General features: G+C 37.9%; 46 protein-coding genes (1 of these 46 cut by a window edge). 41 read left to right on the forward strand and 5 right to left on the reverse strand.

Annotated elements, in window-relative coordinates:
• From LMB57_RS04090 to trxA, 20 genes are all read left to right on the forward strand, one after another.
• Positions 1–83, forward strand: partial view of a helix-turn-helix domain-containing protein gene (locus tag LMB57_RS04090; protein WP_229271282.1) — the 3' end only. Its footprint begins 955 nt before the window's first position; only the last 83 of its 1,038 coding nucleotides appear in the window; its start codon lies off the left edge, out of view; the stop codon is at positions 81–83.
• Between the two features lie 26 nt (positions 84–109).
• The gene (pgsA, locus tag LMB57_RS04095; RefSeq protein WP_229271283.1) at positions 110–697 is read left to right on the forward strand and encodes a CDP-diacylglycerol--glycerol-3-phosphate 3-phosphatidyltransferase; all 588 of its coding nucleotides are present in this window, start codon (positions 110–112) and stop codon (positions 695–697) included.
• Positions 698–820: 123 nt separating this feature from the next.
• A complete protein-coding gene (locus LMB57_RS04100; protein WP_229271284.1) occupies positions 821–2,068 on the forward strand; it encodes a competence/damage-inducible protein A in 1,248 nt (415 codons plus the stop codon).
• A gap of 89 nt (positions 2,069–2,157) precedes the next feature.
• Positions 2,158–3,246, forward strand: a complete 1,089-nt coding sequence (recA, locus tag LMB57_RS04105) for a recombinase RecA (protein WP_229271285.1) — start codon at positions 2,158–2,160, stop codon at positions 3,244–3,246.
• 235 nt (positions 3,247–3,481) lie between these two features.
• Positions 3,482–5,023: a ribonuclease Y gene (gene rny / locus LMB57_RS04110; protein WP_229271327.1), complete on the forward strand. Its 1,542-nt coding sequence runs from the start codon at positions 3,482–3,484 to the stop codon at positions 5,021–5,023.
• 161 nt (positions 5,024–5,184) lie between these two features.
• A complete protein-coding gene (gene mutS, locus LMB57_RS04115; protein ID WP_229271286.1) occupies positions 5,185–7,830 on the forward strand; it encodes a DNA mismatch repair protein MutS in 2,646 nt (881 codons plus the stop codon).
• A gap of 11 nt (positions 7,831–7,841) precedes the next feature.
• Positions 7,842–9,848: a DNA mismatch repair endonuclease MutL gene (gene mutL / locus LMB57_RS04120; RefSeq protein ID WP_229271287.1), complete on the forward strand. Its 2,007-nt coding sequence runs from the start codon at positions 7,842–7,844 to the stop codon at positions 9,846–9,848.
• 12 nt (positions 9,849–9,860) lie between these two features.
• A complete protein-coding gene (ruvA, locus tag LMB57_RS04125; RefSeq protein WP_229271289.1) occupies positions 9,861–10,460 on the forward strand; it encodes a Holliday junction branch migration protein RuvA in 600 nt (199 codons plus the stop codon).
• 14 nt (positions 10,461–10,474) lie between these two features.
• Positions 10,475–11,491, forward strand: a complete 1,017-nt coding sequence (ruvB, locus tag LMB57_RS04130) for a Holliday junction branch migration DNA helicase RuvB (RefSeq protein ID WP_229271291.1) — start codon at positions 10,475–10,477, stop codon at positions 11,489–11,491.
• 12 nt (positions 11,492–11,503) lie between these two features.
• A complete protein-coding gene (locus tag LMB57_RS04135) occupies positions 11,504–12,592 on the forward strand; it encodes a tRNA-ribosyltransferase family protein (RefSeq protein ID WP_229271292.1) in 1,089 nt (362 codons plus the stop codon).
• A 71-nt stretch (positions 12,593–12,663) separates the two neighbouring features.
• On the forward strand, positions 12,664–13,128 hold the full coding sequence (gene yajC, locus LMB57_RS04140) for a preprotein translocase subunit YajC (protein ID WP_229271293.1): 465 nt from the start codon (positions 12,664–12,666) through the stop codon (positions 13,126–13,128).
• Positions 13,129–13,255: 127 nt separating this feature from the next.
• Positions 13,256–14,215 carry a DHH family phosphoesterase gene (locus LMB57_RS04145; protein ID WP_229271294.1) on the forward strand — a complete coding sequence of 320 codons (960 nt, stop codon included), beginning with the start codon at positions 13,256–13,258 and terminating at the stop codon, positions 14,213–14,215.
• A 13-nt stretch (positions 14,216–14,228) separates the two neighbouring features.
• Complete coding sequence (locus tag LMB57_RS04150; protein ID WP_229271295.1) at positions 14,229–15,602, forward strand: DEAD/DEAH box helicase; 1,374 nt, start codon at positions 14,229–14,231, stop codon at positions 15,600–15,602.
• A 258-nt stretch (positions 15,603–15,860) separates the two neighbouring features.
• Complete coding sequence (gene alaS, locus LMB57_RS04155) at positions 15,861–18,515, forward strand: alanine--tRNA ligase (protein WP_229271296.1); 2,655 nt, start codon at positions 15,861–15,863, stop codon at positions 18,513–18,515.
• 420 nt (positions 18,516–18,935) lie between these two features.
• Positions 18,936–19,202, forward strand: a complete 267-nt coding sequence (locus tag LMB57_RS04160) for an IreB family regulatory phosphoprotein (protein WP_229271297.1) — start codon at positions 18,936–18,938, stop codon at positions 19,200–19,202.
• The gene (gene ruvX / locus LMB57_RS04165) at positions 19,199–19,642 is read left to right on the forward strand and encodes a Holliday junction resolvase RuvX (RefSeq protein WP_229271298.1); all 444 of its coding nucleotides are present in this window, start codon (positions 19,199–19,201) and stop codon (positions 19,640–19,642) included. Before LMB57_RS04160 ends, ruvX begins: the two co-directional genes overlap by 4 nt.
• A 9-nt stretch (positions 19,643–19,651) precedes the next feature.
• The gene (locus tag LMB57_RS04170) at positions 19,652–19,948 is read left to right on the forward strand and encodes a DUF1292 domain-containing protein (RefSeq protein ID WP_229271299.1); all 297 of its coding nucleotides are present in this window, start codon (positions 19,652–19,654) and stop codon (positions 19,946–19,948) included.
• A gap of 98 nt (positions 19,949–20,046) precedes the next feature.
• On the forward strand, positions 20,047–20,583 hold the full coding sequence (locus tag LMB57_RS04175) for a CvpA family protein (RefSeq protein WP_229271300.1): 537 nt from the start codon (positions 20,047–20,049) through the stop codon (positions 20,581–20,583).
• Position 20,584: 1 nt separating this feature from the next.
• Entirely contained in the window at positions 20,585–22,960 is a 2,376-nt protein-coding gene (locus LMB57_RS04180; RefSeq protein WP_229271301.1) for an endonuclease MutS2, read from the forward strand.
• 90 nt (positions 22,961–23,050) lie between these two features.
• Positions 23,051–23,365 (forward strand): thioredoxin, encoded by a 315-nt coding sequence (gene trxA / locus LMB57_RS04185; RefSeq protein ID WP_019252905.1) that lies wholly within the window; start codon positions 23,051–23,053, stop codon positions 23,363–23,365.
• Between the two features lie 54 nt (positions 23,366–23,419).
• On the opposite strand, the gene LMB57_RS04190 is transcribed toward trxA, so the two are convergent.
• Entirely contained in the window at positions 23,420–23,974 is a 555-nt protein-coding gene (locus tag LMB57_RS04190) for a YslB family protein (protein WP_229271302.1), read from the reverse strand.
• Positions 23,975–24,128: 154 nt separating this feature from the next.
• Between LMB57_RS04190 and murI the strand changes: the two genes are divergently transcribed.
• The 4 genes from murI to cbpB are packed head-to-tail and all read left to right on the forward strand — an operon-like array spanning position 24,129 to position 26,510.
• Positions 24,129–24,932, forward strand: coding sequence for a glutamate racemase (murI, locus tag LMB57_RS04195; protein WP_229271303.1), 804 nt, complete (start codon positions 24,129–24,131; stop codon positions 24,930–24,932).
• A gap of 1 nt (position 24,933) precedes the next feature.
• Positions 24,934–25,521, forward strand: coding sequence for an XTP/dITP diphosphatase (locus tag LMB57_RS04200; RefSeq protein ID WP_229271304.1), 588 nt, complete (start codon positions 24,934–24,936; stop codon positions 25,519–25,521).
• 5 nt (positions 25,522–25,526) lie between these two features.
• Positions 25,527–26,051: a metallophosphoesterase family protein gene (locus tag LMB57_RS04205; RefSeq protein ID WP_229271305.1), complete on the forward strand. Its 525-nt coding sequence runs from the start codon at positions 25,527–25,529 to the stop codon at positions 26,049–26,051.
• A gap of 15 nt (positions 26,052–26,066) precedes the next feature.
• The gene (gene cbpB / locus LMB57_RS04210; RefSeq protein WP_229271306.1) at positions 26,067–26,510 is read left to right on the forward strand and encodes a cyclic-di-AMP-binding protein CbpB; all 444 of its coding nucleotides are present in this window, start codon (positions 26,067–26,069) and stop codon (positions 26,508–26,510) included.
• A 109-nt stretch (positions 26,511–26,619) separates the two neighbouring features.
• Here cbpB and LMB57_RS04215 read toward each other — a convergent pair whose 3' ends face one another.
• Both LMB57_RS04215 and LMB57_RS04220 read right to left on the reverse strand, forming a co-directional pair.
• On the reverse strand, positions 26,620–27,456 hold the full coding sequence (locus LMB57_RS04215; protein WP_229271307.1) for an HAD-IIB family hydrolase: 837 nt from the start codon (positions 27,454–27,456) through the stop codon (positions 26,620–26,622).
• On the reverse strand, positions 27,446–28,321 hold the full coding sequence (locus LMB57_RS04220) for a mechanosensitive ion channel family protein (protein ID WP_229271308.1): 876 nt from the start codon (positions 28,319–28,321) through the stop codon (positions 27,446–27,448). Before LMB57_RS04220 ends, LMB57_RS04215 begins: the two co-directional genes overlap by 11 nt.
• A 142-nt stretch (positions 28,322–28,463) precedes the next feature.
• On the opposite strand from LMB57_RS04220, the gene LMB57_RS04225 reads away from it, so the two are divergent.
• Positions 28,464–28,904 (forward strand): DUF948 domain-containing protein, encoded by a 441-nt coding sequence (locus LMB57_RS04225; RefSeq protein ID WP_229271309.1) that lies wholly within the window; start codon positions 28,464–28,466, stop codon positions 28,902–28,904.
• Positions 28,897–29,355 (forward strand): hypothetical protein, encoded by a 459-nt coding sequence (locus LMB57_RS04230; RefSeq protein WP_229271310.1) that lies wholly within the window; start codon positions 28,897–28,899, stop codon positions 29,353–29,355. The genes LMB57_RS04225 and LMB57_RS04230 overlap by 8 nt, the downstream gene beginning before the upstream one ends.
• A 40-nt stretch (positions 29,356–29,395) precedes the next feature.
• Here LMB57_RS04230 and LMB57_RS04235 read toward each other — a convergent pair whose 3' ends face one another.
• Entirely contained in the window at positions 29,396–30,496 is a 1,101-nt protein-coding gene (locus tag LMB57_RS04235) for a M24 family metallopeptidase (protein WP_229271311.1), read from the reverse strand.
• Between the two features lie 161 nt (positions 30,497–30,657).
• Between LMB57_RS04235 and ccpA the strand changes: the two genes are divergently transcribed.
• From ccpA to LMB57_RS04310, 15 genes are all read left to right on the forward strand, one after another.
• A complete protein-coding gene (gene ccpA / locus LMB57_RS04240; RefSeq protein WP_229271312.1) occupies positions 30,658–31,668 on the forward strand; it encodes a catabolite control protein A in 1,011 nt (336 codons plus the stop codon).
• Between the two features lie 13 nt (positions 31,669–31,681).
• Complete coding sequence (locus tag LMB57_RS04245) at positions 31,682–32,527, forward strand: hypothetical protein (RefSeq protein ID WP_229271313.1); 846 nt, start codon at positions 31,682–31,684, stop codon at positions 32,525–32,527.
• Positions 32,528–32,601: 74 nt separating this feature from the next.
• On the forward strand, positions 32,602–33,348 hold the full coding sequence (locus LMB57_RS04250; protein ID WP_003671894.1) for a YebC/PmpR family DNA-binding transcriptional regulator: 747 nt from the start codon (positions 32,602–32,604) through the stop codon (positions 33,346–33,348).
• 119 nt (positions 33,349–33,467) lie between these two features.
• Entirely contained in the window at positions 33,468–34,445 is a 978-nt protein-coding gene (comGA, locus tag LMB57_RS04255) for a competence type IV pilus ATPase ComGA (protein ID WP_229271314.1), read from the forward strand.
• Complete coding sequence (locus tag LMB57_RS04260; RefSeq protein WP_229275826.1) at positions 34,363–35,433, forward strand: type II secretion system F family protein; 1,071 nt, start codon at positions 34,363–34,365, stop codon at positions 35,431–35,433. The genes comGA and LMB57_RS04260 overlap by 83 nt, the downstream gene beginning before the upstream one ends.
• Entirely contained in the window at positions 35,433–35,744 is a 312-nt protein-coding gene (gene comGC, locus LMB57_RS04265) for a competence type IV pilus major pilin ComGC (RefSeq protein WP_229271316.1), read from the forward strand. The genes LMB57_RS04260 and comGC overlap by 1 nt, the downstream gene beginning before the upstream one ends.
• A complete protein-coding gene (locus LMB57_RS04270; protein WP_229271317.1) occupies positions 35,741–36,175 on the forward strand; it encodes a hypothetical protein in 435 nt (144 codons plus the stop codon). The genes comGC and LMB57_RS04270 overlap by 4 nt, the downstream gene beginning before the upstream one ends.
• Positions 36,162–36,452, forward strand: a complete 291-nt coding sequence (locus LMB57_RS04275; RefSeq protein WP_229271318.1) for a hypothetical protein — start codon at positions 36,162–36,164, stop codon at positions 36,450–36,452. Before LMB57_RS04270 ends, LMB57_RS04275 begins: the two co-directional genes overlap by 14 nt.
• Before the next feature lie 107 nt (positions 36,453–36,559).
• On the forward strand, positions 36,560–36,880 hold the full coding sequence (locus tag LMB57_RS04280) for a ComGF family competence protein (RefSeq protein WP_229271319.1): 321 nt from the start codon (positions 36,560–36,562) through the stop codon (positions 36,878–36,880).
• A gap of 237 nt (positions 36,881–37,117) precedes the next feature.
• Entirely contained in the window at positions 37,118–38,128 is a 1,011-nt protein-coding gene (locus tag LMB57_RS04285) for a class I SAM-dependent methyltransferase (RefSeq protein WP_324255226.1), read from the forward strand.
• Positions 38,129–38,141: 13 nt separating this feature from the next.
• Positions 38,142–39,338 carry an acetate/propionate family kinase gene (locus LMB57_RS04290; protein WP_229271320.1) on the forward strand — a complete coding sequence of 399 codons (1,197 nt, stop codon included), beginning with the start codon at positions 38,142–38,144 and terminating at the stop codon, positions 39,336–39,338.
• Between the two features lie 114 nt (positions 39,339–39,452).
• Positions 39,453–40,061, forward strand: a complete 609-nt coding sequence (locus LMB57_RS04295) for a metallophosphoesterase family protein (RefSeq protein ID WP_229271321.1) — start codon at positions 39,453–39,455, stop codon at positions 40,059–40,061.
• 26 nt (positions 40,062–40,087) lie between these two features.
• Complete coding sequence (locus tag LMB57_RS04300) at positions 40,088–40,624, forward strand: YutD family protein (protein WP_229271322.1); 537 nt, start codon at positions 40,088–40,090, stop codon at positions 40,622–40,624.
• An 8-nt stretch (positions 40,625–40,632) separates the two neighbouring features.
• Positions 40,633–41,403: a TIGR01457 family HAD-type hydrolase gene (locus LMB57_RS04305; RefSeq protein WP_229271323.1), complete on the forward strand. Its 771-nt coding sequence runs from the start codon at positions 40,633–40,635 to the stop codon at positions 41,401–41,403.
• A complete protein-coding gene (locus LMB57_RS04310) occupies positions 41,387–42,040 on the forward strand; it encodes a TIGR01906 family membrane protein (RefSeq protein ID WP_229271324.1) in 654 nt (217 codons plus the stop codon). The genes LMB57_RS04305 and LMB57_RS04310 overlap by 17 nt, the downstream gene beginning before the upstream one ends.
• Here LMB57_RS04310 and LMB57_RS04315 read toward each other — a convergent pair.
• Positions 42,008–42,655 carry a VTT domain-containing protein gene (locus tag LMB57_RS04315; RefSeq protein ID WP_229271325.1) on the reverse strand — a complete coding sequence of 216 codons (648 nt, stop codon included), beginning with the start codon at positions 42,653–42,655 and terminating at the stop codon, positions 42,008–42,010. The genes LMB57_RS04310 and LMB57_RS04315 overlap by 33 nt on opposite strands.
• Positions 42,656–43,257 lie beyond the last annotated feature (602 nt).

Here is a 43,257-nt window from a genome sequence, read left to right on the forward strand (position 1 = left end):
ATGCTACTCAACCGTCTGCTGCTAATAATAACAGTCGTCCTCAGGCAAATGCTAGTCAGCCAAGTAATCAACCAACTCGTTAATTAAGAGGACTAAAGGAGTTAGAACATTGAATTTACCAAATAAACTAACTGTTATACGTTTAATTATTATTCCCTTTTTCTTATTATTAATGGTTCTGCCATTACAAAGCTGGGGAGCTGTAAGTTTTTGGGGAGCAACTATCCCGATGGCTCAGCTTATTGCTGCTATTTTATTTATTGCCGCAACAATTACTGATAATCTTGATGGACAAATTGCGCGGCGACAGCATCTAGTAACTAATTTTGGGAAGTTTACTGATCCGCTTGCTGATAAGTTGCTTGTCATGACTGCATTTATCGTTTTAACTGGAAATGGTGTTGTTCCATCATGGGTAACTTCAATCATTATTTGGCGAGAATTATCTGTTACGGGCTTACGCTTATTGTTAGTAGAACAAGATGGGGTAGTATTAGCCGCTAAAATGCCGGGGAAGATTAAGACAACTACGCAGTTTATTGCAATTATCTTCTTACTCTTAAATAATGTTATTTTTGCTATTTGGAATATTCCGTTTGGCCAAATTATGTTATATATTTGCTTGTTCTTTACTATTTATTCTGGAGTGGATTACTTCATTCAAGGACGCGACGTCTTTTCGGATGGATTTAAATAGGATATGAGGGTGAGAAAAAACAAAAGTTTTTTTTCACCCTCACATTTTTTATATTCATAGTTTTAAGATTTTAGTGAAAATGACTATACTTTACGTATATATATTAATAGGGGATGAAGTTTTATGGATGCAGAAATTATCTCAGTAGGAACTGAAATAGTCCTTGGGCAAATAGTTAATACTAATGCCATGTACTTAGCTAAAAGGCTAACCCAACTTGACTTACCGGCTACTTATCAAACAACTGTTGACGATCAATCGCAGAGGTTAGAGCATGTTATTGATCACGCGTTGACTCGTGCTCAATTAGTTTTTGTTTGCGGGGGACTCGGGCCAACTACAGATGATATTACGATGCCTACAGTTGCCAAAATCTTAGGGAAAGAGTTGCAGACTGACGAAGAACACTGGAAATGGATTCAAAAAACATTTGAACAGCGGCAAATAAAAATGGAAGCAGAGAATATTCGTCAAGCCCAGTATCCGCAGGGAGGAGAACCACTTATTAATCCAGTCGGGCTTGCCCTAGGATGTTGGTATGAAACTAAGGGTAAAGTCGTGGTTGTTTTACCGGGACCACCCGCCGAATTTAAAGCAATGGTTGAGAAGAGTCTGATTCCTAAACTCCAGCAATATTTCCAAACGGGAAAGAAAATTACTAGTCGGACACTAAACTTTTTAGGACGGCCGGAGTCACAATTAATGGATGAAATTGAAGAAGTTACTAACGATATAGCGGGGATCAGTATTACTTCCTATGTTCAACCAACGGCAATCCAGGTTCGACTCACCGTGCGTGACTTACCAGTGGCTGAAGCTGAAGAAAAAATTGATCAGGCGCAAAAAGCAATTCTTGCAGTTGAAGAACCATTTTTCTTTGGAGTAGGAGACGACCTCACACTTGCCAAAGTTGTCGTTGATCAATTAAAAAATCATGGTTGGAAATTGACTGCAGCAGAAAGTTTAACAGGGGGAATGTTCCAAAGTACTATTTGTTCCATACCAGGAGCCTCAACTGTTTTTAATGGTGGTTTTGTTACATATGCTATTAGTGCAAAGGAAAAGTTATTAGAAATTCCCCACAACATGATTGACCAGTACGGAGTTGTAAGTTCTGAAACTGCTGCGGCAATGGCGGAAGGGTGTCGACGAAAATTAAATGTTGAAATTGGGATTGGTTTTACTGGTGTAGCGGGTCCAGACATGTTAGAAGGACAACCAGCAGGAACGGTCTGGATTGGACTAGCAATAAAGGGGTGCCCGACTAAAACCGTGCAATTACATCTTGCATCCTATATTGGAAGACGGGCAATTCGGACATTGAGTGTTCAATATGGACTTCAATTAATTTACCGTGAACTAAAAAAATAAACGAACTTTTGTTCACTTTTTTCTTGTTTTTTTGTCTAAAACTGTTATTATTAGTTATCGGATAAACCGTAAAAAAGGAGGAATTTGATTTGGCTGACCAACGAAAAGCAGCATTAGATGTTGCTATCAGAAAGATCGAAAAGAACTTCGGTAAGGGTTCTATTATGCGAATGGGTGACGCCACTGATATGAAGGTTGCTTCGGTTTCTAGTGGTTCCCTTGCTATTGACAAGGCACTTGGAATTGGTGGATATCCTCGTGGTCGGATAGTTGAAATTTATGGCCCTGAAAGTTCTGGTAAGACTACTGTAGCATTACATGCAGTAGCAGAAGTACAACGTCAAGGCGGGACAGCAGCCTATATTGATGCTGAAAATGCTCTTGATCCTCAATATGCAGAAGCCTTAGGTGTTAATATTAATGACCTATTGCTTTCACAGCCTGATAGTGGTGAAGAAGGATTAGAAATTGCTGATGCATTGATTTCAAGTGGGGCAGTTGACTTAGTAATTGTTGATTCAGTTGCAGCATTAGTTCCTCGTGCTGAAATTGATGGTGATATGGGTGATACCCATGTTGGATTACAAGCTCGTTTGATGTCTCAGGCTCTTCGGAAACTTTCTGGTGAAATTAATAAGACAAAGACAATTGCTATCTTTATTAACCAAATTCGTGAAAAGGTTGGAGTAATGTTTGGTAACCCTGAAACAACAACTGGTGGACGTGCACTTAAATTTTACTCAACTATTCGTATGGAAATTCGTCGTGCAGAACAAATTAAGAATGGTACGGATGTTATTGGAAATAAAGCTAAAGTAAAGATTGTTAAAAATAAGGTTGCTCCACCATTCAAACGTTGTGAAATTGATATTATGTATGGTGAAGGAATATCTAAGACTGGTGAATTACTAGACATGGCAGTTGAAAACGATCTTGTTGACAAGAGCGGTGCCTGGTACTCATATGGTAACGAACGTATTGGACAAGGTCGTGAAAATGCTAAAAAGTGGCTTAAGGAACACCCAGATAGCATGAGTGAATTAATGGATAAAGTTCGTGTTGCAAATGGGATGGAACCGTTAAATGAAAAGTCAACTAAAAAAACTACTGACGATAAAGCCAGTTGTAAGACCGGTGAAAATAAACAAGAAACAATTGAAGAAGCAAGTAAAGAATAAATAATAATATTTGAAACCGAAATTCCCTAATTTTTTAGCATTAATAGCTGAATATTAGGGATTTCCCTTTTTATGATGGCTGTTTAAGCAATTGATAAATTCAATAGTTGACACCTTAGTGTGGCAAGATTAAAATTTAACTTGTGTGATGTTTTTTTGACGTTACACGGTGAAATTAATTTATTCATACCAACAACATAATAGTTGAAGCGGAGGTGAAATAGTGAAAATTTTAATGTTCGCCGCGCTTGCTATGGTTGTCGGAATTATTGTCGGCTATGTAATTCGTAAGGTTTCATATGAAAAACAAGTTGCAGAAGCACATAATGATGCTAAAGGTATTATTTCTAAAGCAAAACAAGAAGCAAAAACGGCGAAAAAAGAAGCTATTTTAGAAGCGAAAGAAGAGAGCCATCAATACCGCGAGAGAGTGGAAGATGAGCTAAAACAGCGGCGGAGTGAGGTTCAGCGACAGGAAGATCGATTACTCCAACGAGAGGCTTCTTTAGATCATAAGGATAGCGCTCTAGAAAAAAGGGAGAATGCCGTTGGCGTTCGTGAACGTAAATTAGATCAAGAAAAAGAGCAGCTTCATCAATCAAAGGAACAAGCTAATGCCTTGATTGAACAACGTAAACAAGAAGTTGAAAAAGTTGCTCAAATGTCACAAGAAGATGCTAAACAGTTATTATTATCTGAAGTAAAAGAACAGTTAAAAACTGAACGAGCAGTAATGATTCGCGACAGTGAACAAGAAGCGGAACTTTCTGCAGAACGTAATGCAAAGAAATTAATTGTTGAAGCAATTCAGCGTAGTGCTGCTGATGTTGTCTCAGAGACGACTGTTTCAGTTGTTAATCTTCCTAATGATGATATGAAGGGAAGAATAATTGGTCGTGAAGGGCGAAATATTAGAACTTTAGAGACGTTAACAGGAATTGATTTGATTATTGATGACACGCCAGAAGCTGTTGTATTGAGTGGCTTTGATCCGGTACGACGTGAGATTGCTAAGATCGCGCTTGAAAAACTAATTCAAGATGGTCGGATTCATCCTGCACGAATTGAAGAAGCGGTTGATAAGGCTCGTAAGCAAATGGATACTCAACTACGGGAGACTGGTGAGCAAGCATTATTTGATTTAGGAATTCATTCAATGCATCCAGACCTAATTAAGACGGTCGGAAGAATGAAGTACCGGACTAGTTACGGTCAAAATGTCTTAGACCACTCGATCGAAGTTGCTAAGTTGGCCGGAATTATGGCTGCTGAACTTGGGGAAGATGTTACATTAGCAAAACGTGCTGGTCTCCTCCATGATATTGGGAAAGCAATTGATCATGAAGTTGATGGTTCACATGTTGAGTTAGGTGTAGAGTTAACCCGCAAGTATAAGGAAAATAAAGTGGTTATCAATACGATTGCTTCTCACCATGGGGATGTTCCTGCCACTTCTGTGATTGCTGTTCTTGTACAAGCAGCAGATGCAATTTCAGGGGCACGTCCTGGTGCTCGAAGCGAGTCATTAGAACAATACATTCAACGTTTAAAGAAACTAGAAAGCATAGCAAACAGTTATGATGGTGTCGACCATAGTTATGCAATTCAAGCTGGTCGAGAACTTCGCGTGATTGTCAAACCGAAGAAGATTTCTGATTTGCAGGCAACAACTTTGTCACATGATATTAAGAACAAAATTGAAAAGCAATTAGAATATCCAGGACATATTAAAGTAACCGTTATTCGGGAAGTTCGAGCAGTTGATTATGCTAAATAAACTGATTTTTCAGTTCCTATAAAGAGGCTGGGTATAACCTTCAGTCTCTTTATTATTTTAAACAACATCCATCATTAACAGAGATCTTGCAGCAAATTTAGACAAAAAATATAATTAGTTTATTATTAAGATTAAAAAATATATTAACGGGGTGAAATTTAGTGGCAAAAAAAACAACACCGATGATGGAACAATATCAAAAGGTAAAAGATCAATATCCAGATGCCTTTTTATTTTACCGACTTGGTGATTTTTATGAGCTATTTAATGACGATGCAATTAAAGGAGCACAACTTCTTGAGCTAACCTTAACAACGAGAAACCATAGTGCGAAAAATCCAATTCCAATGTGTGGGGTACCCCATCGCGCAGTTAACAACTACATTGATATTTTAATTGATAAAGGTTATAAAGTAGCAATCTGCGAACAGATGGAAGACCCTAAAAAGGCGAAGGGGATGGTTAAACGAGCTGTTACCCGTTTAATTACACCTGGAACGCAAATGGATTTAAATGGTGAACAGGCACGTGATAACAATTATCTTGCAGCGATTAGTAGACAAAATGGGTTATTTAGTATTGCCTATACAGACTTATCAACTGGGGAGCTTAAAACGACGAGCTTAAATAATGCAAATGACGCAGTTAATGAATTGGTTAATCTCCAAAGTAAGGAAGTAGTTGTGGATGGTGAACTACCAGTTGAAATAACAACTCAGTTTAAGCAACGAAATATCCTTCAATCACATCAGCCAACGGTCCTTAAAAATGCTGAGATTAGTTATCTTACTCAAGATCTTGATGATCAAGCCCAACAGCACGTTGTTGCGTTACTTGTGTCGTACTTATTAACGACCCAAAAGCGCTCTTTAGCCCATTTGCAGAAAGCAATTGCATATCAACCAAGTTCTTTTATGAAGATTGACCACTATTCAAAAACAAATCTTGAATTAATGCGCAATATGCGAAGTGGGAAGCGTCAGGGGACCTTAGCATGGCTTTTAGATGAGACAAAAACAGCGATGGGCAGTCGTCTTCTTAAACGGTGGATTGACCGGCCATTAATTAATCAAAATGCAATCAGTGAACGACAAGATAAGGTCCAAGAATTACTAGACCACTATTTTGAGAGAAGTAATTTGCAGCAAGAGTTAATTAAGGTATATGACCTTGAACGCTTAGCAGGGCGGGTTGCCTATGGAAGTGTTAATGGACGTGATCTTATTCAACTTAAGACTTCCTTAAGGCAAGTTCCTAAACTAAAATACGTTTTAGAAACTCTTGATTCACCTGTCTTTGAAGAATTGCAAAAACAATTGGATCCTTTGGACGATGTGGCAGATTTAATTGATCACTCAATTGTTGAAGAACCGCCAATTGCTATTACTGAAGGTGGCGTAATTAAGGATGGCTATAATGACCAATTAGACCAATACCGTGATGCGATGAATAATGGAAAACAGTGGATTGCAGACCTGCAAGAACATGAACGGAAATTAACGGGCATAAATAACCTTAAAATTGGTTATAATCATGTATTTGGCTATTATATTGAGGTTACAAAAGTTAATCTTGACAAGCTTCCTAAAGATCGCTACGAGCGTAAACAAACCTTAGTTAATGCTGAACGTTTTTCTACTCCAGAATTAAAAGAAAAAGAGGCATTGATAATGGGGGCGCAAGAAAAGTCGACAGCCTTGGAATATGATATTTTTGTTAAAATCCGTGAACAAGTCAAGGAGCAAATTACACGCCTACAAAAATTAGCACAACAACTTGCGGAATTAGATGTACTCCAAAGCTTTGCGGTTGTTAGTGAAGACTACCACTTTGTCCGTCCTGAAATGAATACTGGTCACGTATTAAAAATTAAAGATGGTCGTCACCCAGTTGTGGAAAAGTTTATGGGACATCAGGAATATGTGCCTAATGATGTTTTGATGGGAGAAGATACTGATATTCTCCTGATTACTGGGCCAAACATGTCAGGGAAGAGTACCTATATGCGTCAGCTAGCATTGATTGCAGTGATGGCACAAATTGGCTGTTTTGTCCCTGCCAAATCCGCTGAATTGCCAATTTTTGATCAAGTCTTTACCCGAATTGGGGCGGCTGACGACTTAATCTCTGGTGAAAGTACCTTCATGGTTGAAATGATGGAAGCAAATAATGCTTTGACTCATGCCACAGATCGTAGTTTGATCCTCTTTGATGAAATTGGCCGGGGAACCGCAACTTATGATGGGATGGCATTGGCTCAAGCGATTATTGAGTATGTTCATCAGCATGTTCGTGCTAAAACGCTATTTTCAACTCACTATCATGAACTGACAGCTCTTGAGCATAGCTTGTCGCGGCTTAAAAATGTTCATGTAGGGGCAACGGAAAAAGATGGGGAGTTAGTATTCTTGCATAAGGTAAGTGCAGGCCCTGCAGATAAGTCTTACGGAATCCACGTGGCTAAACTAGCAGGAATGCCGTCCTCATTATTAAAACGTGCAGATACTATTTTGCAAAAATTAGAGCAAAAGGATGTAAAACTACCGAACACACCTAAACCAGCAACAGATAATTACCATACAGAACCAATATCAGCGAAGATAAATGAAGCGGCAACGGTAAAGAAAGAGTCTGCACCAGCTGTTGAAGATAATGGTCAACTTGAATTATTTGCTACTCAACCTGAGAAAAAAGAATCGAGTATTGATCGGCGGATTTTACATCAATTAAAAGAACTTAATTTAATGGGAATGACACCCATGGATGTAATGAATCAAATTTATAAGTGGCAGCAGAAATTGAAATAAGGTGATATTTAATGGGAAAGATTCATGAATTAGATAATATTTTAGCCAATCAAATTGCTGCCGGTGAAGTAATTGAACGTCCAGCATCAATTGTAAAAGAATTAGTTGAAAATTCATTGGATGCCCATAGTCACCGTGTAGATATTATTGTGGAAAATTCTGGTTTAGACAGTGTGCGCGTGATTGATGATGGTGACGGAATCGCTGCTGAAGATATTAGTCTTGCATTTCACCGTCATGCAACTAGTAAGATTAATTCTCGCCATGACCTCTTTAAGGTGCAGACAATGGGATTTCGTGGTGAAGCGTTACCTAGTATTGCTTCAGTCGCTGATGTAACGCTTACGACTGCTCAAGCTGGTCAAGAAGAAGGAACAATGATCCATTTACGGGGAGGGAAAGAATTAGTAGTGAAGCCGGCTGGTGCGCGTCAAGGAACCGATATTAAGGTAACCGACTTATTCTTTAACACTCCTGCGCGATTAAAGTACTTAAAATCACCCCAAACGGAGCTAACCAGAATTACGGACATCATTAATCGGCTTGCCCTTGCTAATCCAGCGGTTGCTTTTAGCTTTACCCATAATGGGCGGGAATTATTTCGATCGGCAGGTAATAATAACTTACAGCAAGTAGTTGCAGCAATTTATGGCGTTCAAGCAGGACGCAAGATGCTTGAGATAAGTGGGGCAGATGATGATTTTAACGTTAGTGGTTTTGTTTCCTTACCAGAATTAACACGGGCATCACGTCAATATATCACAATCACAATCAACCATCGGTATATTCGTAATTTTGAATTAACAAAGGCAATTATTCAGGGATATGAATCGAAACTAATGGTTGGTCGCTACCCGATTGCTGTAATCAACATTGATCTGGATCCTGTTTTGGTTGATGTGAATGTCCATCCAGCTAAACGCGAGGTTCGTTTGAGCAAAGAACAGCAACTAATAAAATTGATTGCTGAGACAATTCGGAAACGGATAGCAGTTGAGAACTTAATTCCAGATGTAGATGCTGATCAATTTATTCCTAATGATGATGAGGTAGCGGACCTTGATCGTCGATTAAAGGAAGCATCACCTGTTTATCACGCCGCTCCGATTTCGGCAGTATCAGCCACAGAAAAGGCGGCAACTGAGATTTCAACTCCAGAAGCTGATAATCCTGCCCATGCTGACGCGCTTGATAGTGAAATCCCAGCACCAATCGTTATTCACCATGTTGAAGATTTAAATACGCCAGCAATGCAAAAGTTTGATGAACGTTATCAAAATGAGGGGGAAGTGACACTATTTTCTACTCCTGTTCCTGCCATAAGGAAAAAATCGGTAAAACCTGCCAATATGGAATTGGATGTCCATGATAAACAAGATCAGCAGCAAAATCGGTTTCCTGATCTTCAATATATTGGTCAGCTTCAGGGAACCTTTTTATTAGCACAAGCAGGAGATGGGCTTTACATTGTTGACCAACATGCTGCTCAGGAGCGAATCAATTATGAGTATTATCGTCAAAAAATTGGGGAAGTGAGCGCTGATCAGCAAAATTTCTTGGTTCCGCTTGTTCTTAATTATTCGACTGTCGATACAATGACAATTAATCAGCATCTTGATACTCTGGCAGCGGTCGGATTAGAATTAGAGTCATTTGGTCAAAATAGTTTTATTTTGCGCTCCCATCCGACATGGTTTAAAGAGGGGCAAGAAGAAGACACGGCCAAAGAAATGATTGACTGGTTAATTAAGAATGGAAAGCTAACCGTCAAAGAATTTCGAATGAAAACAGCGATTATGATGAGCTGTAAGCGGGCTATAAAGGCTAACCACCACCTTGACGAACGAGAAGCTAAAGCGTTGCTGAAACGATTGCCACAATGTGAAAATCCTTTTAATTGTCCACATGGGCGTCCGGTAACTGTTCATTTTAATGATCAGGATTTAGAAAAAATGTTTAAACGAATTCAGGATTCACATACCCCATATGCGGACGATTTTGATGACCATGAATTTTAAGGAGGAACTACCTTGTACGAATACTTAACAGGCCTTATAACCATCGTTGCTCCACAATATATCGTTGTTGATGTGAATGGAGTTGGTTACAAACTACTAGTTGCTAATCCCTATCGTTATCAAGAGGATCGGACTAAGAAGGTCCAAGTATATGTTTACCAAGCAGTGCGTGAAGATAATATTTCCTTGTTTGGCTTCACAGATCAAAATGAAAAAAATCTGTTTATGCAATTAATCAATGTTTCTGGAATTGGACCAAAGAGTGCTTTAGCAATTTTAGCTAACCCTGATCATCAAGGACTTGTTGATGCAATTACTAATAATAATGTTAGCTATTTAACTAAGTTCCCAGGAATCGGGAAAAAGACAGCATCGCAAATTGTGTTAGACTTACGTGATAAGCTTACTAATGAAAGTAGCAACTCATTATTTACAACAACTCAGCTTACCGTTGATGCAACAGGCAATCGTGAGTTGAAAGACGCTTTGGAAGCATTGGCTGCATTAGGATACAAGGAACGGGATATTAAAAAGGTTCAAAAGGCATTAATGAAAGAAGAACAAATGGCAACTGATGAATACTTAAGACAAGCATTAAGGTTGCTTAACTAGGAGGTGCAGGACTTGTGGAAAATGATCATGGTATTTTATCAGATCACCCATCCGGAGAAGAAGAAAGCCAGGTTGAGATAACTCTTCGACCGCAGAAATTGAGGGAATATATTGGTCAACCTAAAATCAAGCACGAATTAGAAGTATATATTAAGGCTGCTCAATCCCGAGAAGAAGCCCTTGATCATGTATTGTTATATGGTCCTCCAGGATTAGGAAAGACAACTTTGGCGATGGTAATTGCTAATGAGATGGGCGTTAATATTAAAACGACTAGTGGGCCGGCGATTGAAAAGCCAGGGGATTTAGTAGCTTTATTGAATGAGCTGAAACCGGGGGATGTCCTTTTTGTTGATGAAATCCATCGGTTACCCAAAGTTGTGGAAGAAATGCTTTATTCAGCGATGGAAGATTACTATATTGATATTGTTATTGGCGAGGGACCAACTGCGCACCCCGTTCATTTTCCCCTTCCGCCATTTACATTAATTGGGGCAACGACACGAGCCGGAATGTTATCGGCACCATTACGTGATCGTTTCGGGATTGTTGAACACATGAACTACTATAGTCAAGATGAATTGACAAAAATTATTTTTCGTTCTGCCAAGATTTTCCATACTAGTATTCAAGATGAAGGGGCCCACGAACTATCTCTTCGTTCACGTGGTACACCACGAATCGCAAATCGACTTTTAAAACGAGTACGTGATTTTGCCCAGGTAGCAGGGAAACAAAGTATTGATTCGACAATTGTTAAGCAAGCATTATCCCTTCTCCAAGTTGATGATCGGGGCTTAGATGAGATTGATCGGAAAATGCTGTTAACGATGATCAATTTCTACCATGGAGGTCCAGTAGGATTAAAAACAATTGCGGCAAATATTGGTGAAGAAACTAATACGATTGAAGAAATGTATGAACCATATCTATTACAGATTGGCTTTATTAGTCGCACCCCTCGCGGCCGGTTAGTGACACCGACAGCATATGAACATTTAGGGATTGAGTATCCTACTGATAAAAATTGATTGAGGAAAATTATGAGTAAGTTAGAATTTACAATTAATCAAAGTGATGGCCAAGCACGAACCGGACTTTTGCAGGTTAATGGACGACAAATTGAAACACCGGCTTTGGTTGCAAGTGGAGATGAATTAGCAAAGTTATCACCTATCCAGCTTAATCAGGCTGGTGTAAATGCAGTTAAGACAAGTGGGTTAAAGCGGTGGCTAAAATATGCCTCGATGACTGAAAAATTAGGAGATCTCCACCAACTTTTTCAGTGGGATGGCCTTTTATTTGTGGATTTGGAAACTGAGAAGGCCTATCACTTAGCAAAGCCACGCGGAAAAAAACATGATGGGGTTCGTTTTCATGATCCGGTAACGGGACAACTAAAATTTTGGCAACCAGAAACTGCTCTTCAAGTTCAAGAAGCGCTCGGGGCTGATATTTTTCAAAGCTTTGACCAAGCAACAGATTATTATGCGCCAGTTGACGATTTAAACGCTGGGGTAAACCAAACCAATGACTGGTTATCTGATGTCACCCCCAAAAAAGGACAAGCACTTGGTTCAATTGTTGGTGGCGGCTTAAAAGCTTTGCGAACAGCTAGTATTAAGGCAGTTGATGAGGCTGGATTAAGCGGCTATCGGTTGAGTGGAATTCCTAGCAACTTAGATGATCAAGAATTTAGTCGAATTGTTAACGAAATTACGCCTAAACTAGAAGAAAAGAAACTACGCTATCTCCCTGCTGCACTTTCTTTTAACCAGATGCTAGCGGCAGTTTTAGCAGGAGTAGATTTAATTGATAGCAATCTAGCAGCTAAAAAAGCGGCGAATGGGATTGCATTAGTTAATCAAGGGACAACAGTTCTTCATCTTGATCGGCAACATTTTAGCTTCGATTTCCAAGTACTCGATCGTCAATGTGCATGTGCTACTTGTCGCGCGGGCTATTCGCGGGCATTGCTCCATAGCTTAATTACCAATCATAGTCTTTACGGTGAACAACTTCTGCTACAGCATAATCTGTTTACCCTCAATAAATTAATGGGTGGTTTACGACAGGCAATTAAAAATCGTCAAACAAAAAAATTTGTTCAAGAATTATTGCAGAATCAATAGAGCATATAGCTTTTTATAGTAAAGTTTGTTAAAGTTAATATTAGTTAACTTTTTGAAGGGATGGATAAACCGTGAATAGTTTGAGTAGTTTTGTTCTTGGTGCTGCTTCATCTAATAATGCAAGTGGTTACTCAGGAATTATTTTAATCATCTTAATGGTAGCATTAATGTACTTCTTTATGATTCGCCCACAACAAAAGCAACGTAAAGAACACCAAGAGATGATGAATGAATTACACCCAGGTGATGAAGTTGTTACGATTGGCCGGATGCATGGTAAGATTGATTCAATCAATAAGGCTGACCGGACAGTTACATTAGATTGTGAAGGGATCTATCTTACTTTTGATATGGTAGCAATTGCCCGCGTTATCAAACGAGCAGATGCACCAGCTAATGAAGCTTCACAAGATCATAAAGCTGTTGCTAGTTCTGCGGCCGCTAGTTCTGAAAATACTTCAGCAGATAGTGTTGCTAGTGAATCGCCATCTGCAGCGAGTGCTAGTGATGAACAAAAAGACAGTGAAGAAAAATAATTTAATTTAGATGAAAATAGTCGTAAATAAGCGAATATTTTCATCTTTTTTATTTGGTTGTTAATCGCGTTTATTGCTATACTAAAAGATAGTGTTAAATTTTATTCGGGTAAGGAGAAATAGCATAATGGCAAATCCATTAACAGCAATTTTTGAACAAATCAAAAAATACAATAAAATAATTATTCATCGGCATCAACGCCCTGATCCAGATGCGATTGGCTCACAAGTTGGCCTTGCAGAAATTTTGCGTGCTTCATTCCCATATAAGCAAATTTATGTTGTAGGAAAGCATATTCCAGGGTTTGATTGGATCGGTGAAATGGATACGATTGACAATCAAACATTTGATGATGCATTAGTAATTGTTACGGATACAGCAAATGCGCCACGAATTGATGATCGACGCTTTGATAATGGGGACAAGCTTATTAAGATTGATCACCATCCTAATGATGAACCCTTTGGCGATATTATGTGGGTTGAACCAGATGCTTCTAGCTGTTCTGAAATGATTTATAGTTTTTATCAACGATTTGCAAAAGAATTAACTCTTCCCCAGAAGGCTGCCCATGCCTTATACGCAGGAATTATTGGCGATACAGGACGTTTCCTTTATCCAGCAACAACTCCTCGAACGATGCTAGTTGCAGGTTCGTTAATGGCGGCCGGCGCAAATGCAGCGGAAATTAGTCAGCACGAAAATGAAATTACCTTACCAGTGGCTCGGCTATCAGCATATGTTTATGAAAATTTGCAGATACTAGATAATGGAGCCGCATATGTTATCTTAACCAATGAAATTTTAGAACAATTTGGATTAACTGAAGCCGGGACGTCCGCAATTGTTTCTTTACCGGGTCGAATTCATGATGTTATTGCCTGGGCAATTTTTGTAGAACAAGAAGATGGCCATTATCGCATTCGTCTCCGTTCAAAGGGGCCAACAATTAATGAATTAGCTAAGCAGCACGATGGCGGCGGGCATCCCCTTGCTAGTGGCGCCAAGGCTAAAGATGAAGCAGAAATTAAACAAGTGATTGATGAATTGGACCAATTAACACAAAGTTACGCAAACCAAAAATGAAAGGGAAATAGCTATGAGTGATAAAAAATTTGCTGATTTTCAGTTACAACCTTATCTGTTAACAGCAATTCAAAAAATTAATTTTCGTCAACCAACACCGGTCCAACAACGAGTAATACCAGTGATTATGGCGGGACGAAGTGTTGTGGGGCAATCAGCGACTGGTAGTGGAAAAACACATGCCTTCCTCTTACCGATTTTTTCAAAGATTAGTCCGGAAGATCAAACTGTTCAAGCAGTAATTACAACTCCTAGCCGGGAATTAGCATACCAAATTTATAATGCGGCCAAGCAGCTTAATAAATATGCTCCTCATCCTCTTACCATTCACAATTATGTTGGTGGTACAGACAAGCAGCATCAAGTTAACCAATTAAGCCGAAAACAACCTCAATTGGTCATTGGAACTCCAGGAAGAGTATTAGACTTAATCAAGAGTCAAGCATTGGATATTCATACAGCAAAAATGTTTGTGGTGGATGAAGCGGACATGACATTGGATATGGGATTCTTACATGAAGTTGACCAAATTGCTAGTCATTTTCCTGATGACCTTCAGATGATGGTTTTCTCAGCGACGATTCCGCAGAAACTACGCCCCTTCTTAAAAAAATATATGGAAAACCCAGTAGTTGAAGAAATTCCTACTGAAGCAGTAATCAATCCAGACGTTGATAATTGGTTAATGTCAACTAAGGGGCAAGATCGTAACCAGCTAATTTATCGTTTATTGACTCTTGGAGAACCATATCTTGCGTTAGTATTTGCTAATACAAAAGAACGAGCAGTTGAATTAACTCAGTATTTAGAAAATCAAGGGCTAAAAGTAGCGATGATTCATGGGGGATTGGAAGCTCGTCGTCGGAAACGGACAATGCGGCAAATTCGTGATCTTGAATATCAATATGTTGTAGCAACTGATTTAGCAGCGCGTGGAATTGATATTGATGGAGTATCATTAGTAATTAATGACGACTTGCCAACTGATCTTGAATACTTTGTTCATCGGGTTGGCCGTACAGGGCGAAATGGGATGAAGGGAACTGCCATTACCTTATATGAGCCAGCAGAAGACGATTTAATTGCTAAGCTTGAGGAGCGGGGAGTTAAATTTGTACCAAAAGAATTAAAGAATGGTCAACTAGTAACTACCCATGACCGTAATCGCCGGAAGCATTATAAGCGGCGGCAAAATGAACTTGATCCGTCAATGAAGGGTTACGTAAAAAAGACTAAGAAAAAGGTTAAACCTGGTTATAAGAAACGGATTAAAAAGGCGATTAAAGAAGACGAACAGCAAAAACGAAAGCTAGAATTACGACATAAAATTCGGAAAGCTAAGCGTGCACGACAAAAACAACATCGCCGTGAACGAAATGCCCGTTGATTTTAAAGTAATTGTTCGCTATAATATGACACGTTTGGGACATGCTATAACTAATGGAAAATTTCAGAGACAGTTGGTAAGGTGTGACAACTGATTTCCTAGCCTTAGTGCTCCCCATTCGGATAATTTGATATTTAACCTTGGGCAACCAAGAAGTAAAGAGGTAAACGAATTCCATCGTTGCAAGCAGAGTGGTACCGCGTCAATCCGGCGTCTCTGATTCGCAATGGTGGTTTTTGTTTTAGAAAGGGCGATTTGATGAAAGAGTTAAAGAAGCTAAATAGTGCTCAAGTACGGCGGATGTACTTGAAGTTTTTTGAAGAGCATGGCCACCAAGTTATGCCGAGTGCATCATTAGTTCCAGTAAATGATCCAACATTACTATGGATTAACTCTGGGGTTGCCACAATGAAGAAATACTTTGATGGGAAAGTTGTTCCTGAGAATCCACGGATGACAAGTTCACAAAAGAGTATTCGGACGAACGATATTGAAAATGTTGGTAAGACTGCTCGGCACCATACTATGTTTGAAATGTTGGGTAACTTCTCTGTTGGTGATTACTTTAAAAATGAAGTAATTCCATGGGCTTGGGAATTACTAACAAGTGATGAATGGTTTGGTTTTGATCCTGAACGGCTATACATTACTTATTACCCTAAAGACCATGACGCTTATAATCGCTGGCGTGAAGTAGGTGTTGCTGAAGATCACCTAATTGCTGATGAAGATAACTTCTGGGATATTGGTCAAGGTCCATCTGGTCCAGATACAGAAATTTTTTATGACCGTGGTCAAGAATTTAATAATTTAGCCGATGATGATCCAGAAAATTATCCTGGTGGTGAAAATGAACGCTACCTTGAAATTTGGAATATTGTCTTTAGTCAATTTAACCATACGCCAGAAGATACTTACGAACCACTTCCGCATAAAAATATTGATACGGGAATGGGCCTTGAACGGGTTGTTTCAATCTTTGAAAATGCCCCTACTAATTTTGAAACCGACCTATTCATGCCATTAATTAAGCAAGCTGAAGAATTTAGTGGTACTAAGAAGTATGGTCAAAATAAAGAAGACGATATTCAATTTAAGATTATCGCTGATCATATTCGGACAATTACCTTTGCGATCGGGGATGGCGCCTTGCCTTCAAATGTTGGTCGTGGATACGTTATTCGACGGTTGCTTCGGCGAGCAGTTGTTGCTGGAAAGAAGCTGGGGATCGATGAACCATTCTTAGCAAAGATGGTTCCAACAGTTGGCAAGATCATGGAAGATTACTATCCTGATGTTCTTAAAAATGCTGACTATATTGCTTCGGTTATTGAATCAGAAGAAGATCGCTTTAGTGCAACCTTAAATGGCGGATTAAACTTGTTGAATAACGTGATTGCTGAAGCTAAGGAAAATAAGACCAACGAAATTGATGGGCGAACAGCATTTAAGCTTTATGATACTTATGGCTTCCCAATTGAATTAACCAAGGAATATGCCGAAGATGAAGGATTAACAGTTGATGAAAAGGGCTTCCAAGCAGCAATGACGGAGCAGCAAAATCGTGCTCGTAATGCCCGTGATATGGATAACGGGATGGGGGTTCAAACTGATTTGTGGACTTCATTCAAAGAAGATAGCAGATATGTTGGTTACACTGATTTGACCGTTGATAATGCAAAAGTTATTGGTTTAGCACATGATGGTCAACAAGCTGATGAAGCACAACCAGATGATAAGAACATTGAACTAATTTTTGACGTGACCCCATTCTATGCTGAAATGGGAGGTCAAGTTGCTGATACTGGTGACATTATTGATAACTATGGTAAAAAAGTTGGTCGCGTGGTTGATGTCCAACATGCACCAAACCAGCAAAACCTTCACCGGGTAGAATTAACTGCCCCTATTAAAAAGGGTGCTCGTTACAAACTGGTTGTTGACCGTATTCGTCACCTTAAGATTGAAAAGAACCATACAGCAACCCACTTGTTAGACCAAGCATTACGGAACGTTCTTGGTGGTCATACTCAACAAGCCGGATCATTAGTTGAAGAACATTACTTACGTTTTGACTTTAACCACTTTGGCCAGGTAACTGCTGAGGACCTTAAGAAGGTTGAAAACATGGTTAATGAGCAAATCTGGAAGGAAATCCCAGTCAAGACAGTGGAAACTGATATTGATTCTGCTAAGGAAATGGGTGCTATCGCCTTGTTCTCAGATAAGTATGGTGATAAGGTTCGGGTTGTTAAGATTGGTGACTTTAACACTGAGTTCTGTGGTGGTGACCATGTTAAAAACACGAATGAGCTTGGTCTCTTCAAGATTGTTTCTGAAGGAGGAGTTGGTGCTGGAGTACGGCGGATTGAAGCAGTAACTTCCAGTGATGCCTTTAAGTTCCTCCAAGATCGTGATGACCTCTTAACAAAGAGTGCTGCTAGTTTGAAGGTTGCTCAGATTAAGGAGGTTCCTCACCAAGTAGAAACACTGCAAAATGAACTTAAGGAAGCTCAAAAGCAAAATGAGGCCCTCCAAGCTAAGATTGCTGCTCAACAAGCTAATAATGTTTTTGAAAACGTTCAAGCAACCAAGAATGGAAGTTTAATTGCTGCCGAAGTTCAAGTTGCTGGAATGGGCCAATTACGGCAACTTGCTGATACTTGGCGTTCAAAGGCTCTTTCTGATGTTCTTGTTCTTGCGACAGCTAGTGATGGTAAAGCAAACTTATTAGTGGCTGTTAGTGATGATAAAACTAAGGAAGGCTTAAAAGCCGGTGACCTTATTAAGGCGATTGCGCCAGCTATTAATGGTGGCGGTGGCGGTCGACCAAACCTCGCCCAAGCTGGTGGAAAGAATCCAGCCGGAATCAAGGAAGCTTTAAGCCAAGCTAAAGATTACCTCGATAAGTAAATCAAAAGGGAGCGAGACAGAAGTTGCTTGTGACTTCGTTTTTTGCCGCGAAGCTAGCCTCTGGGAGCCCCCGCAAGCAACAATAGGCCTCCAACGTTCGGTTTTACTGGGCGTTGGAGGCCATTGATGTACTGCGCCATTTGTCTTTTATGAAAGTAACTTGACTTATGTCACAGTCCCAGTCTAAGAGATTGAAAGAAACCAATTTTTGAGTTCTTTCAATCTTTCTTTTTTGTAAGAACTTCTTAAAGTAATAAAAAATACTATCAAGAAACGCTATTATCAGCTATAATTATAAAACTTGTAGTTTGAGATAAAACTAATATTACTGTTTACTTACAATTGACAAATGTAAATTGTGATTTCAATAAGAATATAGTAAAATGGATGGTTGAAAAGAATATCTGGAGGTGACGATTGATGGCTACAAATGATAAAACGATGTTCTTTGATTTCGGTCAAGAATGTCAAGAAGATATGAAGCAAACATTAAAGACGGTTTATGAATCATTAGAAGAAAAGGGATATAACCCGATTAATCAAATTGTTGGTTATCTTTTATCTGGTGATCCTGCTTATATTCCGCGTTTGAATGATGCACGTAACTTGATTCGTCAACATGAACGTGACGAAATTATTGAAGAGCTTGTTCGGTCATACCTAAAGAATAACGGTGAAACTAAATGAGATTAATGGGATTAGACGTTGGCTCTAAAACGGTTGGTATTTCCGTAAGTGATCCTCTCGGTTGGACGGCTCAAGCAGTTGAGATTATTCCAATTGATGAAGAAAACGAAATTTTCGGGATTGATCGTGTTGCCGAGTTAGTGAAAAAAGAACAGGTAGCTGGGTTTGTAATTGGCCTTCCTAAAAATATGAATAATACAGAAGGTCCTCGTGTTGAAGCATCTCAGCACTATGGCAGGTTATTACAACAACGTTTTCCAGATATTCCTATTGACTTTCAAGATGAACGTTTAACGACGGTTGAGGCACACCGAATGCTAGTTGAAGAAGCGGATATTTCACGTGCTAAGCAGAAAAAAGTTATCGATGAAGTTGCAGCAACATTCATTTTACAAAGCTATTTGGATCGCCATGGCCGCCTTGTGAATAAGCTAAAATGAGGTATTAAAATGAGTAAACAAGACAATAACGAAGACATGATTACGTTAATTGATGAGAATGGTAATGAACAATTATTTAAGGAATTGTTTACGTTTGATTCTGATGATTATGGCAAATCATATATCTTTATCTATCCCGCAGAACAAGAAAATGATGATTCCGTTGACATCCAAGCTTACATTATAGCTGATAATGAAGATAACGATGGACAGGACCTTGTTCCAATTGAAGATGATAAGGAGTGGGACATGGTTGAAGAAGTATTAAATACTTTCCTTGATAATGATGGTAATTTTAAGGCTTAATTAAAATTCCAGGATAAATAAAATATTAACAAAAGGGAGCTGTAGACACATTTGTCACAGTCCTTTTTCTTTACAAGCAGAATGAAAGGATCATTAGGATGATTTTAACAACCTTTATTATTTTGATTTTAATGGGGTGCTTTATTAATGGTCATCGTCGCGGATTATTGACAATGACGTTAATGCTGGGGACATATATAGTAGCTTGGATCGTTGCTCGTCAGGGAGCGCAATTGATTGGGGGTTGGTTAAAATCATTATTACCAAATATTGGAACCCCGGCAACTTTCTCCGAGAGTTTGCTTGCAAATGTAAATAGTAATCTTTTCTTTTATAATGGGATTGCATTTATGATAATTTTTACAATTGTTTCAATTCTTTGTCACTGGGGTATTCGTCAGTTAAACTGGATAAAGAGGATTCCAGTGGTGGGGACACTTGATAAAATTGCGGGTGGCTTAATCTCATTTTTGATTGGCTATTTGATTATTTACGTTGTTTTGCTAATTATGCAATTGTTTCCAGCAGGTTGGTGGCAAATGCAAATAGCAAACTCGGAACTAGCGCGTTTTATGATTAATCAAACACCAGGAATAGCGCATTTAGTAATTGATACGCTAGTACAGGGAGGATAAAATGAATAACAAAATTTTAGAAACATTAGAATTTGATCGAATAAAAGGACAACTTGCTCAATACCTTGTTTCCGCAGCTGGTCGCCGCGAATTAATGCAGCTTGTTCCACAAACTGATTACGAGGCAGTCAAAGAACTTTTGACAGAAACTACTGATGGAGCCGATATTTTAAGATTAGAAGACGGGATTCCTATTCCGCAACTAGCTGATATCAAACCGCAATTGAAACGTTTGAAAATTAAGGCCAATCTGAACGGCACGGAATTAGCTCAAATTACAAAAGTGCTGCAAACTAGTATGAGTGTAAAAAACTTTTTTGACCAGATGCGGGAGAAAAAAATTAAACTACGGTTTTTAACTACCCAAGTTGACCGCCTAGTTACAATTCCTTCAATTACTCAGCGGCTAGTTCGTTCGATTGATCCTGATGGGCGGATAAATGATGAAGCATCGGCTAAACTCCATGGTATCCGGCAATTAATTACCCAAACGGAAGCAGAAATTCACCAACAAATGGAAAGATATACGCGCGGGAAAAATGCGAAATACTTAAGTGACCCGATTGTCACAATGCGAAATGACCGCTATGTAATTCCAGTAATCGCTCGCTACCGAAATAAATTTGGTGGGGTTGTTCATGACCAAAGTGCTAGTGGACAAACTTTATATATTGAACCAGCAGCTGTTGTAGAAACTAATAATCGGTTACGACAAGCGCAAATAGAAGAACGACAAGAAATGCAACGAGTGTTAATTGAATTATCACAAATGATTGCTCCTTACCGGCATGATATTGGTCAAAATGAAGCAATTCTTGGACACCTTGACTTTATTAATGCCAAGGCACGCTGGGCACATGATACTAAGGCAACACTCCCACTCTTAAGCAAAGAAAATCACGTTTCATTACGAAAAGCTCGCCATCCCTTGATCGATCCTCGACGAGTAGTGACAAATGACATTAAGATTGGGGAAGATTATCAGGCGATTATTATCACCGGCCCCAACACTGGTGGTAAAACCATTACGCTTAAAACTTTAGGAATCATCCAATTGATGGGACAATCCGGCCTGTTTATTCCTGCAGAAGAAGGCAGCACAATTGGGATCTTTGATAATGTATTTGCGGATATTGGTGATGAACAGTCATTGGAACAAAATTTGAGTACTTTCTCTGGTCATATGGATGGAGTAAAAGCCATTCTTGAACAAATTACAAGTCGTAGCTTAGTCCTTCTAGATGAGCTTGGTGCTGGAACTGATCCCAAAGAAGGGGCTGCTTTAGCAATGGCTATTCTTGATGATATTGGCAGTAAAGGAACCATGGTTGTAATTACAACCCACTATCCTGAACTCAAAGTTTATGGATATGATCGTGCTAAGACGATTAATGCTAGTATGGAATTTGACCAAGAAACTCTTAAGCCGACGTATAAATTACTACTAGGGATTCCTGGGCGGTCGAATGGATTAGAGATTGCTCAGCGATTAGGAATTAATCCCCAGGTTATTGATGAAGCACGGACATTTGTTAGTGATGATAGTCAAGACCTTAACAATATGATTGGTGATTTAGTAGAGCAACGGAAAAAAGCACGCGAAGAAAGTGAAAAGCTAACAAAACTAGTAGCCAAAAATGAAAAAGTTCAGCGTGACCTTGATGAGAAACTCACCCGCTTTAATGAACAGCGTGATAAGTTATATGAACAAGCACGTTCGAAGGCTAATCATCAAGTTGCGATGGCGAAGAAAAAGGCTGACCGAATTATTCATCATTTGCGCCAGTTAGAGGTTCAGCAGGGCGGAAATGTAAAAGAAAATGAATTAATTGATGCACAAGGGCAATTAAATGCTCTTCATCAGGATAATCCACGGTTGCAACACAACTCTGTATTGCAACGGGCTAAGCAAAAGCATGATTTGCATAAAGGTGATGCAGTCTTGGTAAAATCTTATGGTCAATATGGAGAACTTTTATCTAAGCGGGGGAACCACAAGTGGGAAGTTCAGATTGGGATTCTTAAAATGGAAATTGATGAGAATAATCTTGAAAAAGTAGCTAAGAAAGATCTCCCACGAGAAAAAGATGCAAAGCGACGACCACGGGCTGCTGTGAGAACGACACAAACACGTAAAACCTCGGCCCGTCTTGATTTACGGGGGCATCGTTATGAACAAGCAATGAGTGAGCTCAGTAACTTTATTGATCATGCATTATTGAATAATCTTTCAACAGTAACAATTATTCATGGAAAAGGGACTGGTGCTCTTCGTAAGGGAACGCAACAATATTTGCAAAGCAATCCCCAAGTTAAATCATTCTCCTATGCTTCTCCTAATGCTGGAGGGGATGGAGCGACAATTGTTAATTTATAATCACTTACTATAAAAAAGTAAGCAACTTAAATGACATTTAAGAAGTGATTTGTTAGAATAACGTTAAGAAAAACAAAGGAGGAATTGAAGATGGCTGTAAACGTAACTACCGATCAAACCTTTGAACAAGATACTGCAACTGGTGTTGATTTAATTGATTTTTGGGCAACTTGGTGTGGTCCATGTCGGATGCAATCTCCAGTAGTCGATGCACTGTCTGATAAGATGACTGATATTAAATTTTTTAAGATGGATGTTGACCAAAATCCAGAAACTGCACAAAAATTCCGGATTATGAGTATCCCTACATTAATGGTTAAGAAAGATGGTAAGGTAGTAGACCAAATCATTGGTTACCATAGTGAGGATCAATTAAAGCAAATTTTACAACAATATGTTGATTAGAAAAAAGCTGGAGAAAAACTTTTTGTTTTCTTCCAGCTTTTTAGTATTTTAAACTTATTTTTTATCTTTTTTTCGTCGCTTTAGTAGTGAATGACGAGTTTCTTTTTTAGGTGCGTCTTCTTTTTCGTTAGGGCGATCAACAGTGATGAATGTTACCATCTCAGATCGTTCATTATCAGCTGAACTTTGTGGATCGTTTTGAATCAAAATATCAACATAATCACGGTGACGGTCAAAGATCTTTGCCTCTGCAACCGTTCCAAGTTGAAACTCTACTTCTTGAGCAAGAAAACCACACTCTAAACCAAAGGAGGTTTCCTCTTCGTCTCTTTGAATCCGTTCCTTTACAATTACCCCTGATAGCCGCCACACTTGAGAAGTATTGCTTTTTTTACGTAAAGCTAAACGGCCAAAGCCAAGCTGATTAGTGAGATATACTAGATCCTCGGCTGTAGCAACAGGATATACTCGAGCGAGATCTTTACCAATCCAATATAGCATCTCATCGGTTTCTTTGCCTAGGATGGCTGGTAAAATCACGTCGCGCATTGTTCCAGCCCCTAGTCCTTGATGACCGGCTATTAACTGATTATATAATTTCTGACTCATATCCACTCGCTCCTTTTTAACAATCATTATTATTATACTTAAATTTCAAGATCTTAATAGGGTTAAACCTGAAAAACTTGCAAAATCTTATGGAGAAACGGATAATATAGTTTCAAGGTTTTAAACGTTTTAATGAATTAACGAGGTGAAGAGAATGGATAAACGACCAATCGGGGTTATGGATTCAGGGCTAGGCGGCCTATCTGTAACCCGTGTACTTCGTGAACAAATGCCCCAAGAATCTGTAATTTTTGTGGGTGACCAAGGGCATTTTCCATATGGAACTAAGACAAAAGAACAGATTCAGCAATTAGCATTACGCATTGGAAAATTCTTGTTAAAACAAGACGTAAAAATGATGATAATTGCATGTAATACCGCGACTGCAGCAGCTCTTCAACTTCTTCAAAATGAATTACCAATTCCAGTAATTGGGGTAATTGAACCAGGAGCCATGGCTGCTACCCAACATCATTATAAAAAAATTGGGGTAATTGGCACCGAATCCACTATTAAAAATGGCGCCTATGCTAAAACGTTAGCTAAACTCAATCCTGCTTTAAAAGTTATCAGTTCTTCCGCCCAACCACTGGTCCCAATTGTTGAACATGGGCAAACAGGGACAACTGAAGCACAAAAAGCTGTTGATGCTGAATTAAAAGTATTTGATAATCAATCGATTGAAGCTTTGATCCTTGGATGCACCCATTTTCCGTTTTTACAAAAAGAAATTCATAATAAATTAGGATCTAATGTTCAGTTAATTGATCCTGCATTTGAGACAATCAGACAGGCAAAGGAATTGTTAACTAGTGAAAATCAATTGAGTAATGATTTAGCATCAAGTATCGACCTTTATTCAACGGGAGATGTTAAAGACTTAGTTGCTGGTGCACAACAATGGTTACCGAATGGCTACCGCAAGTGTGCACATATTCAATTAAACGAGGAAGGTTAAAATGAAAACAATCGTAATTGCAACAAAGAATGCCGGGAAAGCGCGTGAATACCAAGAGATGCTTGCTCCCCTAGGAATTGAAGTAAAAACATTAGCCAATTTTGCACCAATAGCAATTAATGAAAATGGTAAAACATTTGAAGAAAATGCAACAATTAAAGCCACTACAGCTGCTAATGAACTTCAATTACCTGTTATGGCGGATGATTCGGGATTAGTGGTTGATGCCCTTGGAGGTGCTCCAGGTGTATACTCAGCAAGGTATGCTGGTGATCATGACGATGCTGCTAATAATACTAAACTCTTATCGGCATTAAATGGGGTACCTGATGAAAAAAGGACTGCCCACTTCCATACTACCATCGTCGGAATTAAGCCTGATGGAACCAAATTAGTTGCCAATGGTCGGGTTGATGGCCATATTCTTCATCAACTCACAGGAAAAAACGGTTTTGGTTATGACCCGCTTTTTTATGTTGATGAATTAGGCAAATCAATGGCCCAGTTAACAGCCGACCAAAAGAATCAAATTAGTCATCGTGGACGAGCATTACGGTCATTTATGAAGCAATTTAATGATTGGTGGTAATAAAAATGAAGCTATTAGTTGTAAGTGATAACCATCGAGAAGAAAAAATTTTGACAGAGATTGTTCAAAAAATGAGGGATCAGGTTGACCTGATGATTCACTGTGGCGATTCAGAATTAGCTCCTAATCGGGAACCAATGAGCAATTTTAAAGCAGTGAAGGGGAATAATGATTATGGTTTATCGTACCCTAATGAGTTGGTAATTAATGCTGGTCAAGAGCAACTCTATATCACTCATGGCCATTTACAGCGGGTCAATTTTTCTCTAACCCCTCTGATGCTTACTGGCCAAGAAAAGGGTGCATCCATTGTGTGCTATGGGCATACTCATCAGTTAGGCGCCGTTTATGATCATCAAATGCTAATAATTAATCCTGGGAGTATCAGTTTTCCTCGTGGTGAATATGCTAAATTTGGGGGAACGTTTGCAATTATTGATGCACAGCCTGAGCGGTTTATTATAGATTATTATAACCGTCAGATGGAAGTTCTTCCTGGATTACATTGTGAATTCAGTCGTCAAAAATAAAGGAGTGTATTTTTTGTGATTGATCAGCGTTTACGGACTTTATTGCTGAAAAATAAGCAGAAGTTTATGATCCCTGCCAGTTTAGTCGCAACGGTAAACCAAAGTAATAGTTTAGATCATGCATTCTTAGTTCTTACTAAGGATCGTTACGCTAAAATTATTGTGATTGACAATAAAAACCATTATTGCGGTCAAATTTCTTTGGCAATGATTACTGACCAATTATTGGAGACAAAACGGATCAATGTAGAACGCTTAAATGAATTAACGGTCAGGGATGTGATGCAAACCGATGCGCCGGTTATCCAAGATCCAACTGATATCGAAGAAAATTTACACCTCTTAATTGACCAGTCATTTTTACCGGTGGTGGACGATCATAATTACTTTTGCGGAATTGTGACACGTCGTGAAGTATTAAAAGCGGTCAATTATACAATGCATACTTTTGGAAAATAATGAAAGTGGCTGTGACATAAGTCAAGTTACTTTCATAAAAAAACAAATAGTGCAGTACAACATAGGCCTCCAGCGCTTGGCAAAATCGAACGTTGGAGGCCTCTTCTTTTTATCCTTCATTTTTAATTAACTGGTTAATAGTCTGCAAGACACCATCATGATTATTATCAATTGTTGTGGTGTGGGCAGCTTGCATTTGAATAATCGGTTGTGCATTCTGCATTGCGTAGCTTTGACTTGTCATCGCTAACATTCCGAGGTCATTTTCATTGTCGCCAAACGTAACAATTTCATTTGCCTTTAAATTAAAGTGGGACTGCAAAAGGGAAAGGGCATTTTGTTTAGTTGCAGCAGCATTACCGATTAAGTCAGTATTAAAGCCTGAATTTTCCATGATTAAAGATGGCGGTAAGTAACCATCTAAGGTTGTTGCAACTTTTTTAAGATCGATATGGTTAGCGAAATTAATTGATATCTTGGTAAAATCTTCAGTTGGCCGTTGAGTGAAAATCTGCCGGATATCAGGGATACGCTCTACATTTTCATAAAAAAGTTTCACAATATTAAAATCGTGAATACTCATCCCCTGATCAACATAAGATTTTTCACTAGTAGAGATTACTAATTGATTAATATCTTGCGGGCCATAGAAACGGTCAAGGACATGAATAACCCGGGCTAAAGATTCCTGATTAATAGGAAAAGATTTAAATAATTTGCTTCCTAAATGAATAACTGAACCGTTTTGCGAAATAAATCCCATCTTGGCGGTGTAGTCTTTAAATTCTCGTTGCAACCGTGGGAAACTGGATCCACTAGCAGCGACAAAGTAGATATTATGGCGTTCAAGTTGATGAAAGACCTTTGCGAATAAAGAATGATTGTAAGTATGGTCGTCTCGTAAAAAGGTTCCGTCCATATCAGTAGCAATTAATTTAATACTCATTAGGTACTCCCTCCCAGGCAATTGGAATATTATTTGTTCGTAATTCTTTAAGATATGCTGCCAAAAAGCGACTAGCGACAGTTGATTGTTTTCCACTGACTGCTGTTATTGTCACGCGAAAAACGAGCGCACCGTCTGGAGTAACGACTGGTCCGACAATAACTGGTTTTAATTGTAGTGCCTTTATTTGTGGAACTAGTTTTTTATTCACTTGTGTAACAATTTCTTCTACCTTGTTAAGCGGGGTCTTTGAAGTAATATGAATATCAACATTGCTAACCATATTATTTCGTGAAAGGTTTTGAACAATGGTAATGTTACGGTTAGGAATAAAATTAAGTGTTCCATCAGAACTAGTAACTTGAGTGGTGCGGATACCAAGAGCAGTTACAGTTCCTTTGATTTGACCAATTTGGACAGTATCGCCAACGTCTAATTGTTGCTCAAGTAAAATGAAAAAGCCAGTCACGATATCACTAACAAGACTTTGAGCCCCAAGTCCTAAGGCTAAACTAAAGATTCCGGCTCCAGCAATCAGTGTCCCTACTGGAACGCCAATTTCTGATAATATGGCGTATAATAAGAAAAAATAACAAGTATAGCGATAAATATTTAAGACAAGGGCTTTTACCGTTGCCATTCGATTGCTATTTTTTAGTACATTGTATTTTTTTGATTCTTGAAAAAGGTGGACAATGATAACTCGTCCTAACCATAAAAGCATTAAAAATAAGACAAACGTAACGATAATTAAAAGAAATTTACTTAAAAGTTGTTGTGAAATTTCGTGCCAAGATAAATCTGTAAAAGCTTTTTTTAATTGTTCCATCTGTTTTGACGTAAGAGAAGTGGCACCAGTAATCATAATAACCTCCTAAAAAATACTAATAAATATTTTAACAGGGAAGACAAGCTTCTGTCGACTACACTAGATTATCGTTTTTATTTGTTTTATGATATTCTTAGTATTGAATAAGTATTTTGAAAACTAAAGGAGGGATTATCAGATGACTTTTGGCCAGTTGGCAGGGTTAATTGCGGCAATCGCATTCCTAATCTTAGTCATTTTTGCATGTATCCTGTTGAATCAATTGAGTAAGACGATGAAAGAAACAAATAAAAGTATTACAACTTTAACGCGGGATGTTCATTATCTTAGCCAAGAAATGGAGGATGTGCTAAGTAACACGAATACATTGTTAGACGATATTAACCATAAATCAGAACAACTAGACCCGGCGGTTAAAGCAGTCGCAGATGTAAGTCAGAGTGTTTCAGAAGTGAATGCCTCACTTCAAGAAATGGTCGAAAAAGCTCGGCTGCGTCGTGAGAAACGACAATTTGACCGGAGTATTTTTAAGTTTGCAGGAAAGACACTTGTTTTAGATGCTTTCAACAGATTTAGACAGCATCGGAAGCAAAAGAAAGGAATGACAAATAATGAGTAAAAAGTTACTTGCTGGGATATTATTAGGTGGAGCTGCAACATATGCTGCATGGAAGAAAATGGCACCAGCTAAAAAAGAAGCATTGAAAGAAAGCATTGATGAAAAGATTAATAAAGTTGCTGATTATGTGACTGATTACACCTTAGACGCATTAGACATTGTTGATGATCTTATGAGTGATTCTAACTTGAACGATAAGGTGAGTGGCGCTGCGGATGCTGTTAATAATGTTAAGGGTAAGGTAAAAGATAGCGCCAATAAAGTAGTTAATCATATGACTAATGATGACTTTGATAAGCAAACTGCTGATATTCGTGAGGAATTAGCGAAGAATAAAGAAGCAGATGAAGATAATAACGATATTATTATCGATGCTACTAGTGATCAAAAGCCAGCATCTACTGAAGACGATGAAGCAGATCAAGATGACGCTAAGACAGCCGATAAATAAGTAAAATAAAAAAGCTGAGAGATTTCTCAGCTTTTTTATTTTAATGAGGGAAAGTTAGCAATTCTTTAGTTGTATGCGTAAATGGTTCGCAACCATCTTCTGTAATATGAACACAGTCTTCAATCCGGACACCGGCAAAACCTGGAATATAAATGCCGGGTTCAATGGAGAAGCACATTCCAGGTTCAAGAACTAGCTGGTTTCCTTCCATGATTGATGGAAATTCGTGTTCACTGCTACCCATTCCGTGTCCGAGGCGGTGAATAAAGTATTCGCCATAACCAGCTGCAGTAATGATATCACGAGCGATCTTATCTAATTCTTCAGCAGTCATTCCCGGCTTCGCAGCATTTTGAGCGGCCAATTGAGCCTCTAAACATACTTTGTAGATGTCTTTTTGTTTGTTGTTTGACTTTCCGACAGCCACTGTTCGGGAAGCATCACTAATATAGCCATCAACAATTGTTCCTAAGTCAAAGAGGACGAGCTGATTATCTTGGATCTTATTACTGGAGGTAGCTCCATGAGGCTCGGCAGCATGAGGACCAGCTTGAACTAGAGTATCAAAACTCATTTTATTAATCCCATGTTGTTTAAGCGCGTATTCTAAATCGGCAGCAACTTCTTGTTCTGTTTTACCAATTTGAATTGATTCGAATCCTACTTTAAAAGCAAAATCGGCCCATTTTCCAGCTTCATTTAACTTAGCGATCTCATCATCGCTTTTAATCATCCGCATTTTTGCTATCAAAGGAGAGAGATCAGTATTAAAATGGGCATTGGGGAGGACTTCTTCTAAGGCACGAAGACGGTCAACAGTTAGTGATTCTCCCTCAATTCCCCAGTTAATTGGTGAACCAGCGTGATTTTTGATATGTTCAGCAATAAGCTCAAACGGTTTTTCGTGATCTAAGTACCCATATACCGGATATTTCCAACCAGTATCCTTTATTGCTTCTACTTCAAGCGCTGGGGCAAACAGAAATGGCTCACTATCGGCAAAAAGGACTAGTGCTAATACCCGTTCTACTGGATCGCTGTAGAAACCAGTTAGGTAATTAATGGTCATTGGATCACTAATATAAGCAGCATCTAATCCTTTTTCAGCAAGGGCACATTGTAATTGATTAAGTTTTGTCACTGCATTCACTTCCTAAAAAAAGATTGCGAATATTATAACATATTGTTATGAAAGCAAAAAAATAATGAAGAACGTTTGCTAATTAAAACTAAATCTGCTATATTAACTAGGTTATGAAAAAATATGAAAACAGATTATACCAATAAAGAAAGGGCTATCTTATGGAAAAACAATCAGTAACAATTTATACGGTTGCCCGAGAAGCTCGTGTCTCAATGGCCACTGTTTCACGGGTAGTAAATGGCAATCCAAATGTAAAGCCAGAAACTAGACAAAAAGTTTTAGATGTGATTAAGCAGCTTAATTATCGTCCTAATGCAGTTGCACGGGGATTAGCTTCTAAAAAGACAACGACTGTTGGGGTAGTTATTCCTAATATAACTGATCCATACTTTGCGGAATTAGCATTGGGGATTGATGATGTTGCTTCAATGTATAAGTACAATATCATTTTAACTAATTCTGATTCTGATGATGAAAAGATTCTAAAAGTGGTGCGGAGCTTGCTTGCTAAACAGGTTGATGGACTTATCTTTATGGGGCATGATGTTTCTGATGATCTAAGGAATGAATTTGAAAGCACAAATACACCAGTTGTAGTAGCTGGTTCTGTTGTTAATGATGATGCTTTACCAAGCGTTCGGATTAACTACCAAGCAGCCGCCAAGGAAGCAACAGAATTTCTGCTAAAGCATGGTGATCAACAAGTTGCATATATTACTGGTCCATTACGATACTCAATTAATGGTAAAGACCGCCTCAATGGATATAAAGAAGCGTTAGCAAATAATAACGTGGCATTTAATGATTCATTAGTAATTGAAACAGACGGGTCTTATCAAGCAGGATATGCAAAGGCACAAGAAGTTATCGAAAAGGGCTTAAAGGCTGCTTATGTAACAGATGATAGTTTAGCTGCTGGGCTCTTAAATGGGCTTACAGATGCTGGTATTAGCGTTCCAGCTGATTTTGAACTAATTTCTTCCAATGACACTAATTATACAAAGGTTGTCCGGCCGACAATTACTTCAATCACTCAACCTCTTTATGATCTTGGAGCCATTTCAATGCGGTTGTTGACAAAATTAATGGATGGCGATGACAGCAATGATGATGAAAAGAATATGATTTTAGATCATGGCTTTGTTGAACGCCAATCAACTCGTAAGTAGGTTGTGATTTGTTGTGACAACCCGAAGTGAATTGCGAGCACAACGACAAGAAAAAGTTGAGAAACCGATAGAAGAAACACCGAAAAAGCGTCATTTTCTATACTGCTTATGGGGTGTAATCTGTGTGACTTTACTTGGGCTAACATTACTAATTAATTCGACACTCTTAAATGTTAACTTTGTAAAAGAAGAAGTTACAAGTTCATCGCTTGAATCAGTTATGTTAAGTCAGGTTAACAGTAGTCTAACTCAGTACGGGATTTCAACTTCTGTCTTAAAGAAAAGTGATACTGACAAGCTAGTTAATCAGGCAATTGATCAGGTATATGCAGGTGAAAAAATTAATCTTGATCTATCACCTATAGTTAATAATGTGGACACATCTGTTAATTCCCAATTAGCTCAATATGGTTTGTCAACGTCCATGTTACCAGCAGGCAGTTCTTCAGCAATTGCTGGTAACATCAATTCGATGGTTAACAGTCAGTTAAATACTCCTGAAGTTGCACAATTAATTAATGGGATTAAAATCGCTAAAACGGCTGTTAATATTATTTTAGTGATTTCAATTATTGGCCTCGTTATATTGATTCTTAAAGGCTTATGGCAGCATCACTTAATCGGTAGTTTTAAGTGGATTTGTCTATGGGGATCGGTTTTATATACAGGAATTGTTATATCTATTCATGCAATTGCCCTTCAATTAGGTGCAGGACAACCAGATATCAGTCCCTTTATCTCTCAGGTTGCTAATGATTTTCAGCAGACTGGATTTCATAGTTCAATGACGATGATTGTCATTAGTATCGTGTTATTTATTCTGCAATTTGTAAAACGGAAATGGCAACCTCGCCAATAACCTTGAATTAACGATGAATATTTGCTAAAATTTATCTGTTTGTATTACATTAATAAAGAAAAGAGGAGTCAGTAATGTCAGGACATTCAAAATGGCATAACATTCAGGGACGTAAGAACGCCCAAGATGCTAAGCGTGGTAAGATTTTCCAAAAGATTTCACGTGACTTGTACCAAGCAGCTAAAGCAGGTGATCCTGATCCAGCGAACAACGCTCAATTACGGCTTGTAATCGATAAGGCACACGCGGCCAACATGCCTAAGAAAAATATTGACCGTGCCATTGCTAAAGCTTCAGGTATTGGTGGAGCTAAGTTCGAAGAAGTTACTTATGAAGGTTATGGACCAGGTGGGGTAGCAGTAATGGTTTCTGCTCTTACTGATAACAAGAACCGTACTGCATCAGCTGTTCGTTCAGCATTTAGTCACTCTGGCGGTTCATTAGGTGCTAGTGGATCAGTTTCATACATGTTCGACCGTAAAGGATTAATCGAAATTCTTCGTGACGGTCTCGATAAGAGCGAAGATGATATGTTAATGGATGCTTTGGATGCTGGAGCTGAAGATATGAAGGCAACTGAAGAAAAGTTCCAAATTTTCACAGATCCAAGTAACATGACAGATGTTCGTGATGCTCTTCAAGAACAAGGTTATGAATTAGATACTGCCGAAGTTACCATGATCCCTCAAAACCGGACAGAGGTACCTGCAGATAAGGCAAAGCAATACCGTCATTTGATTGATGAATTAACAGAAAATGATGATGTTGCTGATATTTACGAAACTGGTATTTTACCAGATGAAGATGACGATGAAGAATAATTCAATCATTGTTATTAAGAGGTTAAAAAGCAAAACGCTTTTTAACCTCTTTTTTAGTTTTAAATTTTTTAGTGCATTTTTAGAATTTATCCGTATTTAAATAATAGGGAGGTTAAAATATGCCGAGTTTTGAAGAAGAATTAGCAGGAATAATTCGCAAGCAACCAAGTGACCTATACATTTTACCTCATGATAGGTATTATCAATTATCCTTAGCGATAAAAGGGACCGTGTCTCCTTTTAAGCAGGTTACGCGTGACTATGGTCAACGTTTTATCTCATACTTAAAGTATTGCGCCAACATGGCAGTTAGTGAGCATCGGCGACCCCAGCTAGGCGCTTTTAAATTTAGTTATGCTCACCAAAAGGTCAATTTACGCTTATCAAGTGTTGGTGATTACCAAGGGAGGGAATCATTAGTTATTCGCTTTATATATCCCCTTAATAATATTAGTTTTAATTTTTTAGTCCCTCACCAGTGGGAAATATTACAGGAATATCGTCAACAACGAGGTTTAATTCTTTTTGCTGGGCCAATGGGGGCTGGTAAAACAACTACCATGTATCAGCTTGCTCGACAGTTATTACCGAAACAAATTGTACTAACAATTGAAGACCCCGTAGAAATTAATCATCCGGGATTTATCCAATTACAAGTAAATGAATTAGCAGGGATGGACTATGAAAGTTTATTAAAATTGGGATTACGACATCGCCCAGATGTATTTATCATTGGGGAAATCCGTGATTCACAGACAGCAGCTATGTCTGTCCAAGCTGCATTAAGTGGTCACTTAGTTTTGGGAACTATCCATGCTCGAAATGCTTATGGGGTTGTTTCTCGCCTTCAACAATTAGGGATAGAGTCTTATCACCTTCAGCAAGTATTAACAGCGGTATCTTATCAGCGTTTAATTCCGTTGGTGAATGGAGAACAAGCCATCTTATGTGACCTGTTAAATCGGCATCAATTTAGTGATTTACTCAATGCCACCAAGAAAGGGGGAATGTCTGATGAATGGGCAAAAGCTCTTCGGCAGGCTGTGGAAAATGGAGAAATTACGGAGAATACTGCACGTCAATACCAGCAGGGTTAAATTCAACCATCAGCAACAAGCAAATTTTTTCCTTCTATTAGCAGATTTGTTAAGTGTTGGCTTTTCTGTTAGAGAAGCACTTGGTTTTATCAAGGCTGTCAAGCCGAAGCTAGCCCCTTGGATTGTTTCTATAGATAAACGAATGCAAAAGGGAGCGAGTTTTGCCCAGAGCCTACAGCAAGAAGTAAAAGACGACTTATTTTATCAATTACTATTAGCAGAAAAACATGGTAATTTAACAAAAACATTAAGTGAAGTAGGAAAGTTGCTTGCAGCTCAGGAACGTCAACGAAAAAAGTTATTTAGTCTTCTGCAATATCCGCTAATTCTTTTAGGGATGTTAGGGGTAGTGATCTGTGGACTAATTATGTTTGTCTTTCCAGAATTGAAGGTATGGCAAGGTGAGGGGCAGAATTTTTCGCTGATTCACACGATTGCATTAGGAGCAACTTATCTTTTTACCATTATCATTGTTAGCACTGTCTTTCAGTGGCTAAGATGGCATCAAATGAACAAGGAACAACGGCTAATCAAGATTTGTACAATACCAATAATCGGTAAATGTTATTGTTATTATTTTCAATATTATTTAACTAGTATATTAGGATCAATGTTGCAACAAGGATTGTCGTTGGCTGAAATTTGTGAAATTACCCAGAGCTTTGATAGAAAATCAATTCTTTATATTTTTGGTAACAAAATAATGACTACTATTCAACGTGACGGAGATATTTCAGATGTGGTGACTCATTATCCTTTTCTTCCTAATGAGTTAATCATTTTTATGAATAAAGGAGCGACCAGGGAAAATATGGGACGGGACTTAATTGTTTTCGCAAATTTAAAATTTAAGGCCCTCACAACTGCAATTGAACATTTATTGATTTTTGTTCAACCAGTTATCTTTAGCATTATTGCAATCATAATTGTTATTTTATATCTTAGTATCTTATTGCCAATTTATCATTCATTCCAAGGAGTTTATTAATGAAAATTTTAAAGAAAAAACAATCAGGCTTCACCTTGCTCGAAATGTCAATCGTCTTATTTATTATTAGCTTGTTAGTATTAATTATGTTGCCAAATCTTTCTCAACAACGAAAACGTGCTAATAGTATTCACGGAAGGGCAATGACTTCTGTAATTCAGACCCAAATTGATGCATATGAAAATGAAAATGGAACTGATAATGTCAGTTTAGAAGAGTTAAATAAAGCCAATTATCTGACTGATGCACAAGTTCAGCAGGCCCATCATGAAAAAATTGTAATTGTTGATGGGAAGGCAATTCAGCGATGAATTTTCGTGAAGAAGGGTTTACGTTTCTTGAAGCCATTATTGTTTTAGGAATAACGGCCCTCCTTTTACTAATTACAATTCCGAATTTTACAAAGACGCGTCAAAAACTAGCTGAAGAACAATTTTGGCAATCGTTGCGTCAAAATTGGCAGTGGGCGCAATTAGAGTGTGAGAGCAAACATCAATTTATTGTGATTCGCTACGATAAAAATGGTGAAATGATTACTTTTCGCATAAATGATCAAACAAGAGAAACAAAAGAAATTCTTATTCCCTCGACACTGAATGTTGAGTGGTTTGGTGAACTTTATCTTACGCCAAATGGCTATACGCGTCCCTGTACCCAGCGTTTTAAATCATTAATCGATGGCCGTTATTACTACATGAAGATTCAATTAGGATGGGGAGGATACCGAATTGAGAAACGCTAAAGCAAAGGCATTTATGATGGCAGATAGTTTAATTAGTTTACTTGTTGTAGCAATGGGGATAAATTTATTTTTTATTTGCGAAAAACAATTGTGGTTACAAAATAGAAATCTTCAACTAAAAATGGCCGCAACGAGGTTAGGAAAAGAGGCTAGTGATTTATATGTGGTTAAAAAGCAACCAGTTATTTTAAGCCGTGGTGATTTAACCGCAAAAGCAACGGTCCAAAGGGTAGTTGTTTATAATAACGAGCGATGCCTTTGTCGGGTTGAAAAATGAAGAAGGGGGCCTTTACTTTAATAGAAGCAACTTGCGCATTAATTATTTCTTCATTAGTGATTATCAATATAAGTTTAGTTACTACTAGCATGAGACAAGTAGGTAAAATGAACTTAGAATCAACGATCACTTGGCATTTGTTTTTACGGGAATTAGAGTCGATCAATCATCGTTTTGAATTAATGGAGGTTCGTGATAATTGGTTATTACTGTACAGTCAGACAACTGATCAAAAGTATGAATTAAGAGAAAACCATGCTCTATACCTAACGTGTCAGAATAAAGGTGGTTATATGCCATTGTTAGATAAAATTAAGAATCATGAATACTCGTTTACGCAACTTGATTCCCAACGAGTATTGATTAAGGTGACAAGGAAGGATGGAGAGAAAGCAAGTGCAATTGTTAAGTTTTATCCACCAAAATAAAAAAGAGGGTTCTATTTTATTTGTAAGTATTGCCGTCCTACTTATAATTAGTTCAGTTTTATTGTTTCAATATCGTTATTATCAGAATTATCAGGAAATGGGACGTGACCTTTGTTCAATTTATATTGATGGAATAACAGATAATCTAAGAGACCGATAGGAGTGTTATCTTGAATTTGCTAGGAATAATAGTTAAACTAATAAAGTAATGATTGTATTATTTGGAGGCGACTAGCACTGACACAGAAAACACCACAGCAATTATTTGAGCTTTTTGATAAGGCCACTGAAATTTTACAAGCAGTGTTAAATTGTTCATATTTAGATGCGCTATTAGAAAACGCAGAAAATATTATTGACAATAATACTGTTCGTGTTGATGACGGGGTTCCTGATAAAAAAACTGTAAATGAATTGCAGAAAATATACCAAGAATTAAATTTGCAAAATGTGAAGCCAGAAATTATCCGGCAAATTATTCAGCTGAGTTTTTTGAAAGTAATTCGAAAAGACGCAATTCAGGCTAATCATCAAATGACTCCTGATACAATTGGCTTAATCATGGCTTTCTTAATTGAAAAGGTTACAAAAATCAAGGAGATTAAGACTGTTTTTGATCCAGCCGTTGGGACGGCTAATTTATTAACGACTGTGATGAATCAGCTTAAAGTAAATGGAGATAAAGATATCGTTGGTTACGGAATAGATAATGACGAAGATATGTTAGAAGTTGCGAGCGTAAGTACAGAATTACAACACCTTAATGTAAAGTTGTACCATCAAGATGCTGTAACTGCTTTGGATATTCCTCAATGTGATTTAGCTATTTCTGATTTGCCAATTGGTTACTATCCGCTTGATGAAAACGCCAAAAACTATCAAACACGGGCTAAAGAGGGGCATTCCTATGTTCACCATTTGTTAATTGAACAATCTATGAATTATCTTAAGCCTGGTGCATTTGGAGTATTCTTAGTGCCTAGTAGCTTGTTCCAAACTAAAGAATCACAATCATTTGTTAAATGGATTCAGTCTGTTGCTTATTTACAAGGACTTATCAATTTACCAGCAGAACTTTTTGCTAATCCGAATGCGCAAAAATCAATTTTATTATTGCAACGTCAGGGTGGAGATAGCAAACAAGCAGCTAAAGTTTTGTTGGGTGAGTTTCCTTCATTTAAGGATAAAGCAAAATTCGCTTCATTCATGGATGATATCAGTAAATGGGTAACAACGAATTTACGTTAAAGGAGAAAAGTCAATGTCAAAAACAATTGCAGTTAACGCTGGTAGTTCAACACTTAAATTCAAATTATTTGATATGCCAAGTGAAGATGTAGTAGCTGAAGGTACGATTGAACGTATTGGTGAGAAAATGGGTCATGCTAAGATTAAGTATGGTAATGGTCAAAAGCATGAAGAAGATAAGCCATTTGCTGATCATGCTGCCGCAGTTAATTACTTGTTAGATAAGTTAATTGAATTAAAGATTGTGGCAAGTTATGATGAAATCACAGCAGTAGGTCACCGAATCGTTGCCGGTGGGGAATTCTTTAAGGATTCAACAATTATTGATGATGATGTTATTAGCAAGATTGATGAATTGGCAGAGTATGCCCCACTCCATGAGCCTGCAGAATTAGTTGGCATTAAAGCTTTCCGTAAAGTATTGCCTAATGCATTTGCGGTTGCTGTTTTTGATACATCATTCCATGTTGATATGCCAGAAATGAATGCATTGTACAGTGTGCCTTATGATTGGTATGAGAAGTATGGTGCTCGTAAGTATGGTGCTCATGGTACCAGTCACCGTTACGTATCTGCACGTGCTGCGGAAATGTTAGGAAAACCAATTGAAGAACTTAAATTAATCACCATGCATATTGGTGCGGGTGCATCAATCACTGCCGTAAAGAATGGTAAATCATTCGATACGTCAATGGGCTTCACGCCTGTTGCAGGAATAACAATGGCAACTCGTTCAGGGGATGTTGATCCATCATTAATTGCTTTTATGCAGGGTAAATTAAACCTATCCTCTGATGAGATGATTGATATTTTGAATCACAAGTCTGGTTTACTTGGAATTTCTGGTATTTCACCAGATATGCGTGATATTCTTGCAGCCGCTGAAAAGGGTGACGAACGGGCACAACTTGCATTAGATATTTATGTTAACCGCATTGTTCGTTACATTGGAGCATATATTGCGGAAATGGGTGGTGCAGATGCTATTGTCTTTACTGCTGGTGTTGGTGAAAACAGTGTTCCAGTACGAAAGATGATCACAGATAAGCTTGACTACTTTGGCATTAAGATTGATCAAGAAAAGAACAATTGCCATGGTGTTGAACGTGACCTTTCCGCTGATGATGCAAAGATTAAGACATTGTTAATTCCAACTAACGAAGAATTAATGATTGTTCGTGACATTGAACGTTTAAAGAAAAATAACTAAGCACTAAATAATTCGCCAAAAGATGACTAGTTGACAAGAAATATTTGTCTCTAGTCTCTTTTTATTTTAGAATTTAAGATAACTATATTGCCCTTTTAAGAAAGAAGATTCTCTATGAAGTTTTGCACGTCAGATACTCATTTTTTTCATGATAGTCTCCTTGGTACAAATAAATTTGCACCAAGGCCATTCAATGATGTCAATGAGATGAACCAAACGATTATTGATAATTGGAACAATAAGGTTGGTGAAAATGATATTGTTTATCATTTAGGAGATATTGCTCTGTACTTTACTAAACCTCAACGAGATGCCTATCAAGCAATTCTTGAGGTATTATTACAGTTACATGGGCACTTAATATTGGTAAAGGGAAATCATGATAATCGCGCCCTTTTTAAGTATCTAGAAAATAATAATTATGAGTTTAATGGACTTCCTAAATTTCAGTTTCATGACGTGGGGGTACTATTAAAATATAATCATCGTCAATATTACTTAACTCATTACCCTCTTATGTTAGGAATAGCACCGCAAATTATTAACCTTCATGGCCATATTCACCATTATTCTGTTCCCATTAAAGAAAATATAAATGTAGGTGTGGACGCTCCTGAATTAGACTATCTCGAAAATAAGCCTAAGTTTGGAGCACCGCTGAATTTTCATGAAATAGAAGAAATCGTAGCGAAAAAGGCTATGAAGTATCCGGGGCAAAAATAATCAAAAGTCAAAAGAAGGTGAAAGAGATGAATAGAGCTAAGATTCAAGATTATATTGATCAGCGTGAAGAGCAGCGAGCTTTAATCTATCATATTGAAGAAAAAGACCAGACACATTTTACCGTTAATGGACATCCCTACGAATTAGTAAAGGACTACCGTGACGGTTTTAATTCAGAAAAATTCGCAGAACGGTTTAGCAGTGTCCTAAGTAAATATGACTATATCGTTGGGGATTGGGGATATGACCAATTACGCTTAAAAGGTTTTTATGATGATGATAATCCCTTATTTGAACCAGAATTGGGCACTGATACGATTGAAGATTATTTATTTGAGTATTGTAATTTTGGTTGTGCGTATTTTATCCTTCACAATGATGATGTTTGTATTCCACGGCACAGTTACCGTCAGCATCGAAAGAAAACTACGCCAGTCATTCATGAACGGCGGAGGCAGGTTAAACAACCGAACGTGCGTCAACGGCATAATCAGCGTGCAGAACGTATAAAAAACGGTCACCGTCAAAAATTTGTGATTCATCAACGAAAAAAGAGGAGCTAAGGTAAACGATGAAAGATTATCAAGGATATTTTATTGATTTAGATGGGACTACTTACAGGGGGAAAAAGCAAATTCCAGCAGCCGGAAGATTTATCAAACGACTGCAAGCTGCCAAGAAAGAGGTCCTATTTGTAACAAATAATAGTACCAGAACACCAGATTTTGTCGCTGAAAACCTCCGTGAAAATCATAATATTAATGTTACGGCGAAAAATATATACACAACAGCAATCGCAACTGCTGACTATTTACGGTCAATAGCGCCAGTAAAAAGTAAAATTTATGTTATTGGTGAGTCGGGATTAAAGTTAGCTTTAGAAAAGCGAGGGTTTATCTTGACTGATGATCAACCTGAATATGTCGTTGTCGGATTAGATACGAGTGTTACTTATGAGAAACTTGAAAAAGCAGTTTTGTTAATTCGAAATGGCGCTAAATTTATTGGGACCAATGCTGATAGTAATTTACCTAATGAACGAGGGATGGTTCCTGGCGCAGGTTCGATTGTAAAGCTAGTAGAATATGCAACTCAAGTGGAACCTGTGATGATTGGTAAACCAGAAGCGATAATTATGAAAATGGCACTTGAAAGGGTTCAACTGCCTAAAGAAAAGGTAATTATGGTCGGTGATAACTATCACACTGATATTGAAGCAGCAATTAACGTCGGAATGGATAGTTTATTAGTTTATACTGGTTTATCACGCCCAGAAGAAGTTATAAAAGAAAAAATCCAGCCAACATATAAGGTGAATAATCTTGATGAATGGGAAATTTGAACTTATTCAATGGGGGAGAGCAATCTTAGTGACACTACTTAGTTTAGTTGTTGCAATTAGTATTGCTCTTTTTATCGTTATTAACATTTCACCTTTTTTTATAACAATACCTAAGCATCTTCTAGGATTATCTGCTTCTGAATTAATGGCTGATTATGGAAATGTCATTAAATATATTCAGCTTCCAACACAACGAGTCCTCGAACTAAGATATTTACCAATTGCCCCTTCTGCAGTTCGCCATTTTGAAGACGTAAAATATTTGATTTTATTGAATGAAGCTGTGATGGTGGTTTCGCTCCCGTTGTTAGTATATGGATTAAAAAAACAAAAACGGCAAAATCAACTTTGGCGATTGATCTTACCGTTTCAGATATTATTTATTTTGTTGCTCTTTAGTGGGTTTATGGGGATAACAAATTTCAATGTCCTTTTTATTAAATTTCATTATCTTTTCTTTAGCAATATGGATTGGTTATTTGATCAACGAACAACACCAATCATATTACTGATGCCCGAAAAATTTTTTACAGTACTATTTGGATTATGGTTAGGACTTATATTGATAATCTTACTTTTGATTTGGGGATGGATAAAACTTATGTTAAGCATCTTCTTTAACAAAGCGCGAACGTAGTGCTCCGATAACGGCTGGAATTAACGTAACCACAATAATTGCAAGAATGATGATAGAGAAGTGTTCTTGAACGAAGGGAAGATTACCGAAGAAGTAACCACATCCACAACAAAGTGCTACCCAGATAACACAGCCAATTACACTATAACGAATAAATTGCTTGTAGGGAAAACCAGAACCTGCGGCCGCAAATGGAGCAAATGTTCTAATGATCGGAATAAAACGGGCGAGGATAATAGCCGGCGCACCATGCTTTTCAAAGAAGGCTTCGGCACGTTCTAAACTATCTTTATCAATCAATTTACCAAAAAGTGAATGGTTAGAAAGACTCTTACCAATCTTATGACCAATTAAAAAGTTAAGGGAGTCTCCACCCAAACAGGCGCATAAGAAAATAAAAACAAAAATCCAAATGTTAAGATGATAACGTGGGTCAGCAGCTAGTGCACTTGCAGCAAAGAGAAGGGAATCTCCAGGTAGAAATGGCATTATGACTGCACCAGTTTCAATAAATATAATAGCGAATAAAATTAAATAGGTTGCATCGCCGAATTGATTAACAATCTGAATTAGATGAACATCAATATGTAATATAAAATCAATAAGAGTTGCCAAGGTAATTCTCCTTTGTGTAATTAAGATAATACTGTTAAAGTGTAGCAAGATAGAAAAATGTTGTGAAGAGGCGTTTAAAACTTTTAATAATTTTTGAAAAAATATATTTATTGGTAAATCTAATTAGCCATGTGAGACTAATTCATTCGGAATTTATTAATGGTGAAAGAGCGTCACGCCATTTTTAAAAAGGCTAAATAACGTTTATTATCATAAGTAATAGTAAAGCGAATGAAAAAAATGAATAAAAATTAAAAAAAGTGTTGACGAGGGAGAAAAATCCATGTATAGTAATTATCGTTGTCAAAGCAGTTAAGTGCTGTTGAGATTGTCCAGCAAAAAAGTTAAAAATAATTGTTGACATCTGATTGATGACATGATACATTAATAAAGTTGCTGATTGAGTTATCAATCAAAAGAAATTCAAAAATAATTAAAATTTCTTCTTGACAAGCTGATCTGATACATGCTATAATAAATATGTTGATTGGCTGCTTGATTAGTCAACGGGTAGACCTTTGAAAACTGAACAAAGTTTCGACGAATCAAATGTGTAGGGTCTTCAATCACGATGTGATTTGAAGCAAAACATTTGCGAAGTC

This window comes from Limosilactobacillus secundus (genome assembly GCF_020784695.1).
GTDB lineage: Bacteria > Bacillota > Bacilli > Lactobacillales > Lactobacillaceae > Limosilactobacillus > Limosilactobacillus reuteri_F.

Coding starts and splice junctions, on each gene's coding strand:
- LMB57_RS04100 (WP_229271284.1), top strand. CDS start 821: ATGGATGCAGAAATTATCTCAGTAGGAACTGAAATAGTCCTTGGGCAA.
- rny (WP_229271327.1), top strand. CDS start 3,482: ATGTTCGCCGCGCTTGCTATGGTTGTCGGAATTATTGTCGGCTATGTA.
- mutL (WP_229271287.1), top strand. CDS start 7,842: ATGGGAAAGATTCATGAATTAGATAATATTTTAGCCAATCAAATTGCT.
- LMB57_RS04135 (WP_229271292.1), top strand. CDS start 11,504: ATGAGTAAGTTAGAATTTACAATTAATCAAAGTGATGGCCAAGCACGA.
- LMB57_RS04145 (WP_229271294.1), top strand. CDS start 13,256: ATGGCAAATCCATTAACAGCAATTTTTGAACAAATCAAAAAATACAAT.
- LMB57_RS04150 (WP_229271295.1), top strand. CDS start 14,229: ATGAGTGATAAAAAATTTGCTGATTTTCAGTTACAACCTTATCTGTTA.
- alaS (WP_229271296.1), top strand. CDS start 15,861: ATGAAAGAGTTAAAGAAGCTAAATAGTGCTCAAGTACGGCGGATGTAC.
- LMB57_RS04160 (WP_229271297.1), top strand. CDS start 18,936: ATGGCTACAAATGATAAAACGATGTTCTTTGATTTCGGTCAAGAATGT.
- ruvX (WP_229271298.1), top strand. CDS start 19,199: ATGAGATTAATGGGATTAGACGTTGGCTCTAAAACGGTTGGTATTTCC.
- LMB57_RS04170 (WP_229271299.1), top strand. CDS start 19,652: ATGAGTAAACAAGACAATAACGAAGACATGATTACGTTAATTGATGAG.
- LMB57_RS04175 (WP_229271300.1), top strand. CDS start 20,047: ATGATTTTAACAACCTTTATTATTTTGATTTTAATGGGGTGCTTTATT.
- LMB57_RS04180 (WP_229271301.1), top strand. CDS start 20,585: ATGAATAACAAAATTTTAGAAACATTAGAATTTGATCGAATAAAAGGA.
- trxA (WP_019252905.1), top strand. CDS start 23,051: ATGGCTGTAAACGTAACTACCGATCAAACCTTTGAACAAGATACTGCA.
- LMB57_RS04190 (WP_229271302.1), bottom strand. CDS start 23,974: ATGAGTCAGAAATTATATAATCAGTTAATAGCCGGTCATCAAGGACTA.
- murI (WP_229271303.1), top strand. CDS start 24,129: ATGGATAAACGACCAATCGGGGTTATGGATTCAGGGCTAGGCGGCCTA.
- LMB57_RS04200 (WP_229271304.1), top strand. CDS start 24,934: ATGAAAACAATCGTAATTGCAACAAAGAATGCCGGGAAAGCGCGTGAA.
- LMB57_RS04205 (WP_229271305.1), top strand. CDS start 25,527: ATGAAGCTATTAGTTGTAAGTGATAACCATCGAGAAGAAAAAATTTTG.
- LMB57_RS04215 (WP_229271307.1), bottom strand. CDS start 27,456: ATGAGTATTAAATTAATTGCTACTGATATGGACGGAACCTTTTTACGA.
- LMB57_RS04220 (WP_229271308.1), bottom strand. CDS start 28,321: ATGATTACTGGTGCCACTTCTCTTACGTCAAAACAGATGGAACAATTA.
- LMB57_RS04225 (WP_229271309.1), top strand. CDS start 28,464: ATGACTTTTGGCCAGTTGGCAGGGTTAATTGCGGCAATCGCATTCCTA.
- LMB57_RS04230 (WP_229271310.1), top strand. CDS start 28,897: ATGAGTAAAAAGTTACTTGCTGGGATATTATTAGGTGGAGCTGCAACA.
- ccpA (WP_229271312.1), top strand. CDS start 30,658: ATGGAAAAACAATCAGTAACAATTTATACGGTTGCCCGAGAAGCTCGT.
- LMB57_RS04250 (WP_003671894.1), top strand. CDS start 32,602: ATGTCAGGACATTCAAAATGGCATAACATTCAGGGACGTAAGAACGCC.
- comGA (WP_229271314.1), top strand. CDS start 33,468: ATGCCGAGTTTTGAAGAAGAATTAGCAGGAATAATTCGCAAGCAACCA.
- LMB57_RS04260 (WP_229275826.1), top strand. CDS start 34,363: ATGAATGGGCAAAAGCTCTTCGGCAGGCTGTGGAAAATGGAGAAATTA.
- comGC (WP_229271316.1), top strand. CDS start 35,433: ATGAAAATTTTAAAGAAAAAACAATCAGGCTTCACCTTGCTCGAAATG.
- LMB57_RS04270 (WP_229271317.1), top strand. CDS start 35,741: ATGAATTTTCGTGAAGAAGGGTTTACGTTTCTTGAAGCCATTATTGTT.
- LMB57_RS04280 (WP_229271319.1), top strand. CDS start 36,560: ATGAACTTAGAATCAACGATCACTTGGCATTTGTTTTTACGGGAATTA.
- LMB57_RS04290 (WP_229271320.1), top strand. CDS start 38,142: ATGTCAAAAACAATTGCAGTTAACGCTGGTAGTTCAACACTTAAATTC.
- LMB57_RS04295 (WP_229271321.1), top strand. CDS start 39,453: ATGAAGTTTTGCACGTCAGATACTCATTTTTTTCATGATAGTCTCCTT.
- LMB57_RS04300 (WP_229271322.1), top strand. CDS start 40,088: ATGAATAGAGCTAAGATTCAAGATTATATTGATCAGCGTGAAGAGCAG.
- LMB57_RS04305 (WP_229271323.1), top strand. CDS start 40,633: ATGAAAGATTATCAAGGATATTTTATTGATTTAGATGGGACTACTTAC.
- LMB57_RS04310 (WP_229271324.1), top strand. CDS start 41,387: ATGAATGGGAAATTTGAACTTATTCAATGGGGGAGAGCAATCTTAGTG.